Origin of the sequence: Methylobacterium sp. WL7, from assembly GCF_008040085.1 — a bacterium.
In the GTDB taxonomy this organism is placed as follows: Bacteria; Pseudomonadota; Alphaproteobacteria; order Rhizobiales; family Beijerinckiaceae; genus Methylobacterium; species Methylobacterium mesophilicum.
In genome coordinates this window covers 1-56,623 of record NZ_VRVG01000006.1, presented here as the reverse complement: position 1 = coordinate 56,623, position 56,623 = coordinate 1, and the positions used below count along the sequence as shown (strand labels likewise).

At 69.2% G+C, this 56,623-nt stretch carries 51 protein-coding genes and 1 pseudogene (1 of these 52 cut by a window edge); 24 read left to right on the top strand and 28 right to left on the bottom strand.

Annotated elements, in window-relative coordinates:
* Nucleotides 1-884: the 3' portion of a UDP-3-O-acyl-N-acetylglucosamine deacetylase gene (locus FV233_RS03100; RefSeq protein WP_147857044.1), read on the top strand. 28 nt of this gene lie to the left of the window's left edge; 884 of the gene's 912 nt are visible here — the last part of the coding sequence; its start codon lies off the left edge, out of view; it ends in the stop codon at nt 882-884.
* 9 nt (nt 885-893) lie between these two features.
* On the opposite strand, the gene FV233_RS03095 is transcribed toward FV233_RS03100, so the two are convergent.
* On the bottom strand, nt 894-1,961 hold the full coding sequence (locus FV233_RS03095) for an HD domain-containing phosphohydrolase (protein WP_147896580.1): 1,068 nt from the start codon (nt 1,959-1,961) through the stop codon (nt 894-896).
* Between the two features lie 319 nt (nt 1,962-2,280).
* Here FV233_RS03095 and FV233_RS03090 point away from each other — a divergent pair, with 319 nt between their 5' ends.
* Entirely contained in the window at nt 2,281-4,146 is a 1,866-nt protein-coding gene (locus FV233_RS03090; RefSeq protein WP_147896579.1) for an ABC-F family ATP-binding cassette domain-containing protein, read from the top strand.
* Nucleotides 4,147-4,312: 166 nt separating this feature from the next.
* Here FV233_RS03090 and FV233_RS03085 read toward each other — a convergent pair whose 3' ends face one another.
* From FV233_RS03085 to FV233_RS03075, 3 genes are all read right to left on the bottom strand, one after another.
* On the bottom strand, nt 4,313-4,519 hold the full coding sequence (locus FV233_RS03085) for a hypothetical protein (RefSeq protein ID WP_246689891.1): 207 nt from the start codon (nt 4,517-4,519) through the stop codon (nt 4,313-4,315).
* A 313-nt stretch (nt 4,520-4,832) separates the two neighbouring features.
* Nucleotides 4,833-5,402, bottom strand: coding sequence for a hypothetical protein (locus FV233_RS03080; RefSeq protein ID WP_147896578.1), 570 nt, complete (start codon nt 5,400-5,402; stop codon nt 4,833-4,835).
* A 739-nt stretch (nt 5,403-6,141) separates the two neighbouring features.
* Nucleotides 6,142-7,473, bottom strand: coding sequence for an MFS transporter (locus FV233_RS03075; RefSeq protein WP_147896577.1), 1,332 nt, complete (start codon nt 7,471-7,473; stop codon nt 6,142-6,144).
* A gap of 194 nt (nt 7,474-7,667) precedes the next feature.
* On the opposite strand from FV233_RS03075, the gene FV233_RS03070 reads away from it, so the two are divergent.
* Together FV233_RS03070 and FV233_RS03065 are read left to right on the top strand one after the other, a co-directional pair.
* Nucleotides 7,668-8,732 (top strand): WcbI family polysaccharide biosynthesis putative acetyltransferase, encoded by a 1,065-nt coding sequence (locus tag FV233_RS03070; protein WP_147896576.1) that lies wholly within the window; start codon nt 7,668-7,670, stop codon nt 8,730-8,732.
* A 75-nt stretch (nt 8,733-8,807) separates the two neighbouring features.
* Nucleotides 8,808-9,842, top strand: coding sequence for an alpha/beta hydrolase (locus FV233_RS03065; protein WP_147855493.1), 1,035 nt, complete (start codon nt 8,808-8,810; stop codon nt 9,840-9,842).
* A 56-nt stretch (nt 9,843-9,898) separates the two neighbouring features.
* Here the strand turns inward: FV233_RS03065 and FV233_RS03060 are convergent, their stop codons facing one another.
* On the bottom strand, nt 9,899-10,867 hold the full coding sequence (locus FV233_RS03060) for a hypothetical protein (RefSeq protein WP_246689890.1): 969 nt from the start codon (nt 10,865-10,867) through the stop codon (nt 9,899-9,901).
* A gap of 212 nt (nt 10,868-11,079) precedes the next feature.
* On the opposite strand from FV233_RS03060, the gene FV233_RS03055 reads away from it, so the two are divergent.
* Genes FV233_RS03055 through FV233_RS03040 form a run of 4 tightly spaced genes read left to right on the top strand, consistent with a single transcriptional unit; the run spans nt 11,080 to nt 15,129 of the window.
* Entirely contained in the window at nt 11,080-11,517 is a 438-nt protein-coding gene (locus FV233_RS03055; protein ID WP_147855491.1) for a heme-binding protein, read from the top strand.
* Between the two features lie 2 nt (nt 11,518-11,519).
* Nucleotides 11,520-13,109 (top strand): peptide ABC transporter substrate-binding protein, encoded by a 1,590-nt coding sequence (locus tag FV233_RS03050; protein ID WP_147896574.1) that lies wholly within the window; start codon nt 11,520-11,522, stop codon nt 13,107-13,109.
* Nucleotides 13,106-14,029: an ABC transporter permease subunit gene (locus FV233_RS03045; RefSeq protein WP_147896573.1), complete on the top strand. Its 924-nt coding sequence runs from the start codon at nt 13,106-13,108 to the stop codon at nt 14,027-14,029. The genes FV233_RS03050 and FV233_RS03045 overlap by 4 nt, the downstream gene beginning before the upstream one ends.
* Complete coding sequence (locus tag FV233_RS03040; RefSeq protein WP_147857115.1) at nt 14,026-15,129, top strand: ABC transporter permease; 1,104 nt, start codon at nt 14,026-14,028, stop codon at nt 15,127-15,129. The genes FV233_RS03045 and FV233_RS03040 overlap by 4 nt, the downstream gene beginning before the upstream one ends.
* Nucleotides 15,130-15,131: 2 nt before the next feature.
* Here FV233_RS03040 and FV233_RS03035 read toward each other — a convergent pair whose 3' ends face one another.
* The 6 genes from FV233_RS03035 to ugpC form a co-directional block, all read right to left on the bottom strand.
* Entirely contained in the window at nt 15,132-16,088 is a 957-nt protein-coding gene (locus FV233_RS03035) for a D-2-hydroxyacid dehydrogenase family protein (RefSeq protein WP_187277906.1), read from the bottom strand.
* 144 nt (nt 16,089-16,232) lie between these two features.
* Nucleotides 16,233-17,852, bottom strand: coding sequence for a dihydroxyacetone kinase subunit DhaK (locus FV233_RS03030; RefSeq protein WP_147896572.1), 1,620 nt, complete (start codon nt 17,850-17,852; stop codon nt 16,233-16,235).
* Between the two features lie 119 nt (nt 17,853-17,971).
* Nucleotides 17,972-18,817, bottom strand: a complete 846-nt coding sequence (locus FV233_RS03025) for a carbohydrate ABC transporter permease (protein WP_238259939.1) — start codon at nt 18,815-18,817, stop codon at nt 17,972-17,974.
* Between the two features lie 89 nt (nt 18,818-18,906).
* Nucleotides 18,907-19,863, bottom strand: coding sequence for a sugar ABC transporter permease (locus FV233_RS03020; protein WP_147853614.1), 957 nt, complete (start codon nt 19,861-19,863; stop codon nt 18,907-18,909).
* 53 nt (nt 19,864-19,916) lie between these two features.
* A complete protein-coding gene (locus FV233_RS03015; protein ID WP_147853613.1) occupies nt 19,917-21,227 on the bottom strand; it encodes an ABC transporter substrate-binding protein in 1,311 nt (436 codons plus the stop codon).
* Between the two features lie 81 nt (nt 21,228-21,308).
* Entirely contained in the window at nt 21,309-22,370 is a 1,062-nt protein-coding gene (ugpC, locus tag FV233_RS03010) for a sn-glycerol-3-phosphate ABC transporter ATP-binding protein UgpC (RefSeq protein WP_147853612.1), read from the bottom strand.
* Nucleotides 22,371-22,731: 361 nt separating this feature from the next.
* Between ugpC and FV233_RS03005 the strand changes: the two genes are divergently transcribed.
* The 3 genes from FV233_RS03005 to FV233_RS02995 are packed head-to-tail and all read left to right on the top strand — an operon-like array spanning nt 22,732 to nt 25,681.
* The gene (locus FV233_RS03005; RefSeq protein ID WP_147853611.1) at nt 22,732-23,925 is read left to right on the top strand and encodes a fumarylacetoacetate hydrolase family protein; all 1,194 of its coding nucleotides are present in this window, start codon (nt 22,732-22,734) and stop codon (nt 23,923-23,925) included.
* Nucleotides 23,926-23,984: 59 nt separating this feature from the next.
* Nucleotides 23,985-25,355: an FAD-binding oxidoreductase gene (locus tag FV233_RS03000; RefSeq protein WP_147896571.1), complete on the top strand. Its 1,371-nt coding sequence runs from the start codon at nt 23,985-23,987 to the stop codon at nt 25,353-25,355.
* Between the two features lie 11 nt (nt 25,356-25,366).
* The gene (locus tag FV233_RS02995) at nt 25,367-25,681 is read left to right on the top strand and encodes a DUF167 family protein (RefSeq protein ID WP_210247783.1); all 315 of its coding nucleotides are present in this window, start codon (nt 25,367-25,369) and stop codon (nt 25,679-25,681) included.
* 16 nt (nt 25,682-25,697) lie between these two features.
* Here the strand turns inward: FV233_RS02995 and FV233_RS02990 are convergent, their stop codons facing one another.
* From FV233_RS02990 to FV233_RS02960, 7 genes are all read right to left on the bottom strand, one after another.
* Complete coding sequence (locus FV233_RS02990) at nt 25,698-26,135, bottom strand: type II toxin-antitoxin system VapC family toxin (RefSeq protein ID WP_147896570.1); 438 nt, start codon at nt 26,133-26,135, stop codon at nt 25,698-25,700.
* A complete protein-coding gene (locus FV233_RS02985; protein WP_147853608.1) occupies nt 26,132-26,362 on the bottom strand; it encodes an AbrB/MazE/SpoVT family DNA-binding domain-containing protein in 231 nt (76 codons plus the stop codon). The genes FV233_RS02990 and FV233_RS02985 overlap by 4 nt, the downstream gene beginning before the upstream one ends.
* Before the next feature lie 69 nt (nt 26,363-26,431).
* Complete coding sequence (locus FV233_RS02980) at nt 26,432-27,361, bottom strand: 3-keto-5-aminohexanoate cleavage protein (protein ID WP_147896569.1); 930 nt, start codon at nt 27,359-27,361, stop codon at nt 26,432-26,434.
* Between the two features lie 2 nt (nt 27,362-27,363).
* Nucleotides 27,364-28,287 (bottom strand): 3-hydroxyacyl-CoA dehydrogenase, encoded by a 924-nt coding sequence (locus FV233_RS02975; RefSeq protein WP_147896603.1) that lies wholly within the window; start codon nt 28,285-28,287, stop codon nt 27,364-27,366.
* Complete coding sequence (locus FV233_RS02970; protein ID WP_147896568.1) at nt 28,284-30,842, bottom strand: branched-chain amino acid ABC transporter ATP-binding protein/permease; 2,559 nt, start codon at nt 30,840-30,842, stop codon at nt 28,284-28,286. The genes FV233_RS02975 and FV233_RS02970 overlap by 4 nt, the downstream gene beginning before the upstream one ends.
* Before the next feature lie 14 nt (nt 30,843-30,856).
* The gene (locus tag FV233_RS02965; RefSeq protein WP_147853605.1) at nt 30,857-31,732 is read right to left on the bottom strand and encodes a branched-chain amino acid ABC transporter permease; all 876 of its coding nucleotides are present in this window, start codon (nt 31,730-31,732) and stop codon (nt 30,857-30,859) included.
* A 7-nt stretch (nt 31,733-31,739) separates the two neighbouring features.
* Nucleotides 31,740-32,999, bottom strand: a complete 1,260-nt coding sequence (locus FV233_RS02960) for an ABC transporter substrate-binding protein (protein WP_147896567.1) — start codon at nt 32,997-32,999, stop codon at nt 31,740-31,742.
* Between the two features lie 119 nt (nt 33,000-33,118).
* Here FV233_RS02960 and FV233_RS02955 point away from each other — a divergent pair, with 119 nt between their 5' ends.
* From FV233_RS02955 to FV233_RS02930, 6 genes are all read left to right on the top strand, one after another.
* Nucleotides 33,119-33,820, top strand: coding sequence for a GntR family transcriptional regulator (locus FV233_RS02955; RefSeq protein ID WP_147896566.1), 702 nt, complete (start codon nt 33,119-33,121; stop codon nt 33,818-33,820).
* A gap of 73 nt (nt 33,821-33,893) precedes the next feature.
* Nucleotides 33,894-34,661, top strand: coding sequence for an SDR family oxidoreductase (locus FV233_RS02950; RefSeq protein ID WP_147896565.1), 768 nt, complete (start codon nt 33,894-33,896; stop codon nt 34,659-34,661).
* A 91-nt stretch (nt 34,662-34,752) separates the two neighbouring features.
* The gene (locus tag FV233_RS02945; RefSeq protein ID WP_147896564.1) at nt 34,753-35,487 is read left to right on the top strand and encodes an SDR family oxidoreductase; all 735 of its coding nucleotides are present in this window, start codon (nt 34,753-34,755) and stop codon (nt 35,485-35,487) included.
* 10 nt (nt 35,488-35,497) lie between these two features.
* Entirely contained in the window at nt 35,498-37,303 is a 1,806-nt protein-coding gene (locus FV233_RS02940; protein WP_147853600.1) for an IlvD/Edd family dehydratase, read from the top strand.
* A gap of 398 nt (nt 37,304-37,701) precedes the next feature.
* A complete protein-coding gene (locus FV233_RS02935; protein WP_147896563.1) occupies nt 37,702-40,665 on the top strand; it encodes an FAD-binding and (Fe-S)-binding domain-containing protein in 2,964 nt (987 codons plus the stop codon).
* Nucleotides 40,666-40,724: 59 nt separating this feature from the next.
* Entirely contained in the window at nt 40,725-41,405 is a 681-nt protein-coding gene (locus FV233_RS02930; RefSeq protein ID WP_147896562.1) for a GntR family transcriptional regulator, read from the top strand.
* Here the strand turns inward: FV233_RS02930 and FV233_RS02925 are convergent.
* Both FV233_RS02925 and FV233_RS02920 read right to left on the bottom strand, forming a co-directional pair.
* Nucleotides 41,381-42,322: a class I SAM-dependent methyltransferase gene (locus tag FV233_RS02925; RefSeq protein WP_147854122.1), complete on the bottom strand. Its 942-nt coding sequence runs from the start codon at nt 42,320-42,322 to the stop codon at nt 41,381-41,383. The two genes, FV233_RS02930 and FV233_RS02925, sit on opposite strands and share 25 nt — an antisense overlap.
* A gap of 116 nt (nt 42,323-42,438) precedes the next feature.
* Entirely contained in the window at nt 42,439-43,092 is a 654-nt protein-coding gene (locus tag FV233_RS02920) for a GntR family transcriptional regulator (RefSeq protein WP_147896561.1), read from the bottom strand.
* A gap of 196 nt (nt 43,093-43,288) precedes the next feature.
* On the opposite strand from FV233_RS02920, the gene dctP reads away from it, so the two are divergent.
* The 4 genes from dctP (at nt 43,289) to FV233_RS02900 (ending at nt 46,688) form a co-directional block, all read left to right on the top strand.
* Complete coding sequence (dctP, locus tag FV233_RS02915; RefSeq protein ID WP_147854124.1) at nt 43,289-44,311, top strand: TRAP transporter substrate-binding protein DctP; 1,023 nt, start codon at nt 43,289-43,291, stop codon at nt 44,309-44,311.
* Complete coding sequence (locus tag FV233_RS02910) at nt 44,308-44,997, top strand: TRAP transporter small permease (protein ID WP_147896560.1); 690 nt, start codon at nt 44,308-44,310, stop codon at nt 44,995-44,997. The genes dctP and FV233_RS02910 overlap by 4 nt, the downstream gene beginning before the upstream one ends.
* Nucleotides 44,997-46,349, top strand: coding sequence for a TRAP transporter large permease (locus FV233_RS02905; RefSeq protein ID WP_147896559.1), 1,353 nt, complete (start codon nt 44,997-44,999; stop codon nt 46,347-46,349). The genes FV233_RS02910 and FV233_RS02905 overlap by 1 nt, the downstream gene beginning before the upstream one ends.
* Nucleotides 46,350-46,448: 99 nt before the next feature.
* A complete protein-coding gene (locus tag FV233_RS02900) occupies nt 46,449-46,688 on the top strand; it encodes a hypothetical protein (RefSeq protein WP_246689889.1) in 240 nt (79 codons plus the stop codon).
* A gap of 504 nt (nt 46,689-47,192) precedes the next feature.
* Here FV233_RS02900 and FV233_RS31585 read toward each other — a convergent pair.
* Both FV233_RS31585 and FV233_RS02895 read right to left on the bottom strand, forming a co-directional pair.
* Nucleotides 47,193-47,324, bottom strand: a complete 132-nt coding sequence (locus FV233_RS31585) for a hypothetical protein (RefSeq protein WP_281406478.1) — start codon at nt 47,322-47,324, stop codon at nt 47,193-47,195.
* Nucleotides 47,325-47,383: 59 nt separating this feature from the next.
* Nucleotides 47,384-47,596: a hypothetical protein gene (locus tag FV233_RS02895; protein WP_147854128.1), complete on the bottom strand. Its 213-nt coding sequence runs from the start codon at nt 47,594-47,596 to the stop codon at nt 47,384-47,386.
* A 282-nt stretch (nt 47,597-47,878) separates the two neighbouring features.
* Between FV233_RS02895 and FV233_RS02890 the strand changes: the two genes are divergently transcribed.
* A complete protein-coding gene (locus FV233_RS02890) occupies nt 47,879-48,346 on the top strand; it encodes a YbaK/EbsC family protein (protein ID WP_147854129.1) in 468 nt (155 codons plus the stop codon).
* 16 nt (nt 48,347-48,362) lie between these two features.
* On the opposite strand, the gene FV233_RS02885 is transcribed toward FV233_RS02890, so the two are convergent.
* The 6 genes from FV233_RS02885 to FV233_RS02860 all read right to left on the bottom strand — a co-directional run bounded on the left by FV233_RS02885 (nt 48,363) and on the right by FV233_RS02860 (nt 54,786).
* Nucleotides 48,363-48,998, bottom strand: coding sequence for a PIN domain-containing protein (locus FV233_RS02885; RefSeq protein WP_147854130.1), 636 nt, complete (start codon nt 48,996-48,998; stop codon nt 48,363-48,365).
* Between the two features lie 270 nt (nt 48,999-49,268).
* The gene (locus FV233_RS02880) at nt 49,269-50,081 is read right to left on the bottom strand and encodes an enoyl-CoA hydratase/isomerase family protein (protein WP_147854131.1); all 813 of its coding nucleotides are present in this window, start codon (nt 50,079-50,081) and stop codon (nt 49,269-49,271) included.
* A 26-nt stretch (nt 50,082-50,107) separates the two neighbouring features.
* On the bottom strand, nt 50,108-51,328 hold the full coding sequence (locus tag FV233_RS02875; RefSeq protein ID WP_147896557.1) for a CoA transferase: 1,221 nt from the start codon (nt 51,326-51,328) through the stop codon (nt 50,108-50,110).
* A 7-nt stretch (nt 51,329-51,335) separates the two neighbouring features.
* Nucleotides 51,336-52,628, bottom strand: coding sequence for an MFS transporter (locus tag FV233_RS02870; protein ID WP_147896556.1), 1,293 nt, complete (start codon nt 52,626-52,628; stop codon nt 51,336-51,338).
* A 221-nt stretch (nt 52,629-52,849) separates the two neighbouring features.
* Nucleotides 52,850-54,094, bottom strand: coding sequence for an MFS transporter (locus tag FV233_RS02865; RefSeq protein ID WP_147896555.1), 1,245 nt, complete (start codon nt 54,092-54,094; stop codon nt 52,850-52,852).
* Between the two features lie 482 nt (nt 54,095-54,576).
* Nucleotides 54,577-54,786 (bottom strand): hypothetical protein, encoded by a 210-nt coding sequence (locus FV233_RS02860; RefSeq protein WP_147896554.1) that lies wholly within the window; start codon nt 54,784-54,786, stop codon nt 54,577-54,579.
* A 359-nt stretch (nt 54,787-55,145) separates the two neighbouring features.
* On the opposite strand from FV233_RS02860, the gene FV233_RS02855 reads away from it, so the two are divergent.
* Complete coding sequence (locus tag FV233_RS02855) at nt 55,146-56,090, top strand: L,D-transpeptidase (protein WP_147896553.1); 945 nt, start codon at nt 55,146-55,148, stop codon at nt 56,088-56,090.
* A gap of 115 nt (nt 56,091-56,205) precedes the next feature.
* Nucleotides 56,206-56,623: pseudogene (locus FV233_RS02850) on the top strand (IS630 transposase-related protein); the annotation flags it as partial.

Sequence of the window (56,623 nt, the reverse complement as noted above, 5' to 3'; positions counted from 1 at the left end):
CCTTCGCCGGCTCGTTCAGCCCGCTCGTCCGGCGGCAGGCGACATTGTCCGATGCGTTCGAGCGCTCCGGCCACAGCTTGCATTCCGGCCGCTATGCCAGGGTTCGCGTCTGCCCGGCGCCTGCGGGACATGGCATCGTCTTCCGCCGCCGCCTGAATACGGGGGAGGCCGTCGATGTTCCGGCCCTGTGGCAGTTCCGGGAATCGCAGCCGCTCTCGTCTGCGATCCGGCGGGACGGGGTGCTCGTGCGCACGATCGAGCACCTGATGGCGTCCCTGCACGCGCTCCGGGTCGACAACGTGCTGGTCGAGATCGACGCGGACGAGCTGCCGATCTTCGACGGGAGCGCGACCCCCTGGTGCGCGGCGATCCGGGATGTGGGTCGGACCGAGCAGCCCGCCCCCTGCCGGGTGCTGCGGATGCGCCGGACGGTCACCGTCGCGGATGGGCGGCGCCTGATCCAGATCGGGCCGGGCCTGGGATTGCACGTCACCGGCCACGTCGCGCTCGCCCATTTCGGCTCGCTCGACTGGTCCGGCGTCATCACGCCGGACCGCTTCGTGCAGGAGATCGCGCCCGCGCGCAGCTTCGGACGGTACGTTCGCGCCATGGCGGGACGCGCCTACGGCTACGCCGTGGGCGAGGATTTCCTGCAGGGCGTCTCCACGCGCTCGGCGGCACTTCTCTGGCGGGGACGCGTCATCGGCGGGATGCGCGTCCCGGCGGAGCCCGTCCGCCACCGGATCCTGGACCTGGTCGGCGACCTGATGCTGGTGGGGCACCCGGTGGAAGGCCATGTCGCGGCGTTCCACACCGGCCACGAGCTGAACCACGCGCTGGTCCGGGCACTGATGCGCGAGCCCACGGCCTGGGAGCTGGTCTGACGGCGCGCCTCAGGCCGAGGCGCGCAGGGTCGTCTGGTCGCACGCGACCACCACCTGGCGGAACGCCCGCAGGAGGTCGGCATCGAGCTTGGGGCCCATCGTTCCCAGGATCGCGTAGGCCTCCTGGATCGGCTTCGGCGCCTTGTAGGGCCGGGCCTCGATCAATGCCGCGAAGATATCGCAGATCGTGATCAGCCGGACGAGGTCGGGGATCTCCTGTGCCCGAAGCCCGTCTGGGTAGCCGGAGCCGTCGAGATATTCGTGATGCGAGCGGACCACGGCCAGCGTTCCGGCATCGTAGCCGCCATCCGCCAGCATGTCGTAGCCGATGGCCGGATGCCGATCCATCTCCAGCCGCTCCGCCGCATTGAGCGGAGCGGGCTTGTTCAGGATCGCCAGCGGGATCCGGGCCTTGCCGATATCGTGCAGCAGCGCGCCCTTGGTCAGGTGATGCGTATCCGTTTCGTTCAGGCCCAGGCTCTGCGCGAAGGCCGCGGCCAGGCCGGCGACCGTCAGGCAGTGCCGGTGGGTCACGTCGTCGAAGCCGGCCACCACGTTCAGCCAGTCGCGGACCTTCGCCTCGCGGATCGCCCGGTTGATGATCGTGGTGCCGGCATCGACGATGGCGGCCGCCGGCGTCGTGTCCGCACGGAAGATCGCCCGGAAGGCGGACCGCGCCTCGTCGGCGCGGCGGCGCAGCGCGACGCCGTCATCGGGTCCGCCTCCGGCCGCGCTCAAAGCCGCGACGGCGCTGGCCAGCAGGGCGTTGGCCGCGGAGGCCGGGAGGATCCGCGTGGCCCCGAGGGCGGTCGCCTGGATCTCGCCGCGCCCGAGATTGCCGTGGATCAGCGCCAGGAACGGCGTGGCCTTGTCGCGCGCCACGGCCAGCGTCCGGCGCAGGCGCAGCACGGCGTCGGAAGTCAGCGCGCTGACATCGCTGATCACCAGGTCCGCCCCCCGGGGCGGCTCCGCATCGCCGTAGAGGTCGTGGAGGACGAGGCTCGGGCCGCCGCCCAGATTGCGCGCTAGGCGCTCGCCGCGGCCGAGATCGTCAGTCAGGATCACGGTGCGACCCAAAACACCTCTCCCATCACGGCGCCCAACTGGCGCGCACCCCGGCAGACTTGCATCCGACGCCAGGCCCCGGGCCCGCGACGGTATTACCGCCTAAAAACGGACATTGATCGGTTCGAACGACGGACGCTGCACAGTCACCGGAGAGACTTCGCACAATCATCGGAGAGTCATGCGATTCCGTTAAAGCGGCTTCTACCGATTTCGCTATCGCGCCCGCTGATCGACGATGGGGTCCTGCGTCGGCTCGCCCGGGCCTCCAGGGCGCAGCCACAGCGTCAGGGTGCTTGCCTCCCCGCGTCTGGACCGCCAGAACGCCGCCATGCTGCGCGTCCATGACCTCACCTACCGCATCGGCGATCGCCTGATCCTCGATTCCGCGAACTTCTCGATTCCCGAGGGCGCGCGCGTGGGTCTCGTCGGGCGCAACGGCGCCGGCAAGACCACGCTGTTCAAGGCGATCCTCGGCGACCTGCCGGTGGACGCGAAGTCCGTTTCCCTGCCCAAGGGCATGCGCATCGGCGCGGTCGCCCAGGAAGCCCCGGCCGGCCCCGAAACGCTGCACGCGGTGGTGCTCGCCGCCGACACCGAGCGAGCCCGGCTGATGGCGGAGGCCGAGCATGCCGACGGCCTGCGCCGGGCCGAGATCGAGACCCGGCTGGTCGATATCGGCGCGCATTCGGCGCCGGCCCGCGCCGCCGCGATCCTGCACGGGCTCGGCTTCGATGCGTCCGCCCAGGCGCGGCCCTGCGCGGACTTCTCCGGCGGCTGGCGGATGCGCGTGGCGCTTGCCGCCGTGCTGTTCTCGGAACCCGACCTCCTGCTCCTCGACGAGCCGACCAACTACCTCGACATCGAGGGCACGCTCTGGCTCTACGACTACCTGGAGCGCTACCCGCGCACCGCGATCATCATCAGTCACGACCGCGACCTGCTGGACACCAGCGTCGACCACATCCTGCATCTCGACCGCGGCAAGCTGACGATCTACCGCGGCGGATACACCAGCTTCGCCAAGCAGCTCTCCGAGAAGCGCATGCTGCTCGCCAAGGCCAAGGTGAAGCAGGATGCCGAGCGCGCGCATCTGCAGAGCTTCATCGACCGGTTCAAGGCGAAGGCCACCAAGGCCCGGCAGGCGCAATCCCGGGTGAAGCGGCTGGCCAAGATGGAGCCGATCGCCGCGCTGATCGAGGACGACGTGCCGGTGATCCACCTGCCGAGCCCGGAAAAGCCGCTCTCGCCCCCGATCGTCTCCATGGAACGGGTCAAGGCCGGCTACGGCGACCGCGTCGTCCTCAGCGGGCTCGACCTCAACCTCGCGCCCGACGACCGGGTGGCGCTGCTCGGCGCCAACGGCAACGGCAAGTCGACCTTCTGCAAGCTGATCGGCGGCCGGCTCGGGGCGATCGCCGGGGAGATGCGGCGGTCGTCCAAGATGGAGGTGGCGTATTTCGCCCAGCACCAGCTCGACGAGTTGCGCCCGGCCGAGAGCGCCTACGCCCATGTGCGGACGCTGATGCCGGACGTGCCGGAGGCGAAGGTGCGCTCGGCCACCGCCCGGCTCGGCTTCGGCGCCAACAAGGCCGACACGCCGGTGGAGAAACTCTCCGGTGGCGAGAAGGCGCGCCTGCTGATGGGGCTCGCGGCCTTCCACGGCCCGCACCTGCTCATCCTCGACGAACCGACCAACCACCTCGACATCGAGAGCCGCCAGGCCCTGGTCGAGGCGATCAACGACTACGAGGGCGCCGTCATCCTGGTGAGCCACGACCGCTTCCTGGTCGAGGCCTGCGCGGATCGCCTCTGGCTGGTGGCCGACGGCACCGTGAAGACCTTCGACGGCGACATGGACGATTACCGCCGGTTCGTCCTGTCCGGACCGGAGCGCGAGGAGACGCGCGACGCGGAGCCCGCGGGCGGCCAGAAGGCCGAGGCGCGCCGCGCCGGGGTCGAGCGCCGGGCCGCCCTCGCGCCGCTGCGCAAGCGGCTCGAAGGGATCGAGGCGCGCATGGCCAAGCTCACAGCGGCGATCCAGAAGATCGACGCGGCGCTCGAGGACGGCACGGCCTTTCGGGAGAACGCGGCCAAGGCGGGGGAGATCGCCAAGATGCGCTCCGACGCGGCGGACGCCCTCGCTGCCGCCGAGGAGGAGTGGCTGAACGTCAGCGCCGAGATCGAGGCGGCGTGAGGCACTGCTTCCAAGACTGATCACGAAAGTCCTGGTTTCAAAAGGTCTCCGACCTTTTGCGGGTCCAGGGCAGAGCCCTGGTGCCGGGCTTGGCCCGATGCCTCAGGGGCTCCGCCCCCGAACCCCGCCAAAGGGCTCGCCCTTTGGGATCCCGATCCTGGGCGCCCTAGACTGAGGCTTCGAGGGCGCGCACCGGGATGTCCACGTTCTGATCGATCTTCGCCTGCGGCACCGTCAGCGGCGGCGCGATGCGGAACACGCCGCCCATACCCGGCAGTTGCACGATGTTCATGCTGAGGCCCAAATCCAGGCGGCGCCGCGTGATCGCATCACCCAGCTCCGGTGCCGGCACCTTGGTCCGGCGGTCGGCCACGATCTCCATCTCCTGAAGCAGGCCGCAGCCGTGCAGGTCACCGAGGGAGGCGAAGCGCTGCTGCAGCGGACGCCGGATTGCCGCCCCGGCCGAAGTTCGGCCTCGTGATCCGCTGCGACGAACGCTGCGCAGCAGCGCTGGCCCGGGCCTTCGCGGCGCATCTGCGGACCATGCTGCCGCCGCTCTGCCCGCGGCGGCTTCGCGCGGAACCGCTGCAGTCTGGTTCAGGCCGGACGGCGGAAACCGGATCCCTGGCGGACGGCGCCCGTCGAAGGCCGTTCGAGCACGCAGCCGACCGGCCCGGACGGCGGCATCAGCGCGGCGGAAACCACTGATCCGTCACCTTCGGCCACAGCGAAACGATCTTCTTGTTGTCGACGTTGATCCAATGAATATCCGTGCTCGGATGCTCGGCCTTGAAATTCTGATAATGAACGTCGTTGCACATGAGATAGAAGCTGATGGCAGCCATGATGCTGCTGTCGATATGCGTGATGCTGTAAAGGTAAGCATCCCATTTCGCGGCTTCTTCGACCTGCCGGACCGTCTTGCTATCGGCGATCGAGCGATCCAACGCGGTCGCCGTCGGGACAGGATCACTCGAAGGTTGTGATCCGGTCACGACGTCGCTGCGCACAGTCTCGGCCGCGCGCGTCTCGCCGGCGTGCTGCGGCTGAGGCGCGGTGGCGTCCGGAGCAGGTTGGCGTGTCCGGACCAGCGACAGGACCGCATCGGCCGTGAGCGCGTAAGTCGTCCTCGGATCGAACGCCGCCGGCATTGCAGGTTGGTTTGCCATCACGGACGCGATCCGCTCCGGCGCATCGACCAGCTGCGGCTTCAACGCGGCGGCAGAGGCAGACGCAACGGGGCTGACAGCGAACATCTTACGGGCTCCGTGTGGTGAGCTGAACACCGGCTGACAAAGACTTTCCTCAAACCTTCAACCCGGTTTCTGGAGTCTGAGCGCTCATCATTTCGCCTCGCTGCTCAGACGGCCATTTATCTGACTCTAGAGGGCTCAATCCGTCGCAAGACTTCGATCTTCGTCGTCGCCTGGCTGGCGACGCTGCCAGCCTGTGAGCTGGCAGCGTCGTTTCATGGCATCAAGAATTATCCCGGACACCAATCAAACCTGGCCTTGGGGGCCATATAGACTGTTAAGCGCGATCAAAATCTCAATCGATTGAGCGCTATCAACTTTCAATATATGGGTGCGCGAGCAACTCGCGTATACCTCCCGAAAGCGATCATCGCCGAGGGAGGGCACCGCTGAAGCGTCATGCCTCAGGCACAGGAATAAGAACGGCCGAGCATTGCCGTGTCAACAGGTGCGTTCGTTGCGAGACTCGGGCCGGAATATGCAACAACGCCGCACAGATATTCTTTCCCGCCGTACGATCATGCACCTCGAACGCGCTATAAATCGGTGGCGCGCGCGATACTGATCGTCTTGCAAAATTCAGCGGGCGTCTCTGCGTCGTGAGGAGACCGCGAGCGGACACACAAATTTCACAGCAATGCCGTCGACACGGCTGTGCGGGCGGACGAATCGACGGCGAAACCCCGTCATCCGCCCGGCGAAGTCCATTGGCCAGCGAATCGGTGCCGGCCGGTACGCCCGGTCAGGCCCGCACCGGCGCAACGCCCCGCTGCCGGCCACGGCCGAGGCCCAAGACCAGCAGGCAGCCCGCTCCCGACAGCACCACCAAGGGCAACAGGCCGAGCGGATAGCTGCCGGTGGCATCCTTGATCACGCCGAGCAGGTAGGTGCCGATGAACCCGCCGATATTGCCGATCGCGTTGATCTGCGCGATGCCGGCCGCCGCCGCCCCGGCCGAAAGCCATTCGGTGGAGAGCGCCCAGAACGGGCCCTTCACCATGTAGGTCGCCGTCACGGCGAGGCACAGGATCAGGATCGTCGGCAGCAGCTGCGTGGTCGCGATCGAGGCGGCGAGGCTCAGCGCCAGTAGGCCCAGCGGGATTGCCGTGTGCCAGACCCGCTCCCGCCGCTTGTCCGAGGAGCGACCCCACAGGATCATCAGCACCGAGGCGATGCCGAACGGGATCGAGTTCAGCAGGCCGGTCTCCAGGTTCGTCAGCCCGAACGACTTGATGATCTGCGGCTGCCAGAGCGACAGGCACTGGCTGGCCCCGGAGGCGCCCGCGTAGATCAGCGAGGCGGCGAGCACGTAGCGATTGCGCATCACTTGCCAGACCGAGAGATGCCGGGCCGGTGCCGCCTCGCCCGGCACGACGGAGGCCCGCTCGGCGGCCAGCCGATCCTGCAGCCACGCGCTCTGCTGCGGCGTGAGCCACCGCGCCTTGCCGGGGCCGTCAGGCAGGACCGCGAACGCGATGATCCCCAGCAGCACCGCCGGAACCGCCTCGAGGATGAACAGCCACTGCCAGCCGCGGTAGCCCAGCATCCCGTCGGTGTTGAGGATCGAGGCCGAGATCGGCGAGCCGAGGAAGCTCGAGATCGGGATCGCCACCATGAACACGGCCACGATCCGGCCTCGATAGGCGCGGGGAAACCAGTAGGTGAGGTAGAGGATCACTCCGGGGAAGAAGCCCGCTTCGGCGGCGCCGAGCAGCAGGCGGACCGCGTAGAACGAGGTCGGCCCGACCACGAACGCCATGGCCGCCGACACCAGCCCCCAGGTGATCATGATCCGGGCGATCCAGATCCGGGCGCCGAACCGCTCCATGGCGAGGTTGCTCGGCACTTCGCACAGGACGTAGGACACGTAGAACAGGCCGCCGCCCAATCCGAACTGCGCCGCGGACAAGCCGATATCGTGGTTCATCTGCAGCGCCGCGAAGCCGGCATTCACCCGGTCCACGAACGCGATGAAGTAGGCGAGCATCAGGAACGGCAGGATCCGCCAGGTGACCCTGCGCAGGGTCGCCCGCTCGATGTCCGAAATGGGATCCGGCACGTTTGTCGGGGCCATCTTAATCCTCCCGGCTCGATCAGCTCGGCTTGGATCAGGTACGGCCCCACCACCAGTCCTGGCACACGACAACTTCGCGTGACTGTCATAGCCTCACGGAAGGTGTTGCTTGCCGGTCGCGATACGCGCCGATAGCCGCCCCCGAGCCGTCGGGGCGGTTTGCCCGCGGCCCGCGGACATGCGAGAGAAGCGGCATGTTGACGGTGGATAGCCTTTGGCGCGCGCGGCACCGGCTTGCGCAGATCGGGAAGAAGCGGACGGGCTCGCCCCGCATCCTGGTGGTTGGAGTCTGCCAGGCCGGCTCCATGGCCAAGGTGCTGCGTTTCCTGCTGCCCGACGCCCATGTGGATTTCGTCTCGGCCTTCACGGTCACCCGGCGCTTCCCGAAGCTCGTGGACCTGATGGCGCATGCCGACGCCTACGATCACGTCTATTCCAGCATCTACCTGCCCCGGTTCAAGGACGGCGGCACGATCGACCGGTTTCGGACGCACCCGAAGGTCCGGCTGATCCCGACCATCGTGTTCGGCGCCTACCATCCGGACCTGATCCATGTCGGCGTGCAGGATGCCGTCTCGCTCAACGGCCTGATCTCCGGGCCGATGGGGCATTCGCACTCGGCGATCACGCTTTACGCCTATCTGGCCGGCTTCTCGCAGGCGCAGGCGCTGCGGTTGTTCGCCGAACCGGTCTTCGAGCGGCTGGGCTATTTCGATCTCTGGAACGAGTCGGTCGCCTACCTGCGCGGGCTCGGTGCGCAGGCGCAGTACGATCTCGACACGCACCTGACGCGTTGGGCGCGCCGCGGCTGCTTCATGCACTCGATCAACCACACCAAGCTCTACGTGGTCGCCGATCTCGCCCGCGGGCTGCTGACAAAGTCCGGCGTCGCCTATCCCGAATGCGACCTCGACGCGTTCGTACCCGATGACCTCGGCGGCCAGGGCAGCTGGCCGGTCTATCCCGAGATCGCCGCGCATTACGGCATTCCCGGCAGCGCGCTCTTCTTCAAGGCCGAGACGCGCCGCTCGGGCCCCGCCCGCACGATGACGCGGCCGGAATTCGTTGCGGCGGCCTACGCGAACTACGACAAGCGCCCGCGCGAGGCCCTGGTCTCGCGGCGCGTCCAGGACTGGCGCAACGATCCGGCGACGGTGGACTTCTTCCGTGAGGCCGCGGGGCGGGACATCAGCCCGATCCGCCCCTCCGGACGGTCCCCGGCGCTGGCCTCCAACAGCCTGGCCGGCCACGCATCCTGATACGACGGCCTAGTTTCCCCCTCCTCCGGCGCTCGCGCGGTCCGGGTCGGGCCCGACCGAGGTTCTGGAGCCCCGATGAGCCGTCAGCCACGTAAGAAGTCACGCGCCGGTCGGTTCGGGATCGCGACGCTCCTGACCGGTCTCGGCTCGGCCGCCGGCCTGGTCGGCTGGAGCCGGTTCGCCGTCGATCGCCGTATGGACCTGCCGCCCGCCCTTCCCGGCCGGCATGAGACGCTGGCGACGATGCGCGCCGGCGCGCTCTCGCTGTATGGGACGGCGGACCGGGAGGGCGTGCCGCTCCTGCTGATCCACTCGATCAACGCGGCCGCGAACGCCTACGAGGTCCGTCCGCTCTACCTGCATTACCGCCAGACCCGTCCGGTCTACGCACTGGACCTGCCGGGCTTCGGGTTCTCCGAGCGGTCGCGCCGCCTCTACACGCCCCGCCTCATGGTGGAGGCGATCCGTGCGGCCGTGGCCGAGATCCGGCAACGGCATTCCGTTGGCGCCATCGACGCGATGGCGCTGTCGTTGTCCTGCTCCTACCTCGCCCGAGCGGCTGTCGAGCAGCCGGAGGATTACCGCAGCCTCGGCCTGATCAGCCCCACCGGGTTCGATGCGCGACTCTCCGGCGACGGACCTCCGGACGGCCATCGGGGACGCGACCGACTGCGCGACCTGCTGGACCGGCCGCCCCTCGGCCGGCCCCTGTTCGACGCGCTGGCCTCCCGGCCGAGCATGCGCTTCTTCCTGCAAAAGACGTTCGGTTCCAAGGACATCGACGAGGGCCTGTTCGCGTATGATTACGCCTCGGCCCACCAGCCGGGTGCCGAGCACGCCCCCTACTGCTTCATCGCCGGCCACCTGTTCCCGACGGATACGACGCGTCTCTACGAGACGTTGCGGCATCCGGTCTGGATGGCCCACGGGCGGCGCGGCGACTTCGTGGATTACCGCCTGGCGCCGCGGGTCGCGGGCCGGCCGAACTGGCGCGTCCTTACGCTGCCGACCGGCGCCTTCCCGCATTTCGAGCGGCCGGACGACATGATCGCCGACTACGACACCTTCCAGCAGAACCTCACCTGGGCGCCGCCATTGCCGCCGGCGTGATGCGAGCACGTCACCCCCAAGGCCGGCGGGATACGCGTCGGGCGGTGCTGTGCGCGTCAGCGCAGGCGCAGGAGGGCGCGCAGCCGGTCGAGCACAGTGGGGTTCAGCTCGCGCCGGACCCGCCGCTCCGCAAACGCATCGACTGAAAAGCGGTCGGTCGGCACGCGCCGGAGGAAGCGCTCGGCGATCTCGTAGACCACGAGGTCAGGCTTGACGGCGGCGACGTAGGCCCAATCGATCTCGGCGGACCAGATCGCGTGTACCTCGCGAAAGCTTTCGGCCAGCATCGCGGTGAGGCGCGGCCCTTGGTCGAACACGTAGGAATCGCCGAACAGGACGATGCGCCGGGGATCGGCGGCCTCGGGATTGCGCATCACGGCGCGCGATCCGACGAAGAAGCCGCCCCGGCCCGCGACCCGGCCGGTCTCGCGCAGACGCACCAGGGCGTTGGCCTCGCTGCGCTGGGCCCGCCGGGGGAATTCGTGGGCGAAGTAGGCCTCGTCCACCGGCGGCTTCAGCTTGCCGCCGAGATCGAACACGAAGCGCGCGGGTTGGCCGGTGGCGTCGAGGACGTGCGGTGCCGGTGCGACCGCGAGCGCTTCGCACAACGCCCGGTAGGCCGCGATGTAGCCGCGATGGTTCCAGTGCGTGTCGGTGCGCAGGTAGACCGGTTCTTCGGCCCGCGCCGCCCGCAGGGGCGCGTAGAGATCGACCAGGTCAGCCCGGGTCTCTGCCGCGAGGCGGCGGCCGAGGCGCGCGCCGGGCGGATCGGCCAAGCCCGGGAACGGCCGGTCCAGCGTGTCGGCGTGGATCGCGATCTTCTCGGGCACGATCGCGTGGACGTAGCGCGCGCCCAGGGACTCCGCCCGGCGGACGCGGCCGTCCACCAGTCGCACCCACCGGCGCAGCAGGCGGCGCGTTGCCGGGGAATCGGCGTACAGTTCCACCAGTTCGTTCGAGCGGCCGACCCAGAACAGCCAGCCGTCCCGCCCAACCGCGATACCGCGCGCGCCTGCCTGAGACAAAGTTCGGCCCTGCTCCCGATGCGCCTGTCGGCGGCGCCGACACATGCCGCCCGATGGCGCCGGAAACAAGCGGAAACGCCTGGGCCGTTCAGGCGCCATGCCGTCGAGCGCGTCCGCTGAGACGACGCGCATCGCCGCGTGGTGGACCGGTCCCTTATCGATCCGTTAAGGATCGGACAGCCGCGCGGAGCGGCGACAGCCCCTGGATTCCGATGATCGACCTGACGCTCGAGGCCGCCCGCAGCATCGTCGATACCGCCCTGCGCGAGGCCCGGACCCGCGGGCTGAAGCCGATGGCGGTGGTGGTGTACGATGCCCGCGGCGCGCTCAAATCCGTTTCGGTCGAGGACGGCACGTCTTTGCGCCGGGCCGAGATCGCCTGCGGCAAGGCCAACGGCGCCCTGGCGCTGGGGCTCGGATCCCGGGCGATCCATGCGCGGGCCGAAGCGCAGCCCTATTTCGTCGCCGCGGTGAGCCACGTCGCCGGCCCGGCCGCGCTCGTCCCGGTGGCGGGGGGCGTACTGATCCGCTCCCGCGAGGGGCGGCTGCTCGGCGCGGTGGGTATCTCCGGCGATACCTCCGACAACGACGAGATCTGCGCGGTGGCGGCGATCGAAGCCGCCGGCCTGGTGCCGGAGACCGGCGCCTGAGGATGGCGATCCGCCGGCGCGCGTGGCTGGCCGGCGTCGCGGCCCTCGCGGTCGCGCGGCCCGCCCGCGCCGGCGAACCCGGCCTCTATCGCCGGGGCAACGACGCCGATCCCGAGACCCTCGATCCGCACCGCTCGTCCACGGTGGCGGAAGCGCACATCCTGCGCGACCTGTTCGACGGCCTCCTGACCTACGACAATCACGGGGCCATCATCCCGGGCGCCGCCCGGTCCTGGACCGTCTCCGATGACGGCCTGACCTTCCGGTTCGACCTGCGTCCGGACGGCCGATGGTCGAACGGCGAACCCGTCACCGCGGACGATTTCGTCTATGCGTTCCGCCGTATCCTGGCCCCGGCCACGGCGGCGAAATACGCAGAGATCCTGTTCCCGGTCCGGGGGGCGGCGGCGGTGAACCGCGGCGAGGCGGCCGGCGACGCACTCGGGGTGGCGGCGGAAGGGCCGTTCCGGCTCAGGATCGCCCTCGAACAGCCGACGCCGTATGTCCTCGAACTCCTGACCCACCAGACCGCCCTGCCGGTACACCGCGCCTCGATCGAGCGCCACGGCGACGCGTTCACCCGCCCGGGCAACTTTGTGACCAACGGCCCCTATCGGCTGGTCGACCGGGTGCCGGGCGGCGCGATCACCCTGGAGGTCAACCCGCACCATCCCGAGGCCGGCGCGGTCGCGATCCGGCGCGTCGCCTTCCTGCCGACACCGGACCTGTCGAGCGCAGTGCGCCGCTACACGGCCGGGGAACTCGACTCGCTGTCCCAGCTCCCGGCCGACCAGATCGTTGACCTGCGCCGCCGGTTCGGCACGCAGGTGGTCCTCGGTCCGTCGCTCGGGCTCGAAACCCTGGTGGTCAACACCCACAAGGCGCCGTTCTCGGACCGGCGGGTCCGCCAGGCCCTGTCGCTGCTCATCGACCGGGAATACCTCGCCGACGGGCTCTACGGTGGCACCATGAGCCCGGCCTATTCCCTGTGCCCGCCGGGCATCGACAATTATCGGACGCCGCCCGAGACCGCGGGGCGCCTGGGCCTGCCGATCGACCACGAGGCGCAGGCGCGCCTCCTGCTCGACGAGGCCGGCTTCGGGCCCGGCCGGCCGCTCACCGTGGAATACCGGTTCAACGTCAGCGACAACAACCGCAACACCGCGGTGGCGGTGGCCGAGATGTGGCGCGACCTCGGGATCAAGACGCGGTTCGTCTACACCGACGCCAAGACGCATTTCGCGTATCTGCGCGACGGCGGCAGCTTCGACGTCGCCCGCTACGCCTGGATCGCCGACTATTCCGACCCGCAGAATTTTCTGTTTCTACTGCAGAGCGGCAACGATGGGCTGAACGCCGGCCGCTGGTCCGACGCGGCCTACGACGCCCTGCTGGCCCGCGCGGCCGGCGAGCGCGACCTCGCCCGCCGGGCCGACCTGCTCTGCGATGCCGAGACCATCGCGCTGCGCGAGTTGCCCTGGATCCCGCTGATGCATTACCGCTCGAAGGCGCTGATCGCACCACGGCTTCACGGTTACGTCCCGAACCTGCGCAACGCCGCGCCGACCCGTTTCATGAGGCTCGACGCGTGATCCGCTTCGTCCTGCGCCGCCTCGCGCAGTCGGTGCCGACGCTGTTCGCGGTGGTGGCCGTGAGCTTCTTCCTGATGCGGCTGGCGCCCGGGGGACCGTTCGACCTGGAGCGTCCGCTGGCGCCGGCCGCCATGGACAATCTGCGCCGGGTCTACGGCCTGGACCGGCCGCTGATCGTGCAGTTCGGCGGCTACCTGGCGGCCCTGGCGCAGGGCGATCTCGGCCCGTCCTTCTCGTTCCGCGATCAAAGTGTGCGCGACCTGATCGCCCGGGGGCTGCCGGTCTCGGCGACCCTCGGCGCCCTCGCCCTGGCGCTCGCGGCCTGCCTGGGGATCGGGCTCGGGACCGTGGCGGCGCTCCGGCGCGGCAGCGCGCTCGACCGGGTCCTCGGCCTCGGCGCGGCGCTGTCCCTGTCGCTGCCGAGCTTCGTGGTGGCGCCGCTCCTGCAGATCGTCTTCGGGCTGACCTTGCGCTGGCTGCCGCTGAGCGGCTGGGAGGGCGGCGCGCCGAGCCACCTGATCCTGCCGGTGGTGACCCTGGCGCTGCCGCAGGTGGGCGCGCTGGCACGCCTGACCCGCGCCTCGCTCGGCGAGGTCCTGCGAACCCAGCCGGTGCGGACCATGCGAAGCCTCGGGCTGCCGCCCGTTCGCGTCACCCGGCACGCGCTGCGCGGCGCGCTCCTGCCGGTGGTCGCCTACCTGGCCCCGCTGGCGGCCGCCCTGCTCACCGGATCCGTGGTGGTCGAGACGATCTTCGGCCTGCCCGGCATCGGCCGTTACTTCGTGGAGGGGGCGCTCAACCGCGACTATACGCTGGTGATGGGCACCGTCCTGGTGGTTGCGGTACTGGTGATCGCCCTGAACCTGATCGCCGACCTCGCCTGCGCCTGGCTCGATCCGCGCCTGAGGCGGATCGCATGAGCGGCGGCGGCATCACCACCGGTCCGGCGGCGCGCACGCTGTTCCGGCTCGGCCGCGAACGGGTGGCGATGGCCGCCCTGGCCGCGCTCGCCCTGATCGCGCTGGCCTGCCTGTTCGGGCCGGCGCTGACCGGGCACGATCCGGTCCGTGCCTATCCGGACCTGCGCCAGCTTCCGGCAGGCATGACGGCGCAGCCGGATTCCGAGCATCTGCGCCCGGCCCTCGAACGCCTCGCCTTCCGGATGCGGGCCCGCCTCGACGACGTGGAGCGCGACGGCGACGGCGTCGCCTTGACGCTGGGTTCCGCGGGCGCATTCGACCGGCGCAGCCTCGTCTACCTGCCGCGCTCCGACCTGTTCGGCGAGCCGCGGGTCGTCGACGGCTCGCAGGATGGGACGCGTCTGGTCGTGCGCGTGCCGGTACGGCGCCTGTACTTCCCCCTCGGCACCGACGTGCATGGCCGCGACCTGCTCACCCGCTGCCTCGTCGCCGGCCGGGTCTCCATCCTGATCGGCCTCACCGCCACCCTGGTCGCGCTGCTCATCGGCGTCGGCTACGGCGCGACGGCCGGCTTCGTCGGCGGCGCCGTCGACGCCGTGATGATGCGGCTGGTGGACGTGCTCTACGCCCTGCCGTTCGTGTTCTTCGTCATCCTCCTGCTGGTGTTCTTCCGGGCGAGCCTGACGCTGATGCTGGGGGCCATCGGCGCGGTGGAATGGCTCGACATGGCCCGGATCGTCCGGGCGCAGACCCTGTCGCTGCGCGAGCGCGACTTCGTCCGCGCCGCCCGCGCCCTCGGTCTCGGCACGCCGCGGATCATCTTCCGCCACATCGTGCCGAACACGTTCGGGCCGGTGGCCGTGGCGGCGACCCTGCTGGTGCCGCAGGTGATCCTGCTGGAGAGCTTTCTCTCGTTCCTCGGGCTGGGCGTTCAGGAGCCGCAGACGAGTTGGGGGGTGCTGATCGCCGAGGGCGCCCGGGCGATCGAGTCGGCACCCCACATGCTGGCCGGCCCAGCCGCCTTCCTGATCACGACACTGGTGGCCCTGACGCTGCTCGGCGACGGCCTGGCCGATGCGGTCGACCCCAGGGCCGACTAGCCTCACCCCAGTTGCCGGATCGGCGAGCCGGCGAGCCACGCCTCGATATCCTCCACCGCCTGGGTGAAGAACGTCCGGTAGTTGTTGCGCGTGACGTAGCCGACATGCGGCAGCGCCAGGACATTCGGGAGGTGCCGGAACGGACTGTCGGCCGGCAGCGGCTCGGTCTCGAACACGTCGATCCCGGCTCCCCCGATCCACCTCTCCTCCAGGGCCCGGACCAGGGCCGCCTGATCGACGATCGGCGCGCGCGACGTGTTCACCAGGATCGCGCCCGGTCGCATCCGGCGCAGCTCGGCCTCGCCCAGGAGGCCCCGGGTGCGCTCCCCGAGCACCAGATGGATGGTGACCACGTCGCTTGCCTCGAGCAGGGCGTCCTTGGACTGCGCACGCTCGACCCCGGCGGAGGCGGCCCGGGCCTCGTCGAGGTTCGGGCTCCAGGCGATCACCCGCATGCCGAAGGCGCGGCCGATCTCGGCGACGCGCGCACCGATCTTGCCCAGCCCCAGGATACCGAGCGTCGCCTCGGCCAGATCGGTCCCGATCGTGCTCTGCCACGGGCCGCCGTCCCGAAGATTCCGGTTCTCGACCGCAAGGTGGCGGGCGAGGCCCAGGATCAGCGCCCAGGTCAGCTCGGTCGGCGGCGTTGGGCTCGATTCGGTGCCGCACACCGTGATGCCCCGGGACCGCGCCGCCGCAACGTCGATCGCGAGGTTGCGCATGCCGCTGGTGACCAGCAGCTTCAGCCGGGGCAACCGCTCCAACAGATCCGCCGGAAACGGCGTGCGCTCGCGCATGATCACCAGGATCTCGGCTTGGTCGATCCTGGACACGAGGGCGCCCCGATCCGCGATGTGATCGGTGATGGTCGAAACGGCGACGCGATCGGCCAGGCGCGCCCAGTCGGCGAGGCCGAGCGCCGCGTCCTGGTAATCGTCGAGGATCAGGCAGGTTCGCACGGTGGCCGCTCTCCAGCTTCAGAAGCTGCAACGCTCGCGCAGGCGCGGTGTTCGCGAATGCCCTGACGCTTCCGGAACTGTCGAAAGGCCTCAACGACGGTTGAGGGATCGCGGTCGAAAGACTTGCGGGCCCACCAGCGCCGTTCAACCAGCTGCCGCCAACGCCTCGAACGCCAACGCAACCCCGGCCGCTCCCGGATCTTCGACGCCTGCGAGATCCGCCGCAGAGAGGTAGCTCGACCGGCCGGTGGCGGCGCGGTCCATCCGGGCCGTGGCGGCGGCGCCCGCGCGGGCGGCAGCGGAGGCGGCGTCGAGGCCGTCCGATTTCAGGGCTACCAGCGCGGGGATCAGCGCATCGAGCAGGGTGCGGTCGCCCGGGCCGGCACCACCGTAGCCCTGGACCCGGGCCACGCCCTCTTCCAGCGCATCAGGCCAGGACGCGCCGTCGGTGAGGGCGGACGCGGTCGCGGCGAAGAAGATCGAGGCCAGCACGCCGCTCGAACCGCCGACCGCACGGCCGATCCGTTCCGCCAGCGCGCGGCACAGGGCCGCCGGATCGGCCTGCGGCAGGCGGTCGATGTCCGCCTGCACCGCCCGCGCCGCGCCGGCGAAGGTGGTGCCGGTGTCCCCGTCGCCGACCTTCGCGTCCAGGGCGTTGAGCGCGCCCTCCGAGGCGATGAGCGCCCGCGTGACGGCGGCGAGCCGCGCGGCCACCGCGGGATCGCGGGACGGCGCGAAGGATTCGCCCGCGAGCCCTGCGGGAAGCGGGCGCAGGCCCGGCGGCGCGACCCGCACCGCACCGGGCCAGGCCGGCACGGGGACCGGCGCCAGCAGCGCCGCCTCGATCGCGTCGTCCAGCGGCAGGATCGACAACGATGCCCCGTGCATGTCGAGCGCGGTCATCAGCGGCGCCGGCCCGAGCAGCAGCCGCACCCGCCGGCCGAGATCGGTAGCCAGCACCGCCTGGGTCAGGACCTGCATCTCCAGGGCGGTGGCCGAGCCGAGGTTGTTCACCAGGAGCGCCAGCGGCCCGGTCGCGGAGAAGCGCTCGGTCATCAGCCGGGCCAGCTCGGCGGCGCCGGGCAGCGCGATGCGCTCGACCCCCGGCTCGCCATGGATTCCGAGACCGAGTTCCGCCTGCCCCTCCGCCAGGCGCTCGCTCCGGGGCGAACCCGGGATGGTCGCGGTCGAGACCGCGATCCCCAGGGATTGCACCGAATCCGCCACCCGGCGGGCGAGCGCCGCGACGGCCTCCAGCGACGCGCCCGCCCGCGCCGCGTGTCCCGCGACCTTGTGCACGAACAGGGTGCCGGCCACCCCGCGCGGCTGCTTGGCCGCCGGGAGCGCGATGTCGTCGGACACGATGACGGTCTCGACCTTGCGGCCGAGGGCCCGGGCGCGCTCGGCCGCGAGGCCGAAATTCAGCCGGTCTCCCGCGTAGTTCTTGATGACCAGCAGGCACCCGGCCGGCCCGGTCACCGCCAGGATCCCGGCCAGGACCGCATCGACGCTCGGCGAGGCGAAGACGTCGCCGCAGACCGCGGCACTCAGCATGCCCGGCCCGACGAACCCGGCATGGGCCGGCTCGTGGCCGGAGCCGCCGCCCGAGATCACCGCGACCTTGTCCGCATCCAGGTCGGCGCGCAGCACCACGCGGATGTCGGGGTCGCCGTCCAGCCGCGCCAGGCGACCGCCGCTGGCCGCGAGGAGCCCGGCTATGGCGTCGCCGACCAGGGTGGCGCGGGTCTCGATGAAGTGGGCCATGGCGTGACCTTCCGCGATCTCGGCCCGCAGCTCTCACACCGCGGCGCCGGCGCGGATTGTCTGAGCAATCGCAGGCCCCGGCACAATGGCCGCCGGTACGTTTTTCCGGAGCGAAGCCGCTACTCCTTGACGGCGCCGGTGAGCGCGGAGACGTAATACTCGACGAAGAACGAGTAGAGGATCACCAGCGGCAGGGAGCCGAGCAGGGCGCCGGCCATCAGCGAGCCCCACTTGTAGACGTCGCCGTCCACGAACTCGCTGACCACCGCGATCGGCACGGTCTTGTTCTGGGTCGAGGACAGGAACGTCAGCGCGTAGATGAACTCGTTCCAGCAGAGCGTCAGCGAGAAGATGCCGGCCGAGATCAGGCCCGGGAAGGCGAGCGGCAGGATGATCTTGGTGAGGATCTGCCAGCGGCTCGCGCCGTCCATGAGCGCGCATTCCTCCAGCTCGTAGGGAATGGTCTTGAAGTAGCCCATCAGGAGCCAGGTCGAGAACGGGATCAGGATGGTCGGATAGGCCAGGATCAGGGCGATCGGCGAATCGAACAGGCCGTAGGCCTGGATGATCGTGGCGAGCGGGATGAACAGGATCGAGGGCGGCACCAGGTAGGCGAGGAAGATCGCGGCGCCGACCCAGCCCGCGCCGTTGAAGCGGATGCGCACGCAGGCATAGGCGGCCAACACGCTGGCGAACAGCGACAGGATCGTAGCCGCCACCGACACGTACATCGTGTTCCAGAGCCAGCGCGGATACTGCGTCTCGAACAGCAGCTTGTTGATGTGCTTGAGCGTCGGGTCCACGACCCAGAACGGGTTGAACCGCTCCATGTCGATCAGCTGCTCGTCCGGTTTGATCGCCGTGAGCGCCATCCAGTAGAATGGGAACAGCAGCACCGCGAGGATGATCAGGAGCGGCAGGTAGGTGGTCACGAGCCGCCGCGGCAGCCGCTCCAGGTAGGCCATCCCCTCGCTGTCGTCGGTGAGCCCGGCGGGGCGGGCCGCCACGACGGAGGCGAGGCGCGGGTCGGCATGGGCGGGCGGAGCGGGTGCGCTCATCGGTCGGTTCCCCCGGCTTGCCAGGCCCGGCGCTGAAGGCCGAACCACGAGATGCCGATCGCGGCGAGAAGGAACGGTACCATCGCGGTGGCGATCGCCGCGCCCTCCCCCAGCGTCCCGGAGAGGATGCCGCGCTGGTACGACAGGGTCGCCATCAGGTGCGTGGCGTTGACCGGGCCGCCCCGGGTCATCGCCCAGATCAGCTGGAAGTCGGTGAAGGTGAACAGCACCGAGAAGGTCATCACCACGGCAATGATCGGCGTCAGCAGCGGCAGGGTGATGCGCGAGAAGATCTGCCAGTTGGAGGCGCCGTCCAGCGTCGCGGCCTCGTAGAGCGAGGGCGAGACCGTCTGCAGCCCGGCCAGCAGCGTGATCGCGATGAACGGCACGCCGCGCCAGATGTTGGCGAAGATCACGCAGGCGCGGGCCATGCTCGGCTCGCCCAGGAAATCGATGTTGCCGTCGATCACGCCGAGATGGCGCAGCGACCACGAGATGATCGAGAACTGGCTGTCGAAGATCCACCAGAAAGCGATGGCGGATAACACGGTCGGCACCACGAACGGGATCAGCACGATCGACCGGACGATCGACTTGAACGGCATGTTCTTGTTGAGCAACAGCGCGAGGTAGAGCCCGACGCCGAACTTCACCACCGAGGCCACGGCCGTGTACAGGCAGGTGTTGAACACCGAGAGCCAGAACACGTCGTCGTCCCAGAGCCAGGCGTAGTTCTCCAGGCCGATGAACGTGCCCTCGCGGCCGATCCGCGTGTTGGTGAAGGACAGCCAGATCCCCTTGAGCAGCGGGTAGGCCAGGAACAGGCCGAGGATCAGCGCCGTCGGCAGCATGAACCAGAAGCCCGCCCAGCCGCGGCTGGCACGCAGGCGGTGCCAGGCCGAGCGGGTCGGGACCGCGAGTGGAGCGGGCTGTGTCAGGGCCGTGTGCGCCATGGGTTCGCCTCGGGATCAGGGCCGCGGGTACGACACCCGCGGCCTGCAGCCGTTCAGGTGTTGCGGAAGATGCGCTGGGCGGCCCGCTCGGCGTTGCGGATTGCGGTCTTCACGTCCTCCCGGCCGGTGCAGTGGCTGGCGAACATGTCGACCACCACGAAGTCGGCGAGCACGGCGGCGATGCGCTCGCTCACCGGCGCCTGACCGCCGGCCGCCAGCGACCGCCGTCCCGCCTCGGCGAAGACCGCGTTCTTCGGGTCGCTCGTCCAGATCGGGTTCTTGGGGTAGTTCGACAGCGGCTCGCACAGGTAGCCCTGCGCCCCCTCGATCCAGGGACCGTAGTTCGACGCCTCCATCATGAAGGCGATGAACGCCTTACAGGCGTTGGGCGCCTTCGAGTACTTGAACGCCAGGATCGGGAAGGCGAGCTGGAACTCGGTGGGCTTGCCGGCGGGGCCGATCGGCCAGACCGCGTGGTCCATGTCCTCGGCGAGCTTCGGGTTGTCCTTCTTGGCGGCGGCGTAGATCGAGATGCCGTTATGGGTGAGGTACAGGTCGCCCGCCAGGAACGCCTTGTTGTTGGAGGAATCGTTCCAGGACACGGTGCCCGGCACGAAGGTCTCGTACATCGACTTCACGTATTCGAGCGCCTTGGCGGTCTCCGGCGAGTTGATCACGATCTTCTCGTTGGCGTCGACCAGGTTGCCGCCATGGGACCAGAGCGCCCAGTGACACCAGGTGTTGGCGTCGCCGGTGGCGTGCCCGAGGGCGAAGCCGGCCGGGGTGTTGTTCTTCTTGAGGGCCCGGCACAGTTCGAGGAAGCCGGCGGTATCCTCGGGGAACTTGCTGAACCCGGCCTTCTGCATGGCCGAGATGCGGTAGTTCGGGTATCCGCCGTTGAAGCCCACCGGGATCGCGATCCACTTGCCCTTGACCTTGCCGTAGGCCTCCGCCGACGGGAACCACGGGCCGTATTTCTTGGCCAGCGACTCGGCGACGTCCTCGAGCGGCAGGCACTTGTCCGGGAACAGGGCCGGGAACGAGAACAGGCCCCAGACCATGTCGGGGCCCTGCCCGGTATTGGCGGCGACGGAGGCCTTCGGCTGGATGTCGTCGAAGGATTCGTTGGTGACCGACACCTTGACGCCGGTCGCCTTGGTGAAGGCGTCGACCATCCGCAGGAACGCCTCGTCCTCGCTGGGGATGAAGCGCTTCCAGCGCAGCACCGACAGGCTGGCCCCGGGCTCGGGCTTCCACTCGGCGGTCTGCGCCCAGGCCCGGGCGAAGCCCAGCAGGTCACTGCCGGCGGCGAGGCCGGTCGCGGCGGCACCCGCCAGGAGGGAACGGCGGTCGAGTCTGGTCATCGTGGCGTCACTCCCTGGATGGATCGGCGCGCCCCGGGACGCGGTTCGTCCGGGCGGCCGGGCTCGGCAACCGAAAACGGGTCAGGTCGGCAGGCGTCGTCCGGACTCGGCATCGAAGAAGTGCACGCGGTTCGGCCGCAGGTAGACGGTCTCGCCGGGGCCCTCGCCGACGCGCTCGCGCAGCACGCAGGTGAAGTCCTGGCCCTGGGCCCGCACCGCCAGCATGGTCTCGGACCCGGTCGGCTCGACCACCACGACTTCGGCGGCGATCCCATCGCGCGCCAGATCGAAATGCTCGGGCCGCATCCCGAGGACCAGCTTCCGGCCCTCGGTGCCCACCGGCGCCTCGTTCAGGGGGATCGTCAGGCCCGAATCCGCCGCGAAGACGAGATGCCCGTTCCTCCGGACCGTCCCGTTCACAAAGTTCATCGCGGGGGATCCGATGAAGCCCGCCACGAACAGGTTGTCGGGCCGGTCGTAGAGTTCCAGCGGTGGCCCGATCTGCTCGACCACGCCGTCGTGCATAACCACGATCCGGTCGGCCATGGTCATGGCCTCGATCTGATCATGGGTGACGTAGATGGTCGTGGTCTTCAGGCGCTGGTGCAGCTCCTTGATCTCGGTGCGCATCGCCACGCGCAGCTTGGCGTCGAGGTTCGACAAAGGCTCGTCGAACAGGAACACCTGCGGATCGCGCACGATCGCCCGGCCCATGGCGACGCGCTGCCGCTGGCCGCCGGAGAGCTGGCGCGGGTAGCGGTCGAGGAGATGGGTCAATCCGAGGATCTGCGCGGCCTTGCTGACGCGCTCGTCGATCTCGGCAGCCCGCGCCTTCCGGATCCGCATGGAGAACGCCATGTTCTCGCGAACCGTGAGGTGCGGGTAGAGCGCGTAGTTCTGGAACACCATGGCGATGTCCCGCTCCTTGGGCGGAACATCATTGACGACACGCTCACCGATACGGATCTCGCCGCCGGAGATATTCTCCAAGCCGGCAATCATCCGCAGCAACGTCGATTTTCCGCAGCCCGAAGGTCCGACCAGGATCACGAACTCGCCGTCCCGGATGTCCACGGACACGCCGTGCAGGACGTTCGTCGATCCGAAAGCCTTGCGAACCTCGCGGATTCCCACCGAGGCCATGCTTCCTCCCAATCAGGGACGCTCTGACGGCGACTCCTGTGTGAGCAGTACAGTTGAGCGTCCAACGGAAAGCAAGTCGGTGAAACCTGAATTTTGAATCATATCCCGTTTCTGTCAGGGCCTTCCTGCGGGATCCTGCATCCTGACGACCGGGTCGGAGTTCGGCGTCGGTGGCCGCTCGGCCGGGTTCGGCCGGGCTTGCCCGGCAGCCCGGGATCGGTGACGAGGCCGCCGGCATGAAACATCCCGCCGGCGCCTGAGCCGTCACCGGATGCTAAGGCGATGGCATCGGCCCCGCTACCGGTGCGCCGGCCGGGCAGAACCGAAGACGGCGGGCGGGATCCCGAAGGAGGAGGACGGTATGGCACATTCCGGTCTGACCGCAGGCGAGATCCTGCCCACCGACGGCGTCCGGGGTGCATTGGTCGGCCGGGTGTGGCGCCCGGATGTCGGCGGACCGAGCGTGGTGGCGATCCGGGCGGGTTCGGGCGGCGAGGCGCGCGTCGTCGACGTCACGGCGCGCTTCGCGACGGTCAGCGACCTGTGCGAGACGCCGGACGCCGCCGCGGCTCTGCGCGCCGCCGAGGGCGCGGATCTCGGCAGCCTCGACGCGATGCTGGCCAACACCCCGCCGGACGGCCGCGACCCCGGACAGCCGTGGCTCCTCGCCCCGGTGGACCTCCAGGCGCTCAAGGCGGCCGGCGTCACCTTCGCGACGTCGATGCTGGAACGGGTGATCGAAGAGCGGGCCCGGGGCGATCTGGCGGCGGCCGCGGCGATCCGCACGGAAGTCGAGCGCCTGGTCGGGCACGACCTGCGCCGGCTCAAGCCCGGCTCGCCCGCCGCGATGGCGCTGAAGGAGGTCCTGGTCGCCCAGGGAGCCTGGAGCCAGTATCTCGAGGTCGGGATCGGGCCGGACGCGGAGATCTTCACCAAGGCGCAACCGCTCTCGGCGGTGGGCTGCGGCGCAGACGCCGGGCTGCACCCGGATTCGCACTGGAACAACCCAGAGCCGGAAGTCGCGCTGGCGGTCTCATCGCAACAGAAAATCGTCGGCGCGACCCTCGCCAACGACGTGAACCTGCGCGATTTCGAGGGCCGCTCGGCGCTGCTGCTGGGCAAGGCCAAGGACAACAACGCCTCCTGCGCCCTGGGCCCGTTCCTTAGGGTGTTCGACGAGACCTTCGACCTCGACCACGTCCGGCGCACCACCGTGACGCTCGAGGTGACCGGCACCGACGGGTTCCGGATGGAGGGTACCTCTCCGCTCGCCGAGATCAGCCGCGACCCGGAAGAGTTGGTCGGGGCCCTGATGGGCCGCACCCACGATTACCCGGACGGTGCGATCCTGCTGCTCGGCACGATGTTCGCGCCGATCCAGGACCGGCACGGTCCCGGCCTCGGCTTCACCCATGTCGAGGGCGACCGCGTCGTCGTGGCGAGCCCGGAACTCGGCAGCCTCGTCAACCGCATGCGCCCCTGCGACGCCTGCGAGCCCTGGACGTTCGGCGCCCGCGCGCTGATGCGCAATCTCGCCGCGCGCGGGCTTCTGTGACAGAGCCTGACGCCCGCAGCACGCCGGACCATACGGCCCCAGCCGCAGAGACCCATCCGATGACAGCCGCCGAATCGATCCTCGCGCGTCTTTCCGATATCGTCGGGCCGTCCGGCCTCGTCACCGGCGCGGAATTGCGCGGCCGGTCGGCGAACTGGACACGGCCGACGGAGCCCTGCGCGGCCCTCGCCCTCGTGCGACCGCGCAACACCGCCGAGACCAGCGCCGTTCTGGCTGCCTGCCACGCGGCGGGGGTCGCGATCGTGCCGCGGGGCGGCGCCACCGGCCTCGTGGACGGCACCCTCTGCGCGCCGGACGAGATCACCCTCTCCACCGAGCGGATGACCGGGATCGAGCCGATTGATCCCCTCGGCATGACCGTGGTGGTCGGCACCGGCGCCACAATCGAGAGCGTACAGAACGCCGCCACGGAGAACGGCCTGTTCTTCCCGCTGGATCTCGGCGCCCGCGGCTCGGCCACGATCGGCGGCGCGATCTCCACGAATGCCGGCGGCCTGCGGGTGCTGCGCTACGGCATGATGCGCGAGATGGTGCTGGGCCTGGAGGCGGTGCTGGCGGACGGCACGGTGGTCTCGTCCATGCGCCCGCTGATCAAGAACAACACCGGGCTCGACCTGAAGCAGGTCTTCATCGGCACCGAGGGGACGCTCGGGATCGTCACCCGCGCCGTCCTGCGCCTGCGCCCGGAGCCGGCCGGCTACGCCACCGCGCTGATCGCCTGCCCGGGGGTCGATGACGGCGCCCGGGTCCTGCGCGCCGCCCAGAGCGCGTTCCAGGGGCGCGTGTCCTCCTTCGAGGGCCTGTGGCCGGATTTTTATAAGCTGATGACCGCCCCCGGCCGGGCGACGCCGCCGCTGGGCTACGACTACCCGTTCTACGCCATCATCGAGGTCGAGTGCGTGCCGGAGGAGTCGGACCGGTTCCTCGGCCTGCTGGAAGGCCTGATGGGTGAGGGCACGATCCTCGACGCGGCCGTGGCCTCCTCAGAGGAGCAGCGCCGGGGGATGTGGCGTATCCGCGACCGGGTCGAGCACCTGAACGCCGATGGGATCGAGCGCGCCTTCGACATCAGCGTGCCGCTCTCGAAGATGAACGGCTACGTCCAAGGCGCCCTCGAACGCTTGGCGGCGGTCCCGGGCTGCCGCGCGGTGGTCTACGGACATATCGGCGACAACAACCTGCACTGGAACACGACCCGCCTCGACGCCGCCGGCAACGCGGCCATCGACGCCGCGATCTACGCGCCGCTGGCCGAGCTGAACGGCTCGGTTTCGGCGGAGCACGGCATCGGCCTGGAGAAGCGCGGCAAGCTGCCCCTGTCGCGCTCGCCGGAGGAGATCGGCGCCATGCGGCTGATCAAGCGCGCGCTCGACCCGGACAACCGGCTGAACCCGGGCAAGATTTTCTGAAGGCGGGTGCGGTGGCACGAGCTCCGTCGGAGACGGCGGTCAAACCGCTGCGGCTAACCGTCCGGCTGACCCCGCGCGGCGGACGCGACGCCGTGGACGGCTGGATCCGCGACGCGGACGGCGCCCCCTGTCTCAAGGTGCGCGTCGCCGCCCCGCCGGTCGACGGCGCCGCCAACACGGCGCTCGAACGGCTGATCGCCGGCTCTCTCAGGATCGCGGCCGGCGCCGTCCAGATCGTTGCCGGCCATCAGGGCCGGATGAAGCGCCTGGAGATCACCGGCGTGGACGATGAGGCCCTCGCCAAAGTTTTTGGTGTGCCGGGATAGGCACTTGCTGGCGACGTTAATGCAAGTCGTTGCCCACGGCATGTGGGTCGAGCCAATTCTCGATTTCCAGCCCTGGAACGCGGCGGAATTCACTCAGGTTCGCGCTGACAAGACATAGATTCAAGGCGAGGCATTGGGCAGCGATCAGGAGGTCGTTCGGCCCGATCGGCGTGCCCCGCTTTGTGAGGAGCGCGCGGATCTCGCCGTAATAGCGATCGGCCGGCGCTGCCAGAGGGGCGATCGGAATCGTTCCGAGCGCTGTTTCGGCGCGGTCTGCAAGAGACTGAGACCCTTTTCGCGCCACGCCATACCGGATCTCGGCGGCCGCCACGATGCTTGTGCACACATTGGCTGTGCGCCCTTCGAGCATGGCGGCGACTGGGCCGTCCCGCCCGCGATTGATGAGATCCGACAGAATGTTGGTATCGAGCAGATAGCGCACGATGCCGCTCACAGAACGACGTCTTCCGCCTCGAGATCCGGGATTTCGTCCAACCTGTCTTCCCGCGGAAGCGGTTCCAGCGACGCGATGAGAGCCTCGAGGCGAAGCCGTGGTCGAAGGATCAGGCTCCCATCGGGTTGTCGAGAGACCGACACTTCGTCGCCAGGCAATTCGAACTCCTTCGGAATTCGGACGGCTTGGCTGCGGTTATTCCTGAAGACCTTGGCGATGCGCTCCATGCTCACCTCCCGACATATGGCTTAACATATGCCCACGTCGGCGACCGCACAAGCAAGGGTGGACCCTCCTCAGAACGCGACCTTGTCCCCGCCCTTCAGCGACAGCATCTCGCGGGCTTCGTCGGGCGACGCGATCTCCAGCCCCAGTCCCTCGATGATCGAGCGGACGCGGCGGACCTGGGCGGCGTTGGTTTCCGCGAGCTTGCCGGGGCCGTCCCAGAGGCTGTCTTCCAGGCCGACGCGAACGTTGCCGCCCATCGCGGCCGCCATGGCGGCGATGTTCATCTGGTTTCGGCCCGCGCCCAGCACCGACCAGCGGTACTGATCGCCGAACAGCCGGTCGGCGGTGCGCTTCATGTGCATCACGTCGTCGGGATGCGCGCCGATGCCGCCCTGCAGGCCGAACACGGTCTGGATGAACAGCGGCGCCTTAACCAGCCCGCGGTCGAAGAAGTATTTGAGGTTGTAGAGGTGGGCCGTGTCGTAGCACTCGAACTCGAACCGCGTGCCGTTGGGACCGCAGGTGGTGAGGATGTGCTCGATCTGGCCGAACGTGTTGCGGAAGATGATGTCCTTGTTGCCGAGGTAATCCCGCTCCCACTGGTGCTTCAGGTCCTTGAAGCGGTCCAGCATGCCGAACAGGCCGAAATTCATCGAGCCGAGGTTGAGCGAGGCCACTTCCGGCTGGAAGGTCGCGGCGGGGCGCACCCGCTCCTCGATCGACATGGTCGGCGCGCCGCCGGTGGTGATGTTCACGACGCAGCCGGAGCGCTGCTTGATCACCGGCAGAAACTTGGCGAAGGCCTCCGGCGACTGATCGGGCTGACCGGTCTCGGGGTCGCGGGCGTGCAGGTGGATGATCGCCGCCCCGGCTTCCGCGGCACCGATCGCGGCGTCGGCGATCTCCTCCGGCGTCACCGGCAGATGCGGCGACATGCTGGGCGTGTGGATCGCGCCGGTGACGGCGCAGGTGATGATGACTTTCCGCTGTGAGGCCATGCTCAGTCCTTCTGTGACAGCTTGTGGGCCCGCAGGGCGGCCAGCCGCGCGTCGCGGCGGTTCATGCGGGCGGGCAGGTCTGCGGGCGCTCGCCAGTTCGCGAGGATCGTCTGGGTGGCCGGCGCCTCGTAAACGCTCGGGGGCGCCGGGTCGGCGGCGAGGCTCTTGTAGAATCCGGTGTAGCGCGCGCAGTAATCGGCGATGCCGCCGGGGGCGTTAAGCTCGATCGTCTCGAACGGCCCCATGAAGCTCCAGCGCAGGCCGAGCCCGTCCGCGACGGTCTTGTCCAGATCCTGCGGGGTCACGTACCCCTCCGACGCCAGGCGGAACGCCTCCGCCAGCAGCGCGCCCTGGAGCCGGTTGAGGATGAAGCCCTCGATCTCCTTCAGGACGGTGATCGGCACCTGTCCGATCCTCTCGTAGGTCGCCCGGGCGCGCTCCAGCACCGCGGCCTCCGTCCAGGGGGCGCCGGAGATCTCCACGAGCGGGATCAGGTGCGGCGGGTTCACGGGATGGCCGATCAGGCATCGGCCGCGTCCCGGAAGCCCCTGGGTGAACAGCGAGCAGCGGATCGCCGAGGATGAGGAGGCGATGATCGCGTCCGGCGGCGCCAGGGCGTCGAGTTCCGCGAACAGGGCCTGCTTCACGTCGAGCCGTTCCGGCCCGTTCTCCTGAACGAAGCCGACGCCGTCGAGGCAGGCGGCCAGACCGTCCGGGGCCCGGATACGGCCGGACGCCGCCTCCGGATCGGGGCAGAGCCCGTTCTCGCAGAGCGTCCGCAGGCCCGCGGCGCAGAGCGGGATCGCGGCCTGGGCGACGCCGTCGGCGGCATCGAACAGGCGCACGTCCCAGCCGGCGCGGGCGAAGATCATCGCCCAGGCCCGGCCGATCAGGCCGGCGCCGACGATCGCGACGCTTTCCGTCATAGCCACAGCACCTTCCGCCTCAGATCCTGGTCCTCGCGCAGCAGGCGCGACTCGCCGGTCCACTGCACGCTGCCGCGCTCCAGCGCGACGGTCCGGTCGGAGAGCGCCAGCGCGAGGTCGAGGTGGTGATCCACCAGGATGATCGCGATCTCCCGGCGCAGACGGTCGAACGCCTCGAACAGTTCCTCGGTCACCGCCGGCGACAGGCCCTCGAAGGGCTCGTCGAGGAGGAGGAGGCGCGTGTCGCCCGAGAGCGCCCGCGCCACCGCCACCATCTGCTGCTCGCCGCCGGACAGGCGTGCGGCGTCGACGGTCCAGCGCTGCTTGAGGCGCGGGAAGAATTCCAGGACCTTGTCCTCGTCCCAGTGGATGCCCGCGCCGGTCAGGCGCCGCAGCCGGCCGAGACCGAGGTTCTCAGCTACGCTCATGCCCGCGAACAGCGCCCGTCCCTGCGGCACGTAGCCGATGCCGAGCCGGGCGATCCGGTCCGGCGTGAGCCCGGCGATATCCTGCGCGCCGAGGACGATCCGGCCGGCGGCCGGGGGCGCCGTACCGATCAGGGTCTTCAGCAGGGTCGACTTGCCGGCGCCGTTGCGGCCGAGGAGGGCCACCACCTCGCCCTTGTGCACCGTCAGGTCCACGCCGTTGAGGATGTGCGACTTGCCGTAGAAGGTGTCGACGCCCGCCATCGTCAGCAGCGTCTCGGTCGCGGCGGCGCTGGCACGCGGCTTCGCCGCGATCGCCTCCGTCCCGGAGCCGAGATAGACCGCCTGCACCCGCGCGTCGTCCCGGGCGTTGGCCACGGAACCGTCCACCAGCACCGCGCCGTCCGCCATCACGGTGACCCGGTCGGCCAGGCGGAAGACCCGGTCGATGTCGTGCTCGACGAGCAGCACCGGGATGTCGGCGGAGAGCGCCTTGATCAGGTCGCCGACGCGCTCCCGCTCGGCCGCGGCCAGGCCGGCCAGCGGCTCGTCAAGCAGCAGGACCCGCGGGCGCGTGGCCAGCGCCAGGCCCATGTCGAGGAGCCGCTGCCCGCCGTAGGAGAGGCTGCCGGCCTCCGCCTTCTCGATCCCGGCAAGACCGGTCCAGCGCAGCAGCTCGGCCGTGTCGTCGGCGATCTCCCGCAGGCGGAGCGCGTCGCGCCACGGGTTCATGTGGGCCGGGTGGCGGGCCTGGACGGCGAGCCGGATGTTCTCCTCCACCGATAGGCCCGGAAACAGGTTGGTGATCTGGAACGAGCGGCCGAGGCCGGCCCGGGTGATCGCGTGGGGCTCGAGCCCGGCGATCTCCCGGCCGTCGAGGAGGATCCGGCCGGAATTGGGCCGGAACAGCCCGGAAAGCAGGTTGAACGCCGTGGTCTTGCCGGCGCCGTTCGGGCCGATCAGGGCGTGCAGCGTCCGGTCGGCCACCGCGAAGGAGACGCCGCGCACGGCGGCGACCGGTCCGAAGCTCTTGCGGATGTCCTCCGCGACCAGGACCGGGCCGTCGGAACGCCCCTCGGCGATGAACCGGGCCGGGACGCGGCCCGAGGCACCGGCCCGACGAGCCGACATCGCGGCGCCCTCCCCCGGTACGCGTCGGAACGGCCGCATCAGCCGGGCCGCGATCCCCACGAGCCCGTCCGGCGAGAACACGATGAAGGCGACGAACAGCAGCCCGAAATACAGCAGCCAGTCGCCGGTGTAGATCGAGAGGAACTCCCGGAACAGGATGTAGAACAGGGCCCCGAGGGCAGGCCCCAGGAACGAGCGCATCCCGCCGATCACCACCATGGCCAGCAGTTCGCCCGAAAACGCGATGGAGATCGGGTCGGCCGAGGTGAAGCGGTGGCTGTAGGCGGAGAGCGCGCCGGCCAGCCCGGTGATCGACGCCGAGATCACGAAGGCCGCGAGCTTGTAGCGGTTGGTGGCGTAGCCGAGGAAGCCGGCGCGCTGCTCATTCTCGCGGATCGCGACCAGCACCGTTCCCATCGGCGAGCGCCGGAAGCGCCAGAGCGCGACGAGGACCAGGAAGGCGATGCCGGAGACTGCGGCGTAGTAGGCGCCGGGCCGCTGCAGCACCTCCCAGCGGTGCAGGTTGCCGATGCCGTTCTCGCCGCCGGTGAGGTCGGTCCAGCGGAACGCGATGGCGTACAGCATCGCGGTGAACGCGAGCGTCAGCAATGAGAAGTAGACGCCGCGCCGCCGCAGGATCAGGGCGCCGCCGGCCAGCGCCGCGACACCGGTGATCGCCAGCGCGCCGAACAGCGGCAGGGCCATGTCGCCCGGCGCCAGGCGGGTCTGAAGGATCGCCACCGCGTAGGCCCCGATCCCGAACCACGCCCCGTGGCCGAAGGAGACGAGGCCTGTCCAGCCCACCAGGATGTTGAGTCCGAGCACGGCGAGGGCGAAGATCACCACGTCGGTGGCGGTGATCAGCGTCAGGCCGATCGCGTCGAGGGCGAAGGGCAGGACGATCAGGGCGGCGAGCGCCGCCCAGAGCTGGCGGCTCTCGCGCAGGATCAGGCCGCGCTGTGGGATGGCGAGCGGCAGCGGTTCGGCGGTTCCGGACATGGGGCTGCTCCCGCTCACTCGAATCGGGCGATCTGCTCGCCGAACAGGCCGCGCGGGCGCAGCAGCAGGACGAGCACCATGAGGCCGTAGACGGCGGCCTCGGTCGCGGGCGGGTAGGCGTAGGCGGTGAGCCCCCGAACCACGCCGACGATCAGGGCGGCCAGCACCACGCCCCAGAACGAGCCGAGCCCGCCGATCACCACCACGACGAAGGCGAAGGTCAGGATCTCGGCACCCATGGCGGGGTGAACCCCGGTGACCGGCGCCATCATGGTCCCGGCGAGGGCCGCCAGCCCGACGGCGATCGTCACCACCGCGCTCATGTACGGACGGAGCGAAATGCCCAGAGCCGCGACCATGTCGGGGTTCTGGACGCCGGCCCGGACCACGCGGCCGAAGCTGGTGCGGGTCAGGAGCAGCCACAGGCCACCGACGCAGGCGAGCGCCACCACCAGGATCGAGAGCCTGTAGCGCGAGTAGATCAGGTCGCCGATGAACACCTGGCCCCGGAGCCACCCCGGGATGCCGTAGGGCAGCGGCGCCGCCCCGAAGGCCATGCGCAGGGCCTGCTCGGCCACCATGGCGAGGCCGAAGGTGAGCAGCAGACCGAGCGTCGGATCGCCCCGGTAGAACCGCCGGAGCAGGAACCGCTCGATCACGAGGCCGAGTACGGCCACCAGCAGCGGCGAGGCGACGAGCGCGCCGCCGAAGCCGATCGTCGGAGTCAGCACGACGGTCAGGTAGGCGCCGATGGCGTAGAACGCGCCGTGGGCGAGGTTCACGATCCCGCCGAGGCTGAAGATCAGCGACAGGCCCAGCGCGATCAGCAGATACTGGACGCCGATCAGAAGGCCGTTGAGCACCTGCTCGAGGATGAAGACGAGTTGCATGGCCGCCTCACGCCGGGAAGGTGCAGGCGTTCTCGTCGCGGGTGGTGGCGAGCACCTCCAGGCTCTCGCCGGGACCGGGCAGCGGCCCGGTCGCCGTGAAGATGTCGTAGGGATTCTTGACCTGGTCCGCCGGCAGGGCGGTGATCGCGTACATCTCCTGCATCAGCTCGTGGTCCCAGGGGCGGAAGTAGCCCTCCCGGGTCTTGGCGATGTCGAAGGTCGCGCCCTTCTCCAGGTACTCCACGATCTTGGTGGAATCGGTCGACTTCAGCGCGTTCATGGATTGGGCGACGATCTTCATCGCCGTGTAGTCGCCCCAGCCCTGGTTCTCCGGCGGCTTCTTGTACTTCGCCCGGAAGGCCGTCACGAATGCCTTGGCCGACGGTGAATCGATCTGGTGGTGCCAGACCACCGGCCATGTGCCGAGGAAGTTGCCGGGGCCCGCGCCCCAGGCCAACGCCGTATCGAAGCCGAAGCCGGCGACCGGGAACGGCAACCCGAACTCGCTGTACTGCTTGAGGAAGTTGGTGATCTGGGCGCCCGCGAGGTTGCAGATCACGAGATCCGGCCGGCCCTGACGCAGCTTCAGCAGGAACGGCGAGAAGTCGGTGAGCTCGGTGGGGATCAGGTCCTCGCCGGCGAGCGTCGCCTCGTTCGCGATGAAGAACTTCTTGGCCTGCTTGAGCAGGTCGTGACCGAACGCGTAGTCGGCGGTGAGCGCGTAGACCTTCTTGCCCTTGATCAGGCCCTTCTCCACCAGCGCCCGGCCCGCTGCGCGGACCATCATGGTGTTCTGCGCCTCGACGTGGAACAGGTAGCGCTTGCAGTCGGCACCGCGCAGCGCGTCCGAGTTCGCGCCGGTGTTGATGAACAGCACCTTCTCGCGCTGCGCCACCTGGCTGATCGCCAGCGCCGAGGCGGAGTTGATCTCGCCGACCAGGCAGGCGACGCGGTCGCGCTGGACCATGCGCTCGGCCTTGGCCGAGGCGGTCTGCGGATTGACGCTGTCTTCGGCCAGCAGCTCGACCTTCCGGCCGGCGATGCCGCCGGCGGCGTTGATCTCCTCGACGGCGAGCTGCGCGGCCTGAACGGCGAACTCGCCCAGCGGCCCGAGGAAGCCGGTACGAGGGGTCAAGTGACCGATCCGGATCACGTCCGACTGTCCCTGGGACAGGGCCGGGCTGGCGAGCGCCGGCGCGATGAGGGCCGCGCCGCCGACTCGCAGCAGGCCGCGGCGAGAGAGAGAATCCCCGAACCGATCCGTCATCGTTCCGCTCCCGTGCGTTTCCTCCAGCCGGGCATTCTTGACGGGCTCTGACGGCCCTCACCCAAACTGTGATCACAGATCACTAGCGCGATAGTGCCGGATCCGTCTAGTGTCGGCACATGAGTTCCATGTCGGCCCTCGCCGAATTACCCCAGCTCGAACGGCGCACCCTGGCCGACACGGCGTACGAGGCCCTGTCGGACCTCCTGGCGTCCGGCCGGCTCGCTCCCGGCGACCGGCTGTCCCTGCGCCAGAGCGCGGCGGCGCTCGGCGTCTCGGTGATGCCGGTGCGCGAGGCGGTGAGCCGACTCGTCGCCGACGGCGTCCTCGAAGTGGCGGCGACCCGGGCGATCCGGGTGCCGATCATGACGGCGCAGGATTTCCGGGCGCTGGCCGAGACCCGCATGGCCGTCGAGGGCATGGCCGCCGCGCGCGCCGCCGAGCGCCGGAGCGAACCCGAACTCGTCGCGATCCGGAAGGCCGAGGCGGCGTTCCGCCTGGCGGCCGCATCCGCGCAGCCGGACAGCACCCTGGCCGTCCGGCTGAACCGCGACCTGCACTTTGCGATCTACGCAGCCTGCGGATTGGAGCCGTTGCACGCGATCATCGCCCGGCTTTGGCTGAAGGCGGGCCCGGTCATCAACCTGGACCTGCGCGCCCACCCCGAACGGCTGCTCGAGGGTTTCGCCCTGCGCCGGCATGCCGAGGCGCTGGGGGCGATCGAGGCCCAGGACGGACCCGCGGCGGCGGCTGCGATCGCCGCGGACATCCGCGAGGCCGCCGACTTCATCCTATCCCGCGGAGGGCTGCGGGACGCGTAGTTTTGGTGAGCATCGACTTCAGCCGAAGGGCGACGAACGCCTTCGAAGCGATGCCTGGACGGGAGGAACGACCATGGATCTCGGAATCGCCGGCCTGCGCGTACTCGTGACCGCGGGCGCCGCCGGAATCGGACGCGGCATCGTCGACGCCTTCCTCGAGGAAGGCGCGCGGGTCTTCGCCTGCGACATCGACCAGGAGGCCCTGGCCGCCCTCCCCGAGGCGGTGGGGCGCTGCCGGACCGACGTCGCCGACCGGGACGCGGTCGGCACCATGATGGCGGCGGCGGTCGAGCATCTCGGCGGCCTCGACGTGCTGGTCAACAACGCCGGCATCGCCGGGCCGACCGGGCGGGTCGAGGAGATCGCCCCGGAGGAATGGGACCGCTGCCTGACGGTCTGCCTGACCAGCCAGTTCAACTGCGCGCGCCTGGCGGTGCCCCACCTGCGCGCGAGCAGCAACGGCTCCATCGTCAACCTGTCGTCGGCCGCCGGTAAATTCGGCTTCGGCCTGCGCAGCCCCTACGCGGCGGCGAAATGGGGTGTGATCGGCTTCACCAAGTCCCTCGCGATCGAGCTGGGCGAGGCGGGTATCCGGGTGAACGCGATCCTGCCCGGGCTGGTGGCCGGCGACCGGCAGCGCCGGGTCCTCGAGGCCAAGGCGCAGCAGCAGGGCACGAGCTTTGCCGAGATGGAGGCGCGCGCCTTCTCGTTCGTGTCGGTGAAGGACTACGTCACGGCCCGGCAGCTCGCCGACCAGATCCTGCTGCTGTGCTCGCCGCGGGGCCGGACGATCTCCGGTCAGGCGATCTCCATCGACGGCGACACGCGGATGTTGTCCTGAACGCGGGCGGCACGGTTTACGCCGCGGATCGGATCACGGCAGATTGGCGGGCAGGCGGCACCACGACCGCGCGATCGGGAGGAACGGCAGCATGCGTCTCGCGGGCAAGACAGCATTGGTCACGGCCGCCGGCCAGGGCATCGGCCGGGCGAGCGTCCTGGCGCTGGCGCGCGAGGGCGCGCAGGTGCTGGCCACCGACGTCCGGGCCGCCGCACTCGGAACCTTCGAGGGCGTAGCCAACGTCACCACCGCGCCCCTCGACGTGCTCGACCGGGCGCAGATCGAGGCCGTGGCCGGCGGGCTGGACCGGATCGACGTGCTGTTCAACTGCGCGGGCTACGTCCATGCCGGCACGGTGCTCGACGCCAGCGACGCGGATTTCGACTTCGCGGTGAACCTCAACGTCCGGTCGCAGTTCTGGACGATCCGCGCGGTCCTGCCACGGATGCTCGAGGCCGGCGCCGGGAGTATCGTCAACATGGCGAGCGTCGCCGGCTCCCTGCGCGGGCTGCCGAACCGCTTCGTCTACGGACTGACCAAGGCCGCGGTGATCGGCCTGACCAAGTCGGTGGCGGCGGATTACGTGGGCCGCGGCATCCGCTGCAACTGCATCTGTCCCGGCACGGTCGACACGCCGTCGCTCGCCGACCGGATCAACGCGTTCGACGATCCCGTGGAGGCCCGCAAGGCGTTCATCGCCCGCCAGCCCATGGGCCGCCTGGCCACGGCCGAGGAGATCGCCCCGCTGGTGGTGTTCCTGGCCAGCGACGAGGCCGCCTTCGTGACCGGCCAGAGCTATTCCATCGACGGTGGCATGACGATCTGAGGATTCGACCATGAGCGAGAAGCGCCGCGTATCCCCCGCCGACCTGCGCTCCAAGGCGTGGTTCGACAACCCGCACAATCCGGGCATGACGGCGCTGTATTTGGAGCGCTACCTGAATTTCGGCCTCACGCCCGCCGAGCTGCGGTCCGGCAAGCCGCTGATCGGCATCGCCCAGACCGGCTCCGACCTGTCACCGTGCAACCGGCACCATCTTGAACTGGCCAAGCGCGTGCGCGACGGCATCACGGCGGCCGGGGGCGTGGCCTTCGAATTCCCGTGTCACCCGATCCAGGAGACCGGCAAGCGGCCGACCGCCTCCCTCGACCGGAACCTCGCCTACCTGTCGCTGGTCGAAGTCCTGTACGGCTATCCGCTGGACGGCGTCGTGCTGCTGACCGGCTGCGACAAGACCATGCCGGCCTGCCTGATGGCCGCCGCCACCGTGAACATCCCGGCGATCTCGCTCAATGTCGGGCCGATGCTCAACGGCTACTTCCAGAAGGAGCTGACCGGCTCGGGCACGATCGTCTGGAAGACCCGCGAGCGGCACGCGGCCGGCGATATCGACTTCCAGCAATTCATGGACATCGTCGGCTCGTCGGCCCCGTCCACGGGCCATTGCAACACCATGGGCACGGCCTCGACCATGAACGCGCTGGCCGAAGCGCTGGGCCTCGCCCTGCCCGGCTCGTCGGCGATTCCCGCCCCCTACCGCGAGCGCGGGCAGGCCGCCTACGCCACCGGGTTGCGCATCGTCGACATGGTCTGGGAGGACCTCAAGCCGTCCGACATCCTGACCCGGGAGGCGTTCGAGAACGCCATCGTGGCCAACGCCGCCATCGGCGGCTCGACCAACGCCCCGATCCACATCAACGCCATCGCCAAGCATATCGGCGTGCCGCTGACCTGCGACGACTGGGAGCGGGTCGGCTTCGAGATCCCGCTGCTGGTCGACATGCAGCCCGCCGGCCGCTGGCTCGGCGAGGAGTATTTCCGGGCGGGCGGCCTGCCCGCCGTGTTCGCCGAGCTGATCGACGCCGGGAAGGTCCACACCGAGGCGCCGACCTGCAACGGGTTCACCGTCGGCGAGAATTATCGCGGGCGGCACAGCTGGAACCGCGACGTGATCCGGGCCTACGAGACACCGCTGATGGAGCGGGCCGGCTTCCTCAACCTCAAGGGCAGCCTGTTCGATTCCGCGATCATGAAGACCTGTGTGATCTCGGAGGAGTTCGCCGCCCGCTACCTCCGCAACCCCGAGGACCCGATGGCGTTCGAGGGCCGCGTGGTCGTGTTCGAGGGGCCGGAGGATTACCACCACCGCATCGACGATCCGACACTCGGCATCGACGAGAACACCGTCCTGATCATGCGCGGCGCCGGCCCGGTCGGTTATCCCGGTGCGGCCGAAGTGGTGAACATGCAGCCGCCGGGGGAACTGATCCGCCGCGGCGTGACCTCCCTCCCCTGCATCGGTGACGGTCGCCAATCCGGAACCTCCGGAACGCCCGCGATCCTCAACGCCTCCCCCGAGGCGGCGGTGGGCGGCGGCCTGGCGCTGCTGCAATCCGGCGACCGGGTCCGCATCGACCTCAACACGCGTCGCGCCGACATCCTGCTCCCGGCCGAAGAACTCGACCGCCGCCGTGCCGACCTCGCGTCCCGGGGCGGTTTCCCGTTCCCGGCGACGCAGACGCCCTGGCAGGAGATCTACCGCGACCAGGTGGCGCAGCTCAACGAAGGCATGGTGCTGAAGGGTTCCGTGAAGTTTCAGAAGGTGGCGCAGGCGTCGGGCGTCCCGCGGGATAACCATTGACGGGACCCGCCACCAAGATCGAATGATGACGGTTTGATACGCAAAAAAGGAGCGGCGGTACGCGGGATGAGGCCTTTGATTAAATCTGTGTTCCCGTAGATCTTTTCTGCTCCGTGGAAACGAATATTCACAATGTCATTCCGGGCCGCCGCAGGCGCGCCCGGAATCCAGAAACACCAACCGTGCAAGTTCCTGCGCTGTCGGCGGTTATGGACCCCGGGCTCCGCTACGCGGCCCCGGGGTGACGCCGTGGATGCCGGGGCGTCCAATCGATCCGTAGACAGCGATATCGGCAGGGTGTGCCTAAAGGCCTCTCCCTCAACCAGCCGTTCCCTCCCTCGTGAATTTTGAATACGATCCTTCCATGGGCGGGGACGCGCCTTCGGGAGGGAACGGCCGTGACGCAAGCCAAGGCTCGAACCGCGGCATCGCCGAGGGCGGCGGCGCGCCTGGATGGCGGATTGGCGCGGAAACTCGCGGAGCAGCTCCAGGGTGAAGCGCGGTTCGACGCGTTCACCCGCGGGCGCTACAGCACCGACGCGTCGATCTATCAGATCATGCCCGCCGGCGTGGTGCTGCCGCGCTCGGCGGCGGATGTCGCGGCGACGCTGCGGATCGCGGCCGATCACGGCGCCCCGGTGATCCTGCGGGGCGGCGGCACCTCTCAGAACGGCCAGCCGATCGGCTCCGGCCTCGTCGTCGATTGCTCGCGCCACTTCAACGGCATCCGCGCCTACGATCCCGAGGCCGGCACGATCACGGTCGAGCCCGGCATGGTGCTGGAGCGGCTCAACACCCGCGTGAAGGCGGATGGCTGGTTCTTCCCAGTGGAGCCCTCGACGGCGACCCGCTGCACCATCGGTGGCATGGCCGGCAACAATTCCTGCGGCGCCCGCTCGCTGCGCTACGGCAAGATGAGCGACAACGTCCTGGCCATCGACGCCCTGCTTCCCGGCGGCGAGGCGTTCGGCTTCGGCCTCACCGGCAACGCGGCCACCGGTGTCACGGGCTCCCATCACGCGGAGGCCTTGGCCGGGCGCATGCGCGCGCTGGCCGAGAGCCATCGCGACGAGATCGAAGCCCGCTACCCGAAGGTCCAGCGGCGTGTGGGCGGATACAATCTCGACGCGCTGATCGAGCCGCGCCCGAACCTCGCGCATCTGCTGGTCGGCTCGGAGGGGACGCTCGCCGCGACGACCTCGGTCACCCTCAAGCTGTCGCGCCTGCCCGCGCACCGGGTGATGGGCGTCTGCCACTTCCCGTCGTTCCGCTCCGCCATGGAGACGACGCAGCACATCGTGGCGCTCGATCCGGTGGCGGTCGAGTTGGTCGACAACAACGTGCTGGTGCTCGGCGCCGACATCCCGCTGTTCCGGGCGACGCTGGCCGACATCACCCGCGGCAAGCCGAACTGCCTGCTGCTGGCGGAGTTCGCCGGGGACGACCTCGCCGCCCTGAAGCGCGACCTGAAGCGCCTGGCTGCCTGCATGGCCGACCACGGCCATCCCGACGCCGTGGTGGAGATCCTGGAGCCGGCGCGCCAGCGCTCCGTGTGGGAGGTGCGCGAGGCCTGCCTCAACATCATGATGTCGATGAAGGGCGACGCGAAGCCGGTCTCGTTCATCGAGGATTGCGCGGTGCCGCTGGAGCACCTGGCCGACTACACCGATGCGGTCACCGCGGTGTTCACCAAGCACGGCACCCGTGGAACGTGGTACGCCCACGCCTCCGTGGGCTGCCTCCATGTCCGCCCGATCCTCGACATGAAGGACGGGGGCGACGTGACGCGCATGCGCGCCATCGCGGAGGAGACCTCCGAACTGGTGCGCCGGTACAAGGGCTCCTATTCCGGCGAGCACGGCGACGGCATCTCGCGCTCGGAATACATCGCGCCGCTGTTCGGACCGGTCCTGACCCGCGCTTTCGAGACCGTGAAGGACGCGTTCGACCCCGAGAACCGGCTCAATCCCGGCAAGATCGTCCGGCCCCTGAGCATGGACGACCGGAGCCTGTTCCGGTTCAAGCCCGACTACGCGGTGACCGAGCCCGTGAAACCCGCCCTCGATTGGTCGGATTGGGGCGGCTTCGGCTCGGCGGTCGAGATGTGCAACAACAACGGCACTTGCCGGAAGCTCGCCGGCGGGGCGATGTGCCCGTCGTACCGGGCGACCCGCGAGGAGGAGCACCTCACCCGCGGCCGGGCCAATTCCCTCCGCCTCGCCATCTCCGGTCAGCTCGGGCCGGACGCCTTCACCAGCAAGGCGATGAAGCGCACCCTCGACCTGTGCGTCTCCTGCAAGGCCTGCCGCCGGGAATGCCCGACCGGGGTCGACATGGCCAAGATGAAGGTCGAGTTCCTGCACCACTACCACGCCCGCCACGGGCTGCCCCTGCGCGACCGGCTGATCGGCCTGATGCCGCATTACGCCGGGATCGCCGCCAAGCTCGCCCCGCTCCTCAACCTGCGCGACCGGCACCCGGCGCTGGCGGCCCTCTCGGAGCGGATGGTCGGCCTCTCGGCCAAGCGGTCGCTGCCGCGCTGGCGGCGCCCCTGGAGCGAGCAGGGCGAGGCGGCGCATCCCGGCGACGTCACGGGCGATTTCCGCGACGTCATCCTGTTCGGCGACACCTTCAACCGCGCCTTCGAGCGGGAGAACCTGGAGGCGGCCGAACGGGTGCTCCGGGTCGCCGGCTACCGGCTCCACCGGGTCTTTCCGTCCCGGGGGCGGCGCCCGCTCTGCTGCGGCCGGACCTGGCTCGCCTCCGGCCAGACCGACCGCGCCCGCGCCGAGGCACGCCGGACCCTCGATACGCTCCTGCCGTACATCCGGGCCGGCGCCCGCGTGGTCGGCCTGGAGCCGTCCTGCCTGCTGACCTTCCGGGACGAGTTTTCCGCATTGCTGCCGGGCGACGAGACCGCTCTGTTGGCCCGGCAATCGCTCCTGTTCGAGGAGCTGTTGGCCGGCGACCTGGCGGCCGGCCGGATCGCGCTGCCGCTCGCGGACCAGGGCGGCCGCGTCGCGCACCTGCACGGACATTGTCACCAGAAATCTTTCGGCGTGATGGGCTCGGTGGAAACGGTGCTGCGGAGCGTGCCCGGCCTCGATGTGCGGGTCATCGAATCGAGCTGCTGCGGCATGGCCGGGGCGTTCGGCTACGGTGCCGAGACGATCGAGACCTCCTTCGCGATGGCCGAGCTGTCCCTGTTCCCCGCCCTGCGCGCGGCGGGGCCCGACGACATCGTGGTGGCCGACGGAACCAGCTGCCGTCACCAGATTCACGACGGCCTCGGCCTCCGCGCGGAACACGTGGCCCGCCTTCTCGATGACGCGCTCGTGCACGCCCCGCCGCCTCGACACTGAATTGCCGGGCACCTACACATGCACATAGGTTGCTTTGACCGTGCGTGCACCGTGGGCCCATGAACAAGATCGACCCCGGCATCGGGATCAGCCGCCGCTATCTTCACGACGAGGTGGCGGACCGGATGCGCGAACTGATCCGCTCCGGAGAGATGGAGCCGAAGGCGCGGATCAACGAAGGCGAACTGACGGAGCGTTTCGGGATCTCGCGCACGCCCCTGCGTGAGGCGATCAAGATCCTGGCGACCGAGGGCCTGCTTGAACTCCTCCCCAACCGCGGGGCGCGCGTCGCCAGCATCTCCGAGACAGAACTCGAGGAGATGATGGAGGTGATCGCCGGGCTCGAGGCCACCGCGGGCGATCTCGCCTGCCGGACGATCTCGGATTCCGAGATCGACGCGATCGAGGCCGACCACGAGGCGATGGTGGCGGCCTGGAAGGCGGGGGACGAGGCTGGATATTTCAGCCGCAACCGGCAGATCCACGAAGGCATCATGGCGGCGAGCCGCAACACCGTCCTCGCGAACATCTATGAGAGCCTGTCCGGCCGGATCCAGCGGTCGCGCTACTCCGCCCGGCAGACCCCGGACCAGTGGGCCCGGGCCGTGTCGGAGCACGAGCGCATGATCGCGTTGCTGCGCGCCCGGGACGGCACCGCCCTCGCGACCCTGATGCGCGAGCACATCCGCGGGAAAAAGTCCGTGATCGCAGCCAATTACGGGGTGGTCGAGGTCGACTGAGCCGTCATCTCGAACCAGAACGAGGCGCCCGGGGTGCGGGAATCGTTGGGATAGAGGAACGGTATGTCGGGCCCCGGCCCGCGGGCGGCGAAGACCGCCTCCACCCGGGCGCGCGTCGCCGGATCCTGGCAGAGATACATCACCGGGACGGTCACCCGGAACGGCGGCGCCCCGCACATCAGCATGGCGGCCAGCAGGTACTGCTCGTTGTAGAGCCGGCAGTTCCACGCGGCCGGGTAGTCGTCCGGGATGAAGATGTCGTGGATCTGCACGATCACGCCCGGGGCGAGCCGGGGCATGACTTCGAAGAAGAACACCGTCACGTCGGAATTGGCGAAGGATCTGTGTGATCCGTCAAAGAAAACGATGTCTCCGGCGCGCAACTCTTCGAAGATCGTCAGGTCGCAGCCTTCGAGGGGCGTGCGAAGCGTCGTGTCGCAGAGCGCATCGATCTCGCGGCGGGGCATCGGGTCGATCGAGGTGATCGTGGTCGGCAGCTTCAGCGCGTCGATCGTGTAGCGAGCAAAGCAGGTCGAGCAGCCGGACCCGATCTCGAGGTAGCGGGCCGGCCGCTTCCACGCGAGCATGGTCATCAGGGCGGCCGCGTCGAGGGCCGTGAACCACGTGTTGTTCCAGTGCGGCGTCGCCGGATCGCCGATGGCGGGATCGTGGGGGACGCCGTGGAGCAGGTCGGCCTGCGCCTCCAAAGCCGTCAGGAACGCGTCGTAGGCCACGCTCTCCCGGGCCAGGACCGAGCGGAGCTGACCGTGCGGCGCGCGGCCGGGCGTCCAGCGGGAGGACGGCACCACCGGGTGATAGTCGTGGACGGTATGGCTCCAGCGGAACGGTTCGGTGCTCGCCCGGAAGATGTCGAGTCCGGCGCGGCGCCCGGCGCTTCTCACGATGTCCTTCAGCATGACCATCCCCGATTTCTTGGGACGAACATGCCGGCAGCTCAACTTCTAGTCGAGTCCGATCGGCAAGCTAAGCAATTTTCGCCGGGGTTTACGGTTAAGCTGGCTGCGCGGCACGCTCAGGCGGCGCTCGGCGTCCGGAGCCCGGCCACCAGATCCGTGAAGCGGTCCCCCTGGACGATGACGTGGCTGCGCAGGGCTTCGGCCGCCGCGACTTCGTCGCCGGCCAGGATCGCGGCCACGATCCCCTCATGTTCGGCCAGCGATTGCGGGAGGCGCTGCCGGACCCGCAATTGCAACCTGCGGTAGGGCGCAAGCCGACGGTGGAGCGACAGGGCCTGCTCGGCCAGGAAGGCGTTGCGGCTCGCCCGGTAGACCACCGTGTGGAACACGTAATTCTCGGCGTAGTAGCTCTCGGTATCTTCCTGGGCCATCGCCGCCCTGCAGCCGGCGAGTGCCGCCTGCAGGGCCTCCGAATCCTCCGGGACCAAGCGTCGGGCGGCGAGGCGGCCGCAGGCGGCCTCGATCTCTGCCATGGCCTCGAACATCGCGAGCAGCAGGTACGGCTCCGGCGCGCTCACGATGGCGCCCCGCCGCGGCTTGGCCTGGACCAGGCCGGTCGCCGCCAGTTGCAGCAGCGCCTCGCGGATCGGCGTGCGCGAGACGCCGAAACGCAAAGCCAGCTGATTCTCGTCGAGGCGCGACCCGAGCGCGAGGTCGCCCGAGACGATCTCGTCCTCGATCCGCTGCCTCAAGCGCTGAGCGTGGCTCATCCCTCCGGTCCCTCTGCGCCGACAACGGGCGCTGCGTGCGTCGGCTTCCTGAAACACCGTCCGACGTTCCGCCAGTCACATATGCTTCAGTGTTGACAAAATATACAAGAGCGTCTTTCGTGCATACAACCATCGCAAATCAGTATTGCGATGCACAAAAACGGACGCCGCCAAGTGTGCGGTGCGGGAGAGAGCCATGACGCCGACACGTCGTACGCTGGTCGCAGCCGCCCTCGCAGCGCCTGCCATCCTGAGATTCGGCCTCGGCGCCGCGCAGGCCGCAACGGTCCTGAAGCTGTCGCACCAGTTCCCCGGCGGGACCATCGACGAGGGCGATTTCCGCGATCGGATGTGCCGGAAATTCGCACAGGCGGTCGGCGAGCGCTCGAAGGGCGCCCTGGAAGTCCAGGTCTATCCGGGCTCCTCGCTGATGAAGACGAACGCCCAGTTCGGCGCCATGCGCAAGGGCGCGCTCGACATGTCGCTCTATCCGAGCCCTTACGCGGGCGGCGAGATCGCGGAGCTGAACATCGGCCTGATGCCGGCGCTCGTGACCTCCTACGCGCAGGCTCTCGCATGGAAGTCGGCCCCCGTGGGGCGCAAGCTCACCGAGCTGCTGGAATCCAAGGGAATCGTGCTGGTCTCTTGGGTCTGGCAGGCCGGCGGCGTCGCCAGCCGCGAGCGGGGGCTGATCGCGCCGGCCGACGCCAAGGGCATGAAGGTCCGCGGCGGGTCCCGTGAGATGGACCTGATGATGAAGCAGGCCGGCGCCGCCACGCTGTCGATCCCGTCGAACGAATCCTACGCGGCGATGCAGACCGGTGCGTGCGACGCGGTGATCACCTCGTCCACCAGCCTGATCTCGTTCCGTTTGGAAGAACTCGCGAAGGCGCTGACCTCGGGCCGCGAGCGCTCCTACTGGTTCATGCTCGAGCCGATCATGATGTCCAAGACGGTGTTCTCCGGCCTGCCGAAGGATCAGCAGGACCTGATCATGGCGGTGGGCGCCGAGCTCGAAGCCTTCGGGCAGGCCGGCGCGAAGGAGGACGACACCCGGGTCGAGCAGATCTTCTCCAAGGCCGGCGCCAAGGTCTCGCAGCTCGACGAGCAGTCGCTGAGCCAGTGGCGGGAACTGGCCCGGGAGACCGCCTGGAAGGACTATGCAGGCCGCAACGCGAGCTGCGCGGAGCTGCTGAAGCTGGCGGAGCAGGTCGCGTGAGCCACGGCTTCGACGCCGCCACCGCGTTGCCCGACGCGAAGAGCGCCGGGGAGCCGCGCCTTCCCGGCCTGCTCGGCCTGTTCGACCGGGCGCTGCGCGGCATCAACCGCGTGATCCTCGGCCTCGGCGGGCTCTGCCTCGTCGGCGCCTGCCTGGTGCTGAGCCACAGCGTCGTGGTCCGCTACCTGCTCAAGGAGCCCACCGACTGGCAGGACGAGATGGCGGTCTTCCTAATCGTCGGGGCGACCTTCTTCTCCGCGGCCGGGGTCCAGGCCAAGCGCGGCCACGTCGCGATCGAGGCGCTGACCGGCCTGCTGCCGCCGGCGGTCAACCGGGTCCGGCTGCTGCTGGTGGACGTGATCAGCCTGCTGTTCTGCCTGTTCTTCGCCTGGAAGAGCTGGTCCCTCGACCACGAGGCCTGGATCGACGGCCAGACCTCGCAATCGACCTGGGGTCCCCCGCTCTGGATCCCCTACACGCTGATGGCCGCCGGCATGAGCCTGCTGTGCCTGCAATTCATCCTGCAGATCGCCGAGGCTCTGGTCTACGGGCCGCGGGCGGCGGGCTGGGCCAAGCCGAAAATCGGCATCGGCGCCGACGTCAACAAGGATATGCGCGACGCGCCCGGGGTCACCCCCCAGGGGCCCGATCCGATGGGCCGGACCGTCGATGCGAGGGTCAAGTGATGAGCACGGCGGCGATCGGCTTCCTGTATGCGGGTGCCACCCTCGGGGCGATGCTGTCGGGCATCCCCATCGCGTTCGCGCTCGGCGCGGTGGCGCTGGCTTTCATGGTCGCGTTCATGCCGAGCGCCTCCCTCGATACGGTGGCGCAGAACGTCTACGAGGAGATGGCCTCGATCACCCTGCTGTCGATCCCGCTGTTCATCCTGAAGGGCGCGGCGATCGGGCGGTCCCGGGCGGGCCAGGACCTCTACTCGGCCATGCATGCCTGGATGCATCGCATCCCCGGCGGCCTCGGCATCGCCAACGTCTTCGCCTGCGCGCTGTTCGCCGCCATGGCGGGCTCGAGCCCGGCCACCTGCTCGGCGATCGGCTCGGCCGGCATCCCGGAGATGCGCAAGCGCGGCTACTCTCCGGGCTTCGCCGCCGGGATCATCGCGGCCGGCGGCACCCTCGGGATCCTGCTGCCGCCCTCGATCACCATGATCCTGTACGCGGTCGCCTCGGAGCAATCCCTCGGGCGCCTGTTCCTCGCCGGGATCGGGCCGGGGCTGCTGCTGGTCGCCCTGTTCGCCGCCTGGGCGATGTACCGGTTCCGGTCGGAATTCTCCGCCGCCAAGGCGGTGCTGGAGCGCGGCGGGCCGGCCTCGCCGATCCTGGCCGACGAGCAGTACAGCATGGCCCAGCGCTTCTCGACGCTGCCGCGGGTGCTGCCCTTCGTGGTGCTGCTCACCGGCGTGATGGTGGCGCTCTACGGCGGCTACGCCACGCCCTCGGAGACGGCCGGTCTCGGCGGCCTGCTGGCGCTCGGGCTGATCGCCGCGATCTACGGCGTGTGGCGGTTCCGCGACGTCAGCCCGATCCTGATCGCGACGCTGCGTGAATCGACCATGCTGATGCTGATCATCGGGATGTCGCTGCTCTACGCCTACGTGATGAGCTACCTGCACCTGTCGCAATCGGCGGCCGCCGCGATCGTGGCGATGCAGCTCTCGCCGTGGGTGCTGCTGGTGACGATCCTCGGCCTGGTGATCGTGCTCGGCTTCTTCCTGCCGCCGGTCTCGATCATCCTGATGACCGCCCCGATCATCCTGCCGCCCCTCAAGGCCGCGGGCTTCGACCTGGTGTGGTTCGGCGTGGTCATGACCATCACCATGGAGATGGGGCTGATCCACCCGCCGGTGGGCCTCAACATCTTCGTCATCAAGAACATCGCCCCCGACATCCCGCTCTCGGACATCATCTGGGGCACCCTGCCCTTCGTGATCCTGATGGGGATCGCGATCCTGATCCTGTGCCTGGTGCCGGGCATCGCCATGTGGCTGCCGGACCTGCTCCTCGCGACGACGCGGTAGCGCCGGACATCCAAGCCAACGGCAGCGCCGGTCATCGTGGCTGCGTGACCGGCGCCGCTGCCCTATCTATCCGGGATGACCGACTTTCAGACCATCCAGATGCTGCACACGGCGAACGTGATCGCCGAGGACGAGATCGACGCCAGCGTCGAGGCGTTCCTTGCCGGGGCCGTGAGTGAGCCCTACCGCTTCCGCAGCGGCCACCGGCTGAACCTGGTCAAGGCGGTGCGCAGCCACCCGGGTGCCCAGGAATTCGTCGGGCGGGCCAATGTCGGCACGCAATTGAAGCGGCCGTTCGTGCGCGCGGCAATCCTGCAGGCGCGGCCGTTGAAGGGGTGACGCCGGGACGGCGAGTTTAGGGCCGGTTCGACCAGGCTGTTCCAACCCCATCCGGCCGTCCCAAAAGACGTGCCGTTGCAGGGCTCGGAAGGGTCGGCTGGACGTCCACGCGAGCCCTTGAGCGTACTGGAGTTCTTCTCCCGCGCGGGCAGGCGGATTCACCGATCGGGCCGGGCAGTACGGGCACAGGATTGAGCAAGAGTCGCCTTTCCGTTGGGACTCCGGATCGCTTAGCTTGGGATGTTCAGCTAATCAGCGGGTGAGAAAAGCGCTGTCTTTTCTCCAAGCGGTGGCTGAACCGAGTCTGCCAAGCGCCGCCATCCCGGTGCCGCGCCGCGGAGCCTGGAATTCGGAATCGACGACGTGTCACGATCGAAGCTCAATGCACCGTCGATCGGAAGCCCCTCGCAAACGGATCTTGCGAGACGTGATTGACACGCCTCGCACCGCTGCCGGCGTCGCGCGAAGAGCGATGCCGCTGCGCGAAGCCCGATCCGACGGAATTCAGCGTCCCTCGGACTTCTTCACGGCCGCGGAGACGGGGTTCTTCTGCGAGGGCGCCGCCGCATTCATCTTCGGCACCGCCTTCTTGGGCTTCTTCGTCTCACGGTTGCTACGCTGCTTCTCGGAGGCCATGCGGTCGATCCTTGGGTTCAAGACGGGTGACGTGACGGAGCGGTCGCGGCGGCGATGGCCTACGGTTTGACATGCGCGATGAAGCGTCCGCGGGCCCAGAGCTCGATGCGGTGACCATCGAGCAGGGTGGTGGCGTGGCGCTCGGCCGCGTCGTCGTCCAGGGCGTCCACCGGGACCGTGGAGCGGACGCTGCCGTTCGCGGCGAACCGGTAGGCCTGATAGGTCGTCGCCGCGCCGGACGGCGTGGCCGGGAATGCGAGGAGGGTTGCCATGTTTTCGTCCGCCGATCACAGGCGGGGACATGCCGTCCTCAGTCACCGGAGCCTGTTGCCGCCCTTCCGGTAATGCGGCGAGCCTGCGCCCAAACCGCCACGAAAGATAGTCGCTTCGCAGCGGCGCATCCCGATTCGGCGCGCAGTTGGCTGCAGGTCGAACCGCAGCGCTTTCCCGGCCACGCTCGCATCCTCTATGACCGGCGACGCGGATGGTCCGGATGCTTCGCTGATCTACCGGCCGCCCTCGCCGCGACCTGCGTTACTCGAAGGACACCTTCCATGAGTCTTGAGACGGTCCGTGCGTTCTTCGCCGACAAGGCGCCCGACATCACGGTCATCGAGCTGGCCACCAGCACCGCGACCGTGGCGGAAGCCGCCGCCGGCCACGGGGTTGCCCCGGCGCAGATCGCCAAGACGCTTTCGATCCGCATCGGCGATCAGGTCGCCCTGGTGGTGACCCGCGGCGACGCGCGCCTCGACAACAGGAAGGCGAAGGCCGTGTTCGGCGGCAAGGTCCGGATGCTCGATCTCGGCGAAGTCGAGTCGCTCACCGGCCACCCGGTCGGCGGGGTCTGCCCGTTCGGGCTTGCCGCGCCGCTGCCGGTCTATTGCGACATCTCGCTCCAGGCCTTCGACGAAGTGTTTCCTGCGGCCGGCAGCACGAACAGCGCCGTGCGCATCCCCCCCGGCCGCATGGCCGAGTTGACCGGTGCCGCCTGGGTCGATGTCTGCCAGGAGCCGGGGTGAGCGGCGGCCCGGCGCATCAGGGATAGCGCTGGCGCAGCGAACCTGGGTTCGGCCGGCATCCGTTCGCGAGCCAAGCAACCGCATCGATCGGGTGGGCCACGACGAGCGATACACCGTCGGCGCGCTCATGGAGCAGGGTGAAGAGCTGGCGGGTCGTCCCGTTCGAGCGGCCGACGCGCTGCGTGTTGCGACGCTCGGAGTCGTTCGTGACGAAATCCACGAGGTTGTCGGTGACAAGCAGATCGACCCGGTCAGCGATGCAGAAGGCCAACACGCCCGCATCCTCGCGGTCGGTCATGGCGAGCTGGTCGCGCCCCGCCGTCAGCACGGCCGGATGCAGCCGTTCCGGACCGCAGCGCATCAACCCGTCGACGACCTGAGGAAACCCTTCGGCGAGGTGGTCCGGCAGGCCCTGCCGCTTCAGCACCCGTTCGAGGGTGCATAGCATCTCGCGCGAGACCGTCAGTTGAAGGGATATGTCTCCGGCTGCGTAAGCTTGCACCATCGCGACCAAGCGCATGGGTGCAGTACCGGTTCGGCCGCGCTGCAGAGCCAGCAGATAGGCGATCCAAACATTCACATCGAGACAGATACGCAGCACCGATCGCGGCGGCGCGCGGCCGCCATCGGCAGTCCCGATGCCTGCGCTCACGTCCTCTGGGTGCTGAGCGCGGTGGCAGCCTCGAGAAGGTCGAGGTCGCTCACAGCGTCCGTGTCGGTGTCCAGCGGGTTTGCGGCGGCGATCAGCGCGGCGACGCGCTCGAAATTTCGGCGCGCTGTCTCAGCCCGAGCCGCATCCTCCCCCGCGCCTGTTCGGGCATCGGGCTCCGTCGGGCGGGTACGGGGGAACTCGGACAGCGCCATAACAGAAGGGCCGTATCTCTCATGTGCCGCGCGAATGTAACGCTACGCGGTCAGGCATTCAACGGCCGCTCCAGTCCGGCGTGCGCTTGCCCAGGAACGCCTCCATGCCCTCGCGGAAATCCTGGCTCATGTAGCACAGCAGGATGAGGTCATCGCCGGGATGCGGCGCGCCGTCGGCGGTGGGCTCCTCCTCGGCGAGGCGGCGCAGGCCTTCCTTGGTGGCCTGCATGGTGAGCGGCGCGTGGCCGGCGAGGAGCTGCGCCAGGGCGTCGACCCGGTCGGTCAGGGCTGCGCGGTCGTCCACCACCTCGCCAACGAGGCCGATGGACAGCGCCTCTTCGGCGCCCACGAGGCGCGCGGTGAAGATGATGTCCTTGACCCGCGCCGGCCCGATCAACCCCGAGAGCCGCTTGAGGTTACCCTGGCTGAGGCAATTGCCGAGCGTCCGGGCGATCGGAAAGCCGAATCGGGCGTCACGGGTGGCGATCCGCAGGTCGCAGGCCGCCGCGATGGCGGCGCCGCCACCCGTGCAGGCCCCGGCGATCGCCGCGATGGTCGGGACCCGCAGCCGCTCCAGGGCGCCGAGCACCCGGTCCATGAAGCGCTCGTAGCCCAGCGCGTCCTCGGCGGTCTCGAAGCTGCGGAACTGGGCGATGTCGGTGCCGGCCGCGAAGGCCTTGTCGCCGGCGCCGGTGATGATCAGCGCCTTCACGGCCGGATCGGCGGCGATCGCCTCGCAGCAGGTGATCAGCCCCTGGTACATCGCGAAGGTCAGCGCGTTGCGGGCCTGCGGCCGATTGAGGACGATCCGGGCGATCCCGGCCTCGTCCGTGGTGAACAGCAGCTCGTCGGTGGCGGGCGTGGCACTCATCGCTGCGTCTCCGGGTACGGGAGGGATCAGGCCGCGGTCTCGCGGACCACGCCCCTGTCGATCAGTCCGTCGATCTCGGCGGCGGTGTAGCCCGCCTCGGCCAGGATCGCCCGGGAATGCTCGCCGAGCAACGGCGCCGGGCCGTGGACCCGGCCGGGCGTGTCGGAAAACTTCACCGGCAAGCCGAGGGTCTTCATCCGGCCGACCCGGCTGTGCTCGACCTCCACCACCATCTCGCGGGCGAGCGTCTGCGGGTCTTGGTGCATGGCGTTGACGTCGAGCACCGGCCCCGCCGGGACGCCGCCGGCTTCAAGGCGCGCCAGCCAAACCTCCGAGGTTTCCGCCGAGAAGATCGGCGCCAAGGTGGCCGCGAGTGCGTGGCGGTTGGCCATGCGGTCGCGGTTGAGGGCGAAGCGCGGATCCTCGGCCAGGGCCTCGGCATCGACCGCCTTGAGCATCCGCAGCCAGTTGGTCTGGTTGGCCGCGCCGATGGTGATCCAGCCGTCGGCGGTCTCGAACGCCTCGTAGGGGGCGTTCAGCGGATGGGCCGAGCCCATCGGCCCCGGCGCGATCCCGGTGGCCATGGCGATGGCCGATTGCCAGTAGGTATGGGTGATGCCGGCCTCGAACAGCGAGGTGTCGACCGCCTGGCCCCGCCCGGTCTTCAGCCGGTGGGTATAGGCTGCGAGCACGCCCATGGCGGCCAGGATCCCGGCGGTGATGTCGGTCACCGGGGGCCCGCACTTCATCGGCGGCCGTCCGGGCCCCTCCCCGGTCACCGACATCAACCCGCTCATGCCTTGCGCGACGAGGTCGAACCCGGCGCGGTCGGCATAGGGCCCGGTGCGGCCGAAGCCCGAGAGCGAGCAGTAGACGAGCGCCGGAAACTCCTGCCGCAAGGTCTCGTAGCCGATGCCCAGGCGCTCCATGGTGCCGCCGCGGTAATTCTCGATCAGCGCATCGGCGGTCCCGAGCAGGCGGCGCAGAACCGCCACGCCGTCCGGGTTCTTGAGGTCGAGGCTCAGCCCGCGCTTGCCGCGGTTCATCATCATGTAGGCGGCGCTCTCGCCCTCGAGCGCCGGCGGGACGGTGCGGCGGGTGTCGTCGCCGTCCATCTTCTCGACCTTGATGACCTCCGCGCCCATGTCGGCGAGCATCAGCCCGCAGACCGGGCCGGCCATGATGTGCGCCAGCTCGATCACCCGCATGCCGGCGAGCGGCCCGGAACGTCCGGCTGTCTCCACCATCGCGGCGCTACTCCCCGGCCGGCGCAGGCGCCACGGGGCCCACCGGCCCGGTGACGGGATCCACGAATTCGCGCTCGGGATGCATCGTGAAGGCGAGGGCGGCGCCAAGCAGGCACAGGCCGACCGAGCCGACGAACGGCAGCGTCCAGCTCCCGGTCAGGTCGACGATGAGCCCGAACACGATCGGCGAGATGATCGCCGCTATGGCCGAGCCGGTGTTCATCAGCCCGCTGGCGGTGCCGGCATATTTCGGCGCGATGTCCATCGGCACCGACCAGATCGGCCCGATCACCAGCTCGGCAAAGAAGAAGCCGGAGGAGAGCAGCAGCGCCACCAGGGTCAGGTCGCGGGTGAGGAACACACCGGCCAGGCTCGCGGCCGCGCCCAGGAAGCCGACGACGATCACCGACAGGCGGGCGAGCTTCACGTTGCCGGTGCGATGGAGGATCGAGTCGCTCAGCATGCCGCCGACCGTATCGCCGACGACGCCGGCGAAGAAGACCCCTGACGCGAACAGGGCCGAGTTCTTGAGGTCGAGGCCGTAATTCTCCTTGAAGAAGCTCGGCAGCCAGCCCAGGAACAGCCACAGGGTCCAGCCGTAGCAGAAATACGTGATCGTCACCGGCAGCATGCGCCGGGTGAGCGGCCCCCACGGCACCGATTGCTTCGCCCCGACCTTGCGAGGCGGCGGCAGCGCGTCGAGCTCCGCGGCGGTGATCTTCGGGTGATCGGAGGGGTCGTCGCGGAAGTACAGGTACCAGATCACCACCCAGATGAAGCTGACCCCGCCAAGGATCACGAAGCTGGTGCGCCATCCGAAATGGTACATCAGGAACGCCACGATCGGCGGCGCCACGGCGTTGCCGAGCCGGGCGAAGGCGTGGGTGATGCCCTGCGCGAAGCCGCGACGGCCCGGTGCCGTCCAGTTCTGCATGGCCCGGGTCGCGGTCGGGAAGGTCGCGCCCTCGCCGAAGCCGAGCAGCACGCGAGCCAGGAACAGGCTGACGAGGCCGCCGACCAGGCCGGTCAGGATCGTGGCCGAGGCCCAGATCATGCCGCAGACCAGCAGCGTGCGCCGGGCACCGAACTTGTCGCCGACCGATCCGCCGATCACCTGGAAGATCGCGTACGGGTAGGCGAAGGCCGACAGGATAAGACCGAAGTCGGTCTTCGACATGCCGAATTCGCGGATGATCTCGGCACCGGCGGTCGCGATGTTCACCCGGTCCAGATACGTGATGAAATACATCACGCAGAGCAGGCCGAGCACGGCGTTGGTGGCGCTGACGCGCTTCAACATCGACCATTCCTCCCTAGCAAACGCCGCGTTTCGCGGTCGCCTCGCGCCGCATCCGAAGGGACGTGCGCGTTTTGGTATTCGTTATTCAAACGCCTCTTGCACCGGAAGGCAACCATGCGTCGAGGGGGCTCGGCACGAATTCAATTTGAACGGCGGAAACGAAAAACGGGAGCCTCGCGGCTCCCGTCGGACGTTTGCGGGTCGGGATCGTGCAGACCCGCTCAGACCGTCGCCGGCTGGAGCTGACCGGTCTCCACCTCGCTGCCCAGCGCCTTGCCGCGCGGACCGACCCAGCTGCCGACCCACTTGCGCTGCCACAGCATCAGGCAGCCCAGCACCGCGGCCGTGAACACCGCGTAGCCGACGAAGCCGAGCGAGAACGATCCGGTATACTGCTTCGACAGCCCCATGACGTTCGGCAGGATCGCGCCGCCGAGCGCGCCCACCTCACCGATCATCGAGCCGGCGACCGCCGTGTTGGCCGGCCAGCGCAGGGGCACGAGCTGGAACAGCGCGCCGTTGCCGGCGCCGAGCGCCGCGAAGCAGAGCATGAACAGCAGCGTGGTCACGGCGAGCGAGGGCGTCGCCATCAGCGACAGGAAGGTCGCGATCGCGGCGAGCAGGACCACCGACAGGACCGCGATCCCGCCCATCCGGTCGGCGAAGTAGCCGCCGACGATCCGGATGCCCGAGCCCATGAAGGCCGCCAGCATGGTCAGGCGGCCGGCCTCGACCTTGGTGACCGAGAACTGCTCGTAGAAGAAGGTCGGCAGGAAGTTCGACAGGCCGACGAAGCCCCCGAAGGTGATCACGTAGATCAGCGAGAACGCCCAGCCGTCCTTGGTGAACAGGCAGGAGACGTGCTCCTTGAACGACTGGTGCGCGGTGTCCGGCGGCTCCTTGGCGAACACGATCATGACCGCGAGCGGAATCAGCATCACGACGCCCGCGAAGGCGTAGGTGGTCTGCCAGCCGTAGGCCTGCGCCAGCGGCGGAGCGAACAGCACGGCGAGCACCGTGCCGGAGTTGCCGGCCCCCGCGATGCCCATCGCCAGGCCCTTGTGCTCCGGCGGGAACCAGCCCGATCCGAGGGACAGGGCCACGCCGAAGGAGGCACCCGCGATGCCGAGCAGCACGCCCATGGCGAGCACGTCGTTGTACGAGGAGACCGCGAAGAAGCCGTAGGCCATCGCCATCATGATCACGGTCATCTCGGTGATCGCGGCGTTCTTGCGGCCGATATACTGGGCCAGGATCCCCAGCGGGAAGCGCATCAGCGCACCGGCGAGGATCGGCAGCGAGATCATGAAGCCGGTCTGGGCCGGCGTGAGCTTGTAGGTCTCGGTGATGAACGGGCCCATGGCGCCGTTCAGGACCCAGATGGCGAAGCAGAAATCGAAATAGAGGAACGCCGCAAACAGGGTCGGGGGGTGACCCGACTTCATCGCCGTCTTGAAGCTGGCCATAGCTGGTGCTCGTCTAAGTGAGGCGAACCGCCAAGCGGTCGCTCATGCCGGGGATCCGGACTCACACCGTCCGCTGTTTGGAGCGTCGTTGCTCCGCCGCCGCAGCAGGGCGCGGCGCTTCGGCAAAGCAGCATGCGTGCCAGTTCGCTTGGAGGAAGGACGTTCTGCTGAACGCGCCGGCCGGTACGGCCTCCGGTCGGCCGACGCCGTCATTGCGAGCGCAGCGAAGCAACCCAGTGCGGCGCGCGGTCTCCGAACCTGGCGTTTCCCCAGGTTGCTGCGCTGCGCTCGCACTGACGAGGCGGATCGACGGGACGGACGGCAACCCAAACCCGCCATCCCGACGTCAGGGGTCAGATAGGCCGTCTTCTAAAATCGGAAAAAATTGGTCCCGCTGCAGAACATGCTCTCGCCCGGATGCGGGATTGCCGCCGATACAGGCACCGCTGCTTCGGAATCGTGCGGCACCTGGAACCACCCCATCAGCGGCACGACACCACCGTACGGACGATCCAGCCCTCCTGGGGCACCCAGAACTTGCGGCGGGCGCGGCCGCAATCGCGCTCGGGCTGGGTCCCCGAGGTCCAGGTTCCGGCCGGCTCCGTGACCTTGGGCGGTTCCGCCGTCGCGGCGCGGCGGGCCTGCGCGCCCGGTCCGAGAAGCAGGGCCGCAACCAGAATTGTAGCGCTCACCAACACACGCGCGTGCACGGCCAAGACCCTTCGCCCGGCGGGGATGCCGGTGGGTGGCATCAACCGGAGGTTGCCGGCCGGCGCAAGGCCGATGCCGCTCGGAACCGGATTCGTCCCGCCCGTTCCTGCATCAGGGTGAACGCGCGGGCAGGCGGTTGAGGCAGGAACGCAACACAAGTGCGGAGAAGTACACGCGGCGACATCAGACTTCGCCCGGTGAGGACTCGTGCAACTTGGCGATGCCGCGTGATCTTTGCTAAGGCCTGGAATGAGCTTGGCCGTGTATTCGTGCTGGCCTGCTCGATCGCGCGCCGCCGCACGCTCCCGGTGACGCCGCGCCATCCAGGGAAAACCGCGCCATGTCCGCCCCGATCCGCCGCCTATTCCTGGCCGGCTTCACCGTCCTCGCGCTCGCCTCGACGGCCCACGCCCAAGGTCGCGGCCCGGTCGCCGAGTCCGGGATCGACGGGCTCGGCGACGACGGCCAGCTCTATCAGGACCAGAACGGCGCGTTCTACGTCCGCCGCGGCGACCGTTATCTGCCCTATACCGGCCGCCCGCCGGTGGTCCGTCCCGTTCCTCAGGCCGCTCCGGCGCCGCAGGCGGGCCCGGTCTACGCGCCGGATTTCGACGACCCGACCGCGCCGCCCCGGCGCGCCGCCGGAACGCCCCCGGCCGAGGGTCTTTCGCCGATCGAGGCCGCCAAGGCGAAGGCCGTGCTGCGCGCGCCCGACGACGGGCCGATCGACTACGCCAAGGCGTATGGGCCGATCCCGGACGACGTGTTCCCGGTCCAGGCCTTCAACTACAAGAAGATGAACCCGGCCTATCTCCGGCAGGAGATCGCCTATAACGGCCCCTACGAGCCGGGCACGATCATCGTAGACCCGCGCGCCCACCAGCTCACCCTGGTCGAGCAGGGTGGGCGCGCCCGCCGCTACGGCGTCGGCGTCGGCAAGCAGGGCTTCTCGTGGTCCGGCACCGCGACGGTGAATTCCAAGCAGGCCTGGCCGGATTGGTACCCGCCGAAGGAGATGATCGCCCGCAGCCCGAAGCTCGCCAGCGAGGTGGACAAGTTGCAGAGCGGCCTCGGCGTCGCCGGCGGTCTGCGCAACCCGCTGGGCGCGCGCGCCATGTATCTCTGGCAGGGCAACAAGGACACGCTGTTCCGCATCCACGGCACCCTCGAGCCGTTCTCGATCGGCAAGAGCGTGTCCTCGGGCTGCATCCGGATGATCAACCAGGACGCGATCGACCTGTTCAGCCGGGTCAACGTCGGCTCCAAGGTCGTCGTCCTGAACTGATCGCTCTCGGGGGCGCCGTCGCGCCTAGAGCCGTGCCCTGGCGGGTTGAATCGCGCGGGGTAGGCGATCTGGCTGGCGTGTGATTCACTGGATGGGCTTGTGATGGAGGATCGCCATGCCTTCAGCCCTGTCGGTGGATCTGCGCGAGCGGGTGGTCGCTGCGATTGAAGCGGGTGCATCGCGGCCTCAGGCGGCCAAACGCTTCGGTGTCGGGGCGGCCAGCGCGGTCCGTTGGTACGAGCGCTTCCGTCAGGACAGGCAGATCGCGCCCAAGCCCATGGGCGGCGACCGCAACTCGCAGCGTCTGGAAGCGCAGGCGGCCCTGATCCTTCGACTCAACGAAGAACACCCGCTCTCCTTCTTGCGGGAACTGCGCGACAGGCTCTCGGAACGCGGCGTCCGGGCGAGCACGAGCAGCCTGTCACGCTTCTTCGCCCGGCATGGGATCACCCGTAAAAAGGGGCTGTCCACGCGGCCGAGCAGGAGCGGTCGGATGTGAGGGCCGCGCGCGAGGACTGGTTCGATGGGCAACC

Excerpts from the sequence above, each read along its gene's own strand:
- FV233_RS03005 (WP_147853611.1), top strand. The coding sequence starts at position 22,732 with ATGGCACATTCCGGTCTGACCGCAGGCGAGATCCTGCCCACCGACGGC.
- FV233_RS03065 (WP_147855493.1), top strand. The coding sequence starts at position 8,808 with ATGAGCCGTCAGCCACGTAAGAAGTCACGCGCCGGTCGGTTCGGGATC.
- FV233_RS02875 (WP_147896557.1), bottom strand. The coding sequence starts at position 51,328 with ATGGTGGAGACAGCCGGACGTTCCGGGCCGCTCGCCGGCATGCGGGTG.
- FV233_RS02980 (WP_147896569.1), bottom strand. The coding sequence starts at position 27,361 with ATGGCCTCACAGCGGAAAGTCATCATCACCTGCGCCGTCACCGGCGCG.
- FV233_RS03055 (WP_147855491.1), top strand. The coding sequence starts at position 11,080 with ATGATCGACCTGACGCTCGAGGCCGCCCGCAGCATCGTCGATACCGCC.
- FV233_RS02855 (WP_147896553.1), top strand. The coding sequence starts at position 55,146 with ATGTCCGCCCCGATCCGCCGCCTATTCCTGGCCGGCTTCACCGTCCTC.
- FV233_RS02900 (WP_246689889.1), top strand. The coding sequence starts at position 46,449 with ATGCTGCACACGGCGAACGTGATCGCCGAGGACGAGATCGACGCCAGC.
- FV233_RS02985 (WP_147853608.1), bottom strand. The coding sequence starts at position 26,362 with ATGGAGCGCATCGCCAAGGTCTTCAGGAATAACCGCAGCCAAGCCGTC.
- FV233_RS03020 (WP_147853614.1), bottom strand. The coding sequence starts at position 19,863 with ATGGCGCACACGGCCCTGACACAGCCCGCTCCACTCGCGGTCCCGACC.
- FV233_RS02890 (WP_147854129.1), top strand. The coding sequence starts at position 47,879 with ATGAGTCTTGAGACGGTCCGTGCGTTCTTCGCCGACAAGGCGCCCGAC.
- ugpC (WP_147853612.1), bottom strand. The coding sequence starts at position 22,370 with ATGGCCTCGGTGGGAATCCGCGAGGTTCGCAAGGCTTTCGGATCGACG.
- FV233_RS03050 (WP_147896574.1), top strand. The coding sequence starts at position 11,520 with ATGGCGATCCGCCGGCGCGCGTGGCTGGCCGGCGTCGCGGCCCTCGCG.
- FV233_RS03070 (WP_147896576.1), top strand. The coding sequence starts at position 7,668 with ATGTTGACGGTGGATAGCCTTTGGCGCGCGCGGCACCGGCTTGCGCAG.
- FV233_RS02970 (WP_147896568.1), bottom strand. The coding sequence starts at position 30,842 with ATGTCCGGAACCGCCGAACCGCTGCCGCTCGCCATCCCACAGCGCGGC.
- FV233_RS02975 (WP_147896603.1), bottom strand. The coding sequence starts at position 28,287 with ATGACGGAAAGCGTCGCGATCGTCGGCGCCGGCCTGATCGGCCGGGCC.
- FV233_RS02950 (WP_147896565.1), top strand. The coding sequence starts at position 33,894 with ATGGATCTCGGAATCGCCGGCCTGCGCGTACTCGTGACCGCGGGCGCC.
- FV233_RS02965 (WP_147853605.1), bottom strand. The coding sequence starts at position 31,732 with ATGCAACTCGTCTTCATCCTCGAGCAGGTGCTCAACGGCCTTCTGATC.
- FV233_RS02920 (WP_147896561.1), bottom strand. The coding sequence starts at position 43,092 with ATGAGCCACGCTCAGCGCTTGAGGCAGCGGATCGAGGACGAGATCGTC.
- FV233_RS02960 (WP_147896567.1), bottom strand. The coding sequence starts at position 32,999 with ATGACGGATCGGTTCGGGGATTCTCTCTCTCGCCGCGGCCTGCTGCGA.
- FV233_RS03090 (WP_147896579.1), top strand. The coding sequence starts at position 2,281 with ATGCTGCGCGTCCATGACCTCACCTACCGCATCGGCGATCGCCTGATC.
- FV233_RS02930 (WP_147896562.1), top strand. The coding sequence starts at position 40,725 with ATGAACAAGATCGACCCCGGCATCGGGATCAGCCGCCGCTATCTTCAC.
- FV233_RS03030 (WP_147896572.1), bottom strand. The coding sequence starts at position 17,852 with ATGGCCCACTTCATCGAGACCCGCGCCACCCTGGTCGGCGACGCCATA.
- FV233_RS02880 (WP_147854131.1), bottom strand. The coding sequence starts at position 50,081 with ATGAGTGCCACGCCCGCCACCGACGAGCTGCTGTTCACCACGGACGAG.
- FV233_RS03000 (WP_147896571.1), top strand. The coding sequence starts at position 23,985 with ATGACAGCCGCCGAATCGATCCTCGCGCGTCTTTCCGATATCGTCGGG.
- FV233_RS03025 (WP_238259939.1), bottom strand. The coding sequence starts at position 18,817 with ATGGCCTACCTGGAGCGGCTGCCGCGGCGGCTCGTGACCACCTACCTG.
- FV233_RS03015 (WP_147853613.1), bottom strand. The coding sequence starts at position 21,227 with ATGACCAGACTCGACCGCCGTTCCCTCCTGGCGGGTGCCGCCGCGACC.
- FV233_RS03075 (WP_147896577.1), bottom strand. The coding sequence starts at position 7,473 with ATGGCCCCGACAAACGTGCCGGATCCCATTTCGGACATCGAGCGGGCG.
- FV233_RS02870 (WP_147896556.1), bottom strand. The coding sequence starts at position 52,628 with ATGTTGAAGCGCGTCAGCGCCACCAACGCCGTGCTCGGCCTGCTCTGC.
- FV233_RS03080 (WP_147896578.1), bottom strand. The coding sequence starts at position 5,402 with ATGTTCGCTGTCAGCCCCGTTGCGTCTGCCTCTGCCGCCGCGTTGAAG.
- FV233_RS02955 (WP_147896566.1), top strand. The coding sequence starts at position 33,119 with ATGAGTTCCATGTCGGCCCTCGCCGAATTACCCCAGCTCGAACGGCGC.
- FV233_RS02895 (WP_147854128.1), bottom strand. The coding sequence starts at position 47,596 with ATGGCAACCCTCCTCGCATTCCCGGCCACGCCGTCCGGCGCGGCGACG.
- FV233_RS02945 (WP_147896564.1), top strand. The coding sequence starts at position 34,753 with ATGCGTCTCGCGGGCAAGACAGCATTGGTCACGGCCGCCGGCCAGGGC.
- FV233_RS02905 (WP_147896559.1), top strand. The coding sequence starts at position 44,997 with ATGAGCACGGCGGCGATCGGCTTCCTGTATGCGGGTGCCACCCTCGGG.
- FV233_RS03040 (WP_147857115.1), top strand. The coding sequence starts at position 14,026 with ATGAGCGGCGGCGGCATCACCACCGGTCCGGCGGCGCGCACGCTGTTC.
- FV233_RS02940 (WP_147853600.1), top strand. The coding sequence starts at position 35,498 with ATGAGCGAGAAGCGCCGCGTATCCCCCGCCGACCTGCGCTCCAAGGCG.
- FV233_RS02865 (WP_147896555.1), bottom strand. The coding sequence starts at position 54,094 with ATGGCCAGCTTCAAGACGGCGATGAAGTCGGGTCACCCCCCGACCCTG.
- FV233_RS31585 (WP_281406478.1), bottom strand. The coding sequence starts at position 47,324 with ATGGCCTCCGAGAAGCAGCGTAGCAACCGTGAGACGAAGAAGCCCAAG.
- FV233_RS02925 (WP_147854122.1), bottom strand. The coding sequence starts at position 42,322 with ATGCTGAAGGACATCGTGAGAAGCGCCGGGCGCCGCGCCGGACTCGAC.
- dctP (WP_147854124.1), top strand. The coding sequence starts at position 43,289 with ATGACGCCGACACGTCGTACGCTGGTCGCAGCCGCCCTCGCAGCGCCT.